Here is a 50,015-nt window from a genome sequence, read left to right as displayed (position 1 = left end):
CGTATCAACTTTGCCAAAAGAATAAGCCTAAAATTCATGTGATTAAATCTTTGGCTTATCCGTAACTGGGGTTATTCTAAATCCACCGCGATAACTAAAAAAGTGGATTGATGGCCACAAAAAAAGCCCACCGTGTGGACTTTTGATATTGTTCAGTTTTAGTGTTTGGTGACAATTAATTCTGTGCCACCCAAGCGCGGGCTAAAAGTATCGTTACTTTGAATTGAAAACTCACCCTTTTCCGCTTCTTTAGACAAGTACATGCTTAATGATTGGAAATCTGCACGACTGATCCATAAATCCTGAGCACGAATACTCCACTGTTCGCCCGCATTAAGATGGTCGATTTTGCCTGAAATTTTCGTCAAGATATCCATTTGAAACCCATGATTACAAAAGTCATTTAAAGGAGATAAAAGTTGAGAATTCAACTTTTTCTGGATGATTATCATGTGACAAAATTATTTCATTTTGATGACATTGGGTTTAAGACTTTGGGCTAATTGGGGATAAAAAGTAAAATTATTCTTTAGAAAAATTTGAATTTTTTAAGATATAGTCAATTTCTTCTTGGGCTGCAGCATGTAGTCGCGCACGAAAGATCGTTACCGCCTGCTCAATTTGAGTTTCGGCTTCTAGCTCTAAACGCAAACGTACACTTTCAAGTTCAGAAACAATTTGATCATCACTTACCGCAGTTGCGGCTTGATTAAAAGTCACTGCAGGTAATTCAGGATTTTGCTCATAACGTGCAGTATAGTTTGAAATTTCCTGATCCAGACTTTGACGCATCAACTCAAGTGCTTGAGTTTGTTCTGCAAAGCGTTGCGCTTCATCTTGCTGTAGCTGTGCAGCATAAGCGGCTTGTTCTGCACGTTGCTGTTCTAATTTGAGTTCGAGTGCCAATTGGCGACGTTGCCGTGCTTCTTCAATCAAACGTGCTTTCAGGTCAGCATAGGCTTGTTCAATTTTTTCCTGTGATTGTTGCTGAGCGCGCTGATCTTCTGCAATCCAGTTGTGTAATTGCGTTTCAGGTTGCAAGACCTCACAAATTCGATGCAGATCATCCATAAATGTCTGGCGCACAGCCTGAGGCGCGGTTAACCAGCGCTGTTTAAAATCTGAGCCGACGTTTAAAGTCACCGCATCTCTCCTTATTTTGAGCAGTATTTTTAAAAAAACGTTTTAAAATTAAAGCTTAAACGTCTGTGGTTCTATGCCCAAACGTCGATATTGTTTAAATTTTTCACGTCCAAGCACTTTAGCTGCTTCGTGATTTTCAATAATCTCAATAATGTGACTAAATTTTGCATAGGCTTCAAGTGCCTGACTGTTAAAATTAAACATAATCCAGTCCGATTGCTGCGGTAATTCGGCAGAAATACATACGCTGGCCTGTGTTTGGTTAATGCCATGCGGAATAAAACTGCTGGCATCAAAACTCCACAGACGCTCATCCAATATTTGCTGTAACTCTGGATCAGGGCAATGCAGCCAAATGCGTGCCTGCTGCCGCAAAATTTTGCGGCATAAACGGCAAGTGCTTTCCACTTGCCGTTCAGGACTTTTTTCAAACAAATAAAAGCTAACTTTAGCCATTATTGCTTGCACGTTGTGCGAGGAACTGCATCAATAACGGTACAGGACGACCTGTTGCGCCTTTATTGCTGCCTGAATTCCATGCAGTGCCTGCAATGTCTAGATGCGCCCAGCGATAGTCACGGGTAAAGCGTTGCAAGAAGCATGCTGCAGTAACTGAACCTGCTTTAGGCCCACCAATATTGCCAATATCGGCAAATGGTGAATCCAGTTGTTCTTGGTAATCGTCAATCACGGGCATACGCCATACACGGTCAAATGCAGTGTGTCCCGCAGCATCCAATTCCGCCGCAAGTTCATCATCTGGGGTAAACATGCCTGTCAGTACCGAACCGAGTGCAACCACGCAAGCACCTGTTAAAGTAGCAATATCAATCACCAAAGCAGGGTTGAAGCGTTTCACATAGGTAAGGGTGTCGCACAGTACCAAACGACCTTCGGCATCGGTATTTAAAATTTCGATGGTTTGACCGCTCATACTGGTCACAATATCGCCCGGACGTGTTGCTTTGCCAGAAGGCATATTTTCAGCCGCAGCAATGGTGCCGACCACATGGATAGGTAAACGTGCTTCACATAGCGCGCGCATGGTGCCTAAAACTGAAGCAGAACCACACATATCAAATTTCATTTCATCCATCCCTAAGCCGGGTTTGAGTGAAATGCCGCCTGTATCAAAGGTGATGCCTTTACCGACCAATACCACAGGTGCTTCATCACGCTGTGCTTGATATTCGAGGCTAATAATGTGCCCTGGACGATCTGAACCTTGACTGACTGCAAGGAAAGCGCCCATGCCTAATTCTGCCATTTCTGCTTCATCTAAAATGGTGACTTTGAGTAGGTCTGGATATTCTGCCGCAAGTGCTTGAGCTTGTTCTGCCAAATATTCAGGGAAACAAATGTTGCCCGGACGGTTGCCCAAGTCACGTGCCATGTTTTGACCCGATTGCATGGCTTCAATCAATTGAAGTTGATCTGCGCTGAGTGGGCTGTTATTGGCAATGAAATGGATTTGTTCAAGCTGAAATTCATTCTTTTTGCTTTTGTATTCATCAAAAGCATAGGCTGCTTGGGTCAGGCTGAGTGCAAATACATAATGCAGCTCGCTAGGCAGGGCAGACAAGTCAATGCTGATCTGTTTAAATTTTTTTTGTGAAGATTTGATAATGCTTTGTGCAATTTTTGCCAGCTTTGCGGCTGGTAATTCTTCGGTTTTACCCAAACCGATCAGGTTGCTATTGGCGCATTCAACAACGCTAGCCACCAAACTTAAACTTTCATTAAAGCCTGCTTTAAATTGTGTCGCTTGAATAATGCTGTCTAAATCCTTGATTTGATAAGCAGCAGTTGCCTGTGGCACCTGTTCTGCAGCCACTAAAATTGACAAAGATTCACTCGCGCTGTGTTCTTGGAATGAGGGACTTAAGCTAAATTTAATCACTGGATTTTATGCCTATCTAAATGTGCAAACTATGCAACCATTGAAACATTTTTATGCGTCGAGTTTCAATGTATAACAAGGCGATAGGTTTTATATTTTCAACATTCAGGTAAACTAACGCGAATTGGATTCCCTCACATTTTGGAAGAAATAATTTGATTATTCGGCGTTATTTGGTCAAGCAAGTTGTGTCGACATCCTTGGTTGTGATTGCCTTACTGACTTTGATCATGATGGGTGGTCGCTTGATCAAGTATTTTGGCGTGGCGGCACAAGGGCGTTTGGATGCGAGTATTTTATTCAGCATCATTGGCTATCGCTTGCCTGAATTTTTGACGCTGATCTTACCTTTGGGTTTCTTTATTGGCTTGATGTTGGTATTTGGTCGTTTATATGTCGACCATGAAATGGCAGTGCTCAACAGCAGTGGCGTGAGTCGGCATCAATTGGCACGTTTATTGGTGCCAATGACGCTGGTATTTCTAATTGTCCAAGGCTTTTTAATGCTGTGGGCATCACCGTGGGGACTGCGTCAGTTTGAAGCATTGACCACCAGTCAGGCAGTACGCACAGGTTTTGATTTGGTGCGACCCAAAGAATTTATTTCTTCAGGGCCATATACCATTTACGCAGGCGATCTGTCCGAAGATCGTAAAAACCTGAAAGATATTTTCTTTTATCAACGTGCAGAAAAAACAGGTCGTCCTGATGTCATGATTCTGGCAAAAGAAGCGACACGGGTAGAGCTGGAAAATGATCCTGCCAATGTGGTGGATTTGGTCGAAGGGCGTCGTTATGAAATATTTCCGGGCACAGCCAAATATTCACAGGCAGAATTCCAAAGTTATCGTTTACGTTTAGAGAATGACAAAGAAGCTAAATTTGAAAGTGCCGAAGTAGAAGCCTTAACCACCTCGCAACTTTGGAAAAACCGTGCAGACCCTGTGGTCGCAAGTGAACTGGGATGGCGTATTTTTGTGCCTTTTGCGATTGTGGTGGCGTTGTTTTTAGCCGTGGCATTGTCAGAAGTTAGTCCGCGTCAGGGGCGTTATTTAAAACTGTTTCCTGCCTTGTTAATTTTCGCCAGTTTGATTGTGGCGCTCATGGCGGTTAAAACCCGTATCAGCAAACAAGAAATGGGCATGATTGCTTATCCGTTGGTGTTGTTGGCTTATGCGATTGCGGCAGCCTTGTTCTCACGTAAACAAAAACTAGCACCTAAAATTAAGCAGCAAATTCAGCGAGTGAGGTCTTAAGATGTTGGCACGTCGTATAGTTGCAAAACACGTCACCAAGACCACTGCAGTGGCTATGTTTGGTGCAACGGCAATTTTGTCTGGTTTGCAGGTGTTGTTTACCTATTTAGGCGAATTGGGTTCACTCAATGAAAACTATAGTGCATGGCAGGCATTGCTGTATGTATTGTGGGGTGCGCCAAATTATCTCTATGAAATTTTGCCGATTTCTGCCTTGATTGGCGCAGTGTTAGGCTTGGGTACGTTGGCATCCAACAGCGAATTGATTGTGATGCGTTCTGCAGGGATTAGCCTGTGGCGTATTGTGGGATGGGTGATTCGTTCCGCCATGGTATTGGTACTGCTGTCTTTTGTGCTCAGTGAATGGGTGATTCCATACACCAATGAACAAGCCAAAAGTGTTAAAAGTCACCGTAGCGTCGCTGAGCTGGGTGAAGTTCGTGGCTATTGGTCGCGCGAAGGCAATCGTTTTATTTATATTGACTACGCCAATGCCCAAGGGCAGCTCAAAAATGTACAAGTGGTCGATTTTGATGATAATTATCGCTTGCGTGGTACATTGTCTGCAGATCAGGGACAGTTTGTTAAAGACGGTAGTTGGTTGCTCAATCAAACTGAACAGATGGATATTTTGCAGGCGGGCAACGCGACTTTAGCTAAAAACAGCGAACAGGCTTTGGCTTTAGCATTGCAACCGAAATATGTGCACATGGTCACCATCGACCCTGAAGATTTATCCCCAAGTCAATTGGTCAGTTTCATGAGTTATATGCATGAATACAGCCAAGTACCCAAAACCTACCAACTGGCGTTCTGGCAAAAACTTGGTGCACCCTTTGCGCTGATTGCTTTGGTGGTGATTGCTTGCTCCTTTATTTTTGGGCCGTTACGTCAGCAATCTATGGGTTTCCGTTTGGTGATTGCTTTATTTGTCGGCTTAACCTTCTTTTATTTACAGGATTTCTTGGGCTATGCCAGCTTGGTCTATGCACCATCGCCTGCGTGGTTCGTATTTATTCCTATTATTCTGATGTTTGTCATCGGCGGTTACTTACTGCATCGTGCGCGTTAAGTGCGGGCCGATGCTGCTGCTTTTTCCGTATGATTGGGTAAACCTATCTGAATCAGTGGCGGAAACCATCTTCTGAACATAGAGTCTTGACGCAAAATTCGTTAAGATAGCATGATTAATTTGTAGACGAAAAAGAGTATTGATTATGGCGGATGCAACTGCTGGCAAAATCCCTCACGTATTGGTGATTATGGATGGTGTGGGTCATCGCGAAGCGGTCGAAGACAACGCGTTTTTAGCAGCGAAACGACCAAATTTGACTGCTATGCAGGAAAAGCATCCGCATGGTTTGATCTCTGGTTCAGGTGAAGATGTGGGCTTGCCAGATGGTCAAATGGGTAACTCTGAAGTTGGTCACATGAACTTGGGTGCAGGACGTGTGTTGTACCAAGACTTTACCCGTATTACCAAAGACATTCGTACAGGCGCTTTCTTTGAACATGAAGTGTTGGTCGATGCGGTAGAAAAAGCCAAAGCAGCCAACGGTGCAGTGCATCTGCTTGGTTTATTGTCTGAAGGCGGTGTGCATTCGCATGAAGATCATATCGTGGCGATGGCAGAATTGGCATTAAAACGTGGTGCAAAAGTTTATCTACATGCCTTTTTAGATGGCCGTGATACGCCACCAAAAAGCGCGCAGCCTTCTTTGGAAAAACTGGACGCATTATTTGCACAATATCCAAATCAAGGTCGTATTGCCAGCTTGATTGGTCGCTACTATGCGATGGATCGTGACAACCGTTGGGATCGTGTAGAACAAGCCTATCGTCTACTTACCGAAGGTGAGGCATTACGCACTGCGGCAACTGCGGTTGAAGGCTTGGCAGCGGCTTATGCGGCAGATGAAAGCGACGAGTTTGTTAAAGCCACCCGTATTGGTGAAATTGCCAAAATTCAAGATGGCGACAGCGTGGTGTTTATGAACTTCCGTGCTGACCGTGCACGTGAATTGACCAAAGCCTTTGTGGAACAGGATTTTGCTGGTTTTGAACGTAAAGTTGTGCCGCAATTGTCTAAATTTGTGATGCTGACCCGTTATCAAGCCAGCATTGCTGCGCCAGTGGCGTACATGCCAGAAGATTTGAAAAACTCGATTGGTGAATATTTATCAGACTTGGGCAAAACACAATTGCGTATTGCTGAAACTGAAAAATACGCACACGTGACGTTCTTCTTTAGTGGTGGTCGTGAAGATGAATATCCGGGTGAAAAACGTATCCTGATTCCATCGCCAAACGTAGCAACCTACGACTTAAAACCTGAAATGAGCGCTTATGAAGTGACTGATGAACTGGTTGCAGCCATTAATTCAGGTGAATATGATTTGTTGGTGGTGAACTATGCCAATGGCGATATGGTCGGTCATACTGGTGTGTTTGATGCAGCTGTCAAAGCAGTGGAAGCAGTAGATACCTGTTTGGGTCGTGTCTATGAAGCGGTGATGGCGAAACAAGGTCACATGATTATTACAGCTGATCATGGTAACGTCGAGCAAATGCAAGACTATGACAGTGGTCAGGTACATACTCAGCACACCACTGAATTGGTGCCATTCATTTATGTAGGCCCAACTCAGGCCACCATTTTGGAAGGTGGTGTGTTGGCAGATGTTGCACCAACTTTATTGAATTTGATGCAATTGCCAGTGCCAGCAGATATGCAAGGTCGCAACTTAATTCGCTTACAGGCATAACCCTCGATACAGGTAGATGATGGAATGACGGCTCACAAAATTTATGCGGTTGTGTTGGCAAGCGTGTTGTGTGCCAGTCATTCGAGTGTTTGGGCTGCGCCAGATTGGGAGTTAGATGGCCCTACACTACAACAGGACTATGTCGATGTGCCTGTAGAGTCGATACAGGAATTTGTACAAATCTATGGCATTGTCAAAGACAACTATGTGACTGAAAAAAGTGATGATGCCTTGTTTCAGCAAGCCATTCGTGGCTTGGTGAGCGGTTTAGACCGTTATTCACGCTATTTAACTGCTGAAGAATATAAACAACTTTTACAATATACCGAAGGCGACTTGGCCTCGGTTGATTTTACTTTGCGCTATGACGCTGCCCAGCAACATTGGGTCATTCAAAATTTAAGTGCCAATGCCGACTCGGCTAAACAAGGGCTGAAGAATGGCGACAGCCTATTTAAAATTGATAACCAAGAACTGAAAAAGCTGAGTGCAGATCAGGTCAATAACCTGCTCACAGGCTCAGTGGGATCGACTGTAAGCGTACAACGTGCAGCCAATCAGCCTGAAATTATGTTGGTACGCAACAAAAAAGTAGAAACCGATATTCAGGCGCAGATGCTTTCTAATCAGGTCTTGTTGTTAAAAGTACGTGTGTTTCAGCAAGACACCGCCAATGAAATTAAACGCTTAATTGAAGAACATAGCACGCCACGCTTAAAAGCCGTATTGATTGATCTGCGTAATAACCCAGGAGGCTTACTGTCTGCTGCGGTGGAATCTGCCGATTTATTTTTAAATCAGGGTGTGATTGTATCGACCAAAAGTCGTTCTGAAGGCGATCAACAATTTCAGGCGTTACCTAGCTTTGAATTTCAAAATTTAAAAGTCGGAGTACTGATTAATCATCGCTCTGCATCTGCGGCAGAAGTCTTTACTGGTGCTTTAAAAGACCATTCACGCGCTTGGGTGATGGGCGAAAAAAGTTATGGCAAGGGGGTGGTGCAAAAGCTGTTCCCACTTAGCGATGGTGCTGCCTTACAAATGACGGTTTCGCATTATTACACCCCACGCGAGCAAATGATTGAAGGGGTTGGGATTCAGCCGAATCAGCAATATATTCAAAGTCCTGAAATGAAAGAAGAGGCTTATCTTGAGCATGTGGCAGATTTACTGCTGAGCCGCCGTTAAGTCTCATCTGAGTAACACGTATTTTTAGACAGTCTTCATTGTTTAGCGTTTACTCATCTTCAGTATCTAATCCAAACTTTTTCAGACGATAGCGCAAAGAACGGAAAGACATGCCCAATTTTTTTGCTGCCAACGTACGGTTCCAGTGGGTCAGGTGCAGCGCATTCAGTAAAATGTCTTTTTCTACTTTTTCCAAGTAGGCTTCTAAACCTTCTTCAGGCAGTTTGCGTCCTGTCAGCAATACATCTGTCACGATCTGCTGTGGTGTTTCTGCTGTAGGTTGTGGTTCAGTGGTTGCTGTATTGCTCATACTGAATTGGCGCAAGGGTGCGGTTTGTAAGTGTTTGAGATCAATAACATCATCATCACTCAGGGTAATGGCACGTTCAATAATATTGCGTAACTCACGCACATTACCTGGATAGTACTGTTCTAATAAAAATTGCTGGGCACGAGGTGTCAGTTGTTTGGCAGGAATGTCCCATTCTTGTGCAACTTTTTGAATGAAGTGGTCTGCCAATAACAGAATATCTTGTCCACGTTCACGCAAGGCAGGCAAGACCAAATCCATCACGTGAATACGGAAGAATAAATCCTGACGGAAACGTCCTTGCTGAACCAAACTTTCTAAGTCCTGATGACTGGCGCTGATCACTCGAAAATCGACATCAATTTCACTATCTGAACCCACAGGACGGATGCGCTTTTCCTGAACGGCACGCAGCAGTTTGACTTGCATGCTCAGTGGCAGTTCGGCAATTTCATCTAAAAATAAGCTGCCACCATGTGCAGATTGAATCAGACCTTGTTTGTCTTGAGTCGCTCCTGTAAAGCTACCTTTTTTGTGTCCAAATAGCTCGCTTTCCATGAGTTCGGTGGGGATTGCACCACAGTTAATTGCAATAAATGGTCCTTCGTTGCGGTTACTTAAACGGTGAACCAAATTGGCGACAACTTCTTTCCCCGTACCTGATTCGCCTGTAATAAATACAGGCGCTTGCGAGCGCGCAATTTTTTTGATGGTGCTGCGCAATTGCTGAATAGGCAAAGATTGCCCAATCAACATTTTATATTCAAGCTGATCTTGGCTGTGATGATCGGTGGTGTTGAAAGGTTTATTCAGTGCTTTTTCAAGGAGTTGCTGTAAATGTATTTGATTGACAGGCTTGCTGACAAAGTCAAATGCACCTGCTTTTAAAGCAGCAATCGCAATATCCATATTGCCGTAAGCGGTCAATACGGCAACAGGCACATTCGGATATTGTTCGGAAATCCATTCAACCAGTTGCAAGCCATTGCCATCGGGCAGGTTTAAGTCGGTTAAGCAAGCATCGTACTGATGTTCTGCCAATAACTGCTTGGCTTGCACTAAACGATACGCGACATGGGTTTGAATCCCCATACGTGCCAAAGTCATCTGCATGAGGGTACAAAGGTCTTCTTCGTCATCGACCAATAAAACCAAAGGTTGAACAGCGTGCATATTTTCCCCAAAACCACACAAAATTAAATCAAAACCACAGCAACAAGATTGATCCAATATCAATCGCGTTTATTCAATGGCACGTAGACATTTCATCCTGAAACATGCGCCTTGTTCTTGTTCTACATAGCTCAGCTTGGCTTGATTCGCCTCGCAAAAACTATGCGATAGATACAATCCTAAACCAGTTCCATTGATTTCGGTACTGAAAAATGGCTGGAACAGATAGAGGAGATCTTGACTGGCGACACCTGCACCAAAATCCCGCACATCAATATAAATATAAGTTGCTTTCGGATAGACCGTAATCTCAATAGGTTGTTGTGCAGCATTGTGCCGAATGGCGTTACGAATCAGATTAATTAGCACTTGGCGAAACTGCGATTCATCAAACTGGATGCTCAGTGGTTCGGTCAGTGTAAGCTGAATTTGACTCGCTGCATCAGGTAAATCTTCCTGAATGAATTGTGGCAAAAATTGATTGAGCTGAATCGCGACAGGCGTGGTTTGTTTATTTTTGACCATACTCAGCGTGTCGTGAATAATTTTATCAATCCGTGTCGCTTGTTTGCTGATCATGTCCGACAGCAATTGTTGCTGTGCAGCATCACTGCCTGTAAATAAATTGTTGGCTTGTACAATGGCTGCCAACGGGTTGCGAATTTCGTGTGCAATACTGGCAGAGAGTTGTCCTAAGGCGGCTAATTTGAGTTGCTGGACTTGCTGATTGATTTTACGTCCATCCTGCAGCGCCAATAAAGTCAGCGTTTGATGTGGCACTTTGAGTTTTTGTACCTGAATATGCACATGAAAATGACTCAGTTGCGACTCGAATTGAAATTTTTCTCCATCTTGCAATTGATCAAATTTGAACAGATCAAATAAATCGGGCTGAATTTTATACAATGGATAGGTCGCGTGCGCATATTTAGGATGAATCCCCAACAGATGACAGGCTGCAGGGTTGCTGAGGACGACATAGCAATTTTCATCTAAAACCAAATAGCCCATTTCGGTTTGTTCTAAAATATAACGGTTGATATTTTGTAGGCGGTTTAATTCCAAAGATTGCGAAAAATTTAGATTTTCTAAAATTTGGAAACGCCGTACTGCAATACGTCCACTGCCATAAACCACCCAAAATAAAAATGCCAATAGCGCACTTTGACTAATATTATTTAGCGATGAAAAGTCAAGCAAACTCCCAACAAAGTGTTGGTAAATCACCATAATCATCGCGATGAGGGTAATGGCTAAGGCTTTACGCTTTTGCAGCAAGAGTGATGCTGCAAAAATCGTGATCGCAAACAGCAGACTTAAATATAAATTAGGGCCATCGCTGGCAAAAGTCAGGCTACTGAGCGCGATAATATCGACTGCAAAAAACAGGGTCAGTTGTTGCGTGCTTTTAAAAGGAATATATTTATAGCTGATCAGTTGCAGGCAGCTAAAAATAAAATAGCAGACCAAGGTGTATAGATATAAACCCGGGTGCTGATATTGTGTGCCAAGCTGCTGAAAGGTGAGTAGGGTAATCAGCAGCAAACAAAAGGCAATCAGCAGTCGGTAAGTACCATACCACATGCCAAGATGATACTGATTTAACTCAGAATGTTGTTTTAAATCTGGCATATCGTAAAGGTCTTATTTGTGCATCAACAGCGTTGAAAATTTAGGGTTTAATCAGTCCATAACGAATGGCAAGGTGAGTCAGTTTGACATCACTATCAATATTTAATTTTTCAAAAATACGGTAACGATAGGTATTTACGGTTTTTACACTGACAAACAACTTATCGGCAATTTCCTGTGCGCTAATACAATTCACCACCATCATCGCCACTTGCATTTCACGTTCTGAAAGACTATCAAAAGGCGATTGTTGTGTGTCAGATAAGTATGAACTTGCCAGTTGTTCGGCAATGTCGGCACTGAAGTATTTACCGCCCTGCATGACTTTTTTAATGGCACGTACCATTTCACTGACAGGTGCGCCTTTGGTGATATAGCCTTTTGCACCTGCTTTCAGCAATAAAGAAGGGTAGGGTTCTTCTGCCAAACCACTCACCGCCAAGACCTTAGTGTCTGGTGCAGTTTGCAATAGACGACGTGTGGTTTCTACGCCTCCAATCCCAGGCATGTTCACATCTAACAACACCACATTGGGATGATGCTGACGCACTAAGGTAATCGCTTCTTCACCCGATTCAGCTTGTCCAATCACCTGCACATCGGCATGGTCTTCGAGCATACGGCAAATCCCAGTACGTACCAATTCATGATCGTCGACTACTAAAACTGTGATCACCTACACTCTCCCTTTGAAAAAATCATCTTTTTTGTTACATAAAGCAAAATTAGCTTGCAATGAAACGACAAAATTAGCAATGCTATTCTTAATCCAGAATGAAAAGTTCTGCACAATATCCTGGCAAAAACTATTCATTGTTGTATTTTTTATTAAATGTAAGGCATATTTGAGGTAATACGCAAATGTATCTTACCTCCCTGAGTTGAGTAAGCAGTCGTGAAAAATTCTAAGAAGTCGTTCATGCATGTGCTGATCGCATCTATGATGCTCAGCCTAAGTTCTGTCAGTTTTGCTGAACTTGTCATCAATCCTTCCTCTGGGAGCGACGGTCAGGCGACCTTAAGTTGGTCTTCAGAGCAAGCCGATCAATTCTTAAATGGTGACCTAGCAAGTAGCAGTGCGAGCGCTCAGGCTACACCAGACACTTATGTTGCAGAGCCCACACCGCCAGGTTCAACCAAAATTACCACAACTGTACGTAGCAGCAATGGTGTTGCACCCGCGTCTACTACGCCAAAAACTGTCCGTATTTTAGATACTTCTGCTTATAGCAGCCAGCCTTCTGTTAATGCTCGCGCAGCTTTAGTGATGGATGCGCAAACTGGTGAAGTACTGTACAGCAAAAACACAAACGTAGCATTGCCAATTGCTTCAGTGACTAAAGTAATGACTGCAGTGGTCACCTCAGATGCCCGTTTGAATATGTCTGAACAAATTACCTTACAATCAATAGACTTTGCAGGTGCTGCAGGCAAAAACTCAAGTTCCACTTTACGTGTGGGTGACAAGCTCAACCGTGCCGAAGCATTATTATTTGCTTTAATGAAATCGGAAAATCCAGCAGCAGCAGCCTTAGCGCGTACCTACCCAGGGGGCAAAAGTGCCTTTGTTGCAGCCATGAATGCAAAAGCACGTGAATTGGGCATGAATGCTACCCGCTTTACCGAAGCCACAGGTCTAGACCCGCGTAACGTTTCTTCTGCACGTGATTTGGGAATTTTGGTGAGTACTGCCTCGCAATATGGTTTGATTCGTCAATTCTCAACGACGCCAACGTATGACTTTAACTTGGGTTATCGAGTCTTGAAATCTAATAATACCAATGCGTTAGTGCGTAATGGTGGTTGGAATATTAATCTGTCTAAAACAGGCTATATCAATGAAGCAGGGCGTTGTGTGGTGATGCATACCACTTTGAATAACCGTCCTGCAGTGGTGGTGCTTTTGGGTGCAGATACTTCACAAGCACGTACCAATGATGCAACTCGCTTAATGAGTTGGGCAAGTCAGTTACCTAAACGTATTTAAGAGCACATTCAGCTTGGAGCGTTGAGTTATCAATCGTATGACTCAACTTCCGTTAAAGTTGCATGATTCCAAATACAAAAAAACCTGCTAATGCAGGTTTTTTTGATCACGATTCAAAACTTACATGTTTGAAAGGATAGAGTCTTTTACTTGTTGCATTGTAGCATCAATAGAGAGCATCACCGCATCTGCACATTGTTTCATTGCAGTGTCAGGATCTTTCAGACCGTTACCTGTTACGGTACATACAATCACAGAACCTTCTTTGATTTTACCTGCTTTGATGTCGCGCATTGCACCACCAATAGACGCAGCAGATGCAGGCTCAACAAATACGCCTTCATACATTGAAAGCATGCGTTGTGCTTCTAAGATTTCAGCATCAGTTAGCTCATCAAACCAACCTTCTGAATCGCGTACAACGGCTTTGGCATGGTTCCAGCTTTGTGGGTTACCAATACGAATTGCAGTTGCAACAGTTTCAGGGTTTTCTACAGGCGCACCACGTAAGAATGGCGCAGCGCCAGACGCTTGATAACCCACCATGATTGGGCGGCCTTCAGGGTTTGGACCTGTGAACTTGTCCGTTGCTGCGTCATAGACCACTTGCTCGAATTGATCGGCAGATTGGTTGGCAACCGCTTCGGTATAACCCATCCAGTGTGCAGTAATGTTGCCTGCGTTACCTACAGGTAAGCAGTGGTAATCTGGTGCACGACCTAACTCATCTACAATTTCATACGCAATGGTCTTTTGACCTTGTAGGCGGTAAGGGTTGATCGAGTTCACAATGGTCACAGGTGCTTGGTCAGCAACTTCTTTAACTAGACGCATACCATCGTCAAAGTTACCGCGGATTTGCATGGTGATGGCACCGTACATCATCGCTTGTGCCATTTTACCCATGGCAATTTTGCCTTCAGGAATTAAAACGAATGCTTTGATGCCTGCACGTGCAGCATAGGCAGCAGCAGCAGCAGAAGTATTACCTGTAGATGCACAGATAATGGCTTTTGAACCTTCTTCAACTGCTTTAGTAACTGCCATGGTCATACCACGGTCTTTAAATGAACCTGTCGGGTTTAAGCCTTCATACTTCACATAAATTTCAACATCTTTACCAATAATGCGTGGAATATTCTCAAGCTTAATCAGTGGCGTGTTTCCTTCGCCTAGAGAGATTGCACGTGTGGTTGCAGACACTGGTAAACGGTCACGATAACGGTCAACTAAACCAGTATAACGATTGGCATTCGACATGATGATGTTCCAATTGTGTGTAGAGCTTGGCAAGGGGAAATACTCCCCTTCACCCGATTAATTATCAAGCGATTCTAAACGAATTCGTACAATTTCGCCATGAATGGTTGGCAATGCTTGAATTTGTTGTAACGCTTCATCCATTTTCGATTCTAGGACTGGGTCAGTCAGAATCACGATAGGAATAAGGTCTTTTAAGCGTGATTGCTGCATGATGGCATCAATACTGATTCCCGCACGGCTTAAAATAGTGGTTACATCAGCAAGTACGCCAGTTTGGTCTTCGGCATTAATGCGAATGTAGTAACCCGTGGTCATTTCTTCACGGCTTAAAATTGGCAAGTCGGTTAAGGCTTCAAATGCCAATTGTGGAATTGTACCTGCGCCATCTTCGGTATAAGAAATGTCACGGACAATATCAACGACATCGGCAACTACCGCAGAGGCTGTTGGGCCTGCACCTGCACCTGCGCCATAATAGAGCGTTGGACCAACCGCATTGGCTTGTACCAAGACCGCGTTTTTCACGCCATTAACATTGGCAATCAATTCTTCTTCAGGAATTAAAGTTGGGTGAACACGCAGTTCAATGCCTTTGTCGGTACGACGGGCAATACCCAAGTGTTTGATGCGGAAACCGAGTTCTTCGGCATATTTCACATCTTGCGCGGTCACTTTGCCAATACCTTCGGTAAAGACTTTGTCAAACTGTAGTGGAATACCAAATGCACATGAAGCCAAAATAGTCAGTTTGTGTGCAGCATCAATACCTTCGACGTCAAAAGTCGGATCGGCTTCGGCATAGCCTAACTCTTGCGCTTCTTTCAGTACGTCTTCAAATGCACGACCTTTTTCACGCATTTCACTTAAAATGAAGTTGCCTGTACCGTTGATGATGCCTGCCAACCATTCAATTTTGTTGGCAGCCAAACCTTCACGGATGACTTTAATAATTGGAATACCACCTGCAACCGCAGCTTCATAGGCAATTTGTACGGCATTGTCTTCAGCTGCTTTAAATAGCTCATTGCCGTGTTCTGCAAGTAGGGCTTTGTTGGCTGTCACTACTTGTTTGCCGTGCTTCATGGCTTCCATGATCACGTCATAAGCAGGGTGAATACCGCCCATCACTTCAACCACCACGTCTACATCGGGTTGACGGACAATGTCCATCAAGTCGGAGCTTTGCTTGACCGATTCAGACAAGTTTAGGTCAGGACGCGGACGACGTGTTCCCACATAAGTGATTTCAATTTCACGACCGGTGCGACGTCTAATCTCAGCAGCATTTTCTTTTAATAGTTTAAGGGCACCACCACCCACAGTACCAAGACCGAGGATTGCCAGACGAACTGGTTTCACGTCACACTCCATATTTTAATAACTTTAAGCAAGCCTAGATCATAGCTAAAAAAACGCGCTGACTCTAGGGCAGATCTCACTTATCTTCACAGTATAAAAAAAAGTAAAATAACGCATAAAAAATCGTTATTTATATTGGCTTCATAGATGCTACGTCTTGGTATATTGGGATGATTCAGCATCTACAAAACCTCTATTTTTATTTGTCTAAACGCTTGATCAATTCAGCGGTAGACAGATAGCCGCCTAAATATACGCCTTCGGCATTATAAATTGCAGGTGTGCCATTGACGCCCATATTTAAGCCCAATTGATACTGAGCACGAACAGGGTTTTTACAGTTGGCAGGTGCAATTTGTGCGCCATTCATGACCTGATTAAAGGCAGCGTGACGATCTTCGCTACACCAAATTGCTTCCATAGCAGGCATGTGCTGTTCACCACGCGGCCAAGCAATGTAACGGACTTCAATGCCTTTACCATTCATTTCATCCATTTGTTCATGTAGACGATGGCAATATGGACAGCTGACATCGGTAAATACATAAATGACGTGTTTGGTTTTGCCTTTGGCAGGGAATACCAATAAATCTTCCTGTTTTAATTCAGCAAAAATTTTCTTGTTCACGCCTGCTTGCAGGTTTTCACTGACGTTATGTAGTTCTTTGTCACCTAAACGGATCACATCGCCCTGAATAATGTATTTGCCATCACTGGTGGCATAGACCGATGACATGCCTTCAAGACTCACCCAAAATAAATTTGGAACTTCAGTGGCTTTAATGTCGGTAATTTTGGCGTTGATACCTGCAGTTTTAAAATGTTGCTGCAAGGTTGTACTTAAACGCTGTTGTGCATTGCGTTCAATTAGGGTTGATGCTTCACCCGTTGCAGGCGCACTGGCGGTGAGCGTGGTTTGCTTTTTATCTTCATTGTTTGCATTTGAACATGCGGTGATTGCAAAAGCACTTGCCAGTGAACAGGCAATCAAAAGTGTCGAGCGGGTAAATGTCATAAACAACCCTTTCTTGTTGGCATAAAAAATAGAGCGTTAGCATAACAAAAAATATTCGTGATCGTTAGGGTCTGTTGCCATTTCATAAATGGCTTGCGTTCATAGATGAAGTGTCAACAGACCCTATGCTTCTACGTCGTTTTTGTTTTAAGCCCGTGGATGATGTTGGGCATGCAATTGCTGCATACGGATTTGTGCAACGTGGGTATAAATTTGTGTAGTGGATAAATCGCTGTGCCCGAGCAGCATTTGTACCACACGTAAATCTGCCCCATGATTGAGTAAGTGCGTGGCAAAGGCATGTCTTAACGTGTGTGGCGATAACTCGGCTTGAATGCCTGCTTGCAGGGCATAGCGTTTAATGGCATACCAAAAATTTTGTCGGCTCATAATGCCGCCATGAACTGTTAAAAATAGATAATCGGTGGCACTTTTGTACAGTTGTGGGCGTGACTCGGTTAAATATTTTTCTATCCACTCACAAGCGACTTGCCCCATAGGCACCAAACGCTCTTTATTGCCTTTACCTACAATTCGTAAATAGCCTTGTTTCAGGTTGATCAACTCTAAGCGTAAATTCAGCAACTCCGTCACTCGCAAACCGCAAGCATATAAGACTTCAAGCATGGCACGATCCCGTAATCCGAGTGCAGTGTTGATATCTGGGGCGTGAATTAAAGCTTCCACATCAGCTTCAGATAAATCTTTGGGTAAGGCACGACCTAATTTTGGAGTTTTATGCGCAGCAACAGGGTTGTCAGAACGTAGTTTGTGTTCTCTTAAAAATTTATAAAAAGAACGTAGCGCAGATAGGCAGCGTGCAATAGAGCGGGGGCTTTTTTGTTGTTTGGTGAGTTCGATGAGTACATCCGAAATATCGTCATGATCCCATTCAGGCATAGCTTTGCTGACATAATCGCTGCACTGAATTAAATCGGACAGATAGGCATTGCGAGTATGCGGGCTAACACTTTGTGCAATCAAATCGTTGCGATAGCCTTCCAAAAAACTCAAAGCTTCTGGAATTAATATTGCAGCAGGAATACGAGGTTTTTTGTTCAGCATAGGCATCACAGAGAAAATCACAAAATTAATTGAGAAATTTGATAATAAGCAGCGTTATTTTCTACTCTAATCCAATTCAGCAGGGCTGTCGATGTGATATAAAACATTCAAATGTAAGTTGACCTTATTTGTTAATTGTTCTCATTTGCGTATATAATGGGCAAAATAGTATAGGAATTTCACGGTGCGTTTGTCAGAACTCAAAGCAAAACAAACAGCCATCATCCGTCAGGTACTTCGGACTGCCGATGGTGCAACATCCCTAAATGATTTGGTTGCGAATCGCTTAGAAACGTTAGGCTTTGTGCCTGGGACGCCTGTGCAGGTGATCACTAAAGGTATTTTTGGGGGAGATCCGATCTTAATTCAAGTGGGATTTACCCGGTTTGCCTTGCGCAAAGTAGAAGCTCAACGTATAGAAATTGAACAAGGAGCATCTGCATGAGCGATGCTTTACGTATCGCACTTGTAGGGAATCCAAACTGCGGTAAAACTTCTTTATTTAACCATTTGACAGGGACGCGTCAGAAAGTTGCAAACTATGCGGGTGTTACCGTAGAGCGCAAAGTGGGTCAGTTCAACTTGCCTTCGGGGCAGGCGGTACGTGTACTGGATTTACCAGGTACATACAGCCTAGAAGCCACCAGCCCAGATGAAGCCATTACCCGTGATGTAGTGCAGGGCAAAATTGCTGAAGAAGGTCAGCAAGATGCATTTTTGTGTGTGGTCGATGCGACCAACCTGAAACTGCATCTAGGTTTAGTACTTGAAATGATTGAGTTGGGACGTCCAATTTTATTGGTGCTCAACATGATGGATGAAGCACGCCGCCGCGGAATGCAAATTAATACGCAAAAGCTATCTGAGCGTTTGGGTGTGCCTGTGGTGGAAACCGTTGCGGTGCGTGATTCAGGTATTCAAAATTTAATGAATGCGTTGGATTTGGGTAAGTTTTCGGTACCACAGACTGAATTGACAGGCTTAAAAGGCAGCCAGCACCAACGTATTCAAACCATTTTGCATGATGTGGTGCAGTTTGTAGATGAAGAAGACAAACGCTCTGACTTTCTAGATAAAATTTTTCTGCATCCTGTGTTTGGCTTGGTAAGCCTTGCGGTGATGATGTTTATTGTCTTCCAGGCGGTATTTGCTTGGGCTGCACCGTTTATGGATGGCATCGAAAGTTTATTTGGCTGGTTAGGTGAAGTGATTGGCGAAAACATTAGTCATCCTTTGCTGAACAGCTTGATTGTGGATGGCATTATCGCAGGTGCAGGCGGTGTGGTAGTGTTCTTGCCACAAATTCTAATTTTGTTCCTGTTTATTCTGATTTTAGAAGAATCGGGCTATTTGCCCCGCGCTGCATTCCTACTAGATAAGCTGATGTTTAGTGCAGGCTTGAGTGGTCGTGCCTTTATTCCTTTGTTGTCCAGTTTTGCCTGTGCAGTTCCAGGGATTATGGCAACCCGCAGCATTGCTGATCCACGTGATCGTTTAACCACGATCATGGTTGCGCCATTGATGACTTGTTCCGCACGTTTGCCAGTATATGCCTTATTGATTGCGGCGTTCATTCCAAATCAAACCGTTTGGGGCATGTTTAATTTACAAGGTTTGGTGTTATTCGGTCTTTATATGGCGGGTATTTTAAGTGCCTTGGGCGTATCGTTTGTGCTCAAATTTTTGCAAAAAGACAAATCGGAACATGTGTTGTTAATGGAATTGCCAAGCTACCGTTTTCCAGACCTAAAAAGTGTATGGATTGGTTTGCTAGATCGCGCCAAAATTTTCTTAAAGCGTGTCGGTGGCATTATTTTTGCGCTGTCTATTTTGCTATGGTTTTTGTGTACCTTCCCACAACCGCCAGAAGGCGCGACCATGCCTGCGATTGATTACAGCTTTGCAGGGATGTTGGGGCATGTGTTACAGCCAATTTTTGCACCCATTGGTTTTAACTGGCAGATTGTAATTGCTTTGATTCCTGCCATGGCAGCACGTGAAGTAGTCGTGGCAGCATTGGGTACAGTCTACGCCTTGTCTGCAGTGGATGAAGACGCTATGTCCGAAGGTTTGGCCGCTTTAATTAGTGGCGGTGGTGAGCTTGGTTGGTCATTGGCGACAGGTTTGTCATTGTTGGTGTGGTTTATTTATGCACCGCATTGTTTGGCGACTTTGGCTACTGTAAAGCGTGAAACAGGTTCATGGCGTACAGTCAGTTTTATGACGGTGTATTTATTTGGTTTGGCCTACTTTATGTCATTCCTGACTTATCAAACAGCCTCATATTTATTGGGTTAAGGCTATTTTAGGTTTCACAGGAGAAGACGAACATGATTGAAATTCTGATTGTTGCTGCACTGGTACTGTGGAGTGCGGTAGTGGTTTTTAAAAAAGTCTTTCCCAAGACTTCTAGCGCAGTTTTTCTAAAACTGTCCAATTCCTGCGCAGAAAAAGGTTGGCATGGTTTGGCAAAGTGGTTGAAGCCTGCGGCAGTGGCAGGTTGTGGTGGCAGTTGTGGATGTGACAGCAAAGATCAACCCACCGAAAAGAAAGTTGAAGTCCAAGCAGTGAAATGGAAATAGCCACATCTGTCCAACTTTACTGAGATGTTTTAAAAAACCGTCAGCGATCTGACGGTTTTTTTACGCACTGACACAAAAAATTTGCAGAAACTGCAAACAGAAAAAGCATTCAAAACAGCAAAGTGCTACCATTTTGTCAGTTTCAAAATTACCGCACAAAATGGGGCAAAAATGTTAATACAACGTGGTGGATTAAAAGTCGTTGCAGGGCTTGGTATTTCGGGTGTTGCAGCCGTTAATTTCTTACATCATCAGGGTTACCGCGTTGCTGTGACAGACTCTCGCCCCACACCTCCAGGACATGATCAAATTCCAGCCGAGGTTGAAACTCGTTTTGGGGAGTTTGATCAGGATTTATTGCTGTCTGCAGAAGAAATTGTGATTAGCCCTGGGCTAGACCCAAAATTACCTGAAATTCAGGCTGCCATGGCGCAGGGTATTCCTGTGGTGAGTGAAATTCAAATATTACGTCGTGCAACCGACAAACCTATTGTGGCTATTACTGGTTCAAATGCGAAAAGTACCGTGACCACGTTAATTGGTTTAATGGCAGAGCAGGCGGGTAAAAAGGTAGCTGTGGGTGGTAATTTAGGCCGTCCTGCGTTGGATTTGATTAAAGATGATCCTGAGCTGTATATATTGGAACTCTCCAGTTTTCAGCTAGAAACCACATCGAATTTAAATGCAGAAGTGGCGGTGGTGCTGAATATGAGTGAAGATCACTTAGACCGCCATGGCGATATGCTGGGTTATCACACTGCCAAACATCGTATTTTCCAAGGTGTCAAAAAAGTAGTGTTTAACCGTGATGATGCCTTGAGCCGTCCGTTAGTACCCGATCAAACCCCAATGCAAAGTTTTGGCTTAAATGCGCCTGACCTAAACCAATTCGGTTTATTAAAAGATGATGATGGCAGCATGTGGTTGGCACGTGGGCGTGAGCGTTTATTAAAAAGCACCGAGATGTATATTCAAGGCACACACAATATTGCTAATGCATTAGCGTGTTTGGCATTGGGTGAAGCCATTGGTTTATCTATGCACAGCATGCTGGAAACGCTGAAAACCTTTAAAGGTTTGGAGCATCGTTGTGAATTCGTCAAAGAATTACATGGGGTGCGTTATTATAATGACTCCAAAGGAACCAACATCGGTGCAACTTTGGCAGCTTTAGATGGCTTGGGTGCAGCAATTCAGGCACAAGGCGGTAAGGTTGCGATTATTTTAGGTGGGCAAGGCAAAGGGCAGGACTTCACTGCGCTACGCCAATCATTGCAACAATATGCCAAACTGGCAGTGTTGATTGGTGAGGATGCTACGAAAATTGAAACAGCAGTTGCGGGAACAACCCAACTCTTAACTGCAGATACCTTGCAACAAGCAGTTGAAATCTGCCAACAACATACACAAGCGCATGATGTGGTGTTATTGTCACCTGCATGTGCAAGTTTTGATATGTTCTCGGGCTATCCAGAACGTGGTCACAAGTTCGTTGCTTATGTCAACGCACTGGTATAACAACAATAAGGTGTGAGATATGGCTGGCTTTGCTCAGACAACAATCAATAAACTCAATCAGGTCTATGAGCGCTGGTTACCCAAACTGCCAGCGGAAGTGAATGTACGCAATGTACTGATTTTTAGCGTACTGGCGCTGTTATGTATTGGTTCAATCATGGTGGCATCGGCTTCTATGCCTTATGCCGAGCGCATGCATGAAAATGCCTTTCACTATGTATTGCGTCATGGCATTTCTATTGTGGTGGCATTAATCGCTGCCGTGATTGCCTATAGAGTGCCGCTGAATACCTGGTTTAACAACACCTTCTTTCTGTGGATTGTGACCATTGCCTTGTTGGCTGCAGTGTTGCTGGTGGGTACTGAAGTCAATGGTTCTAAACGCTGGATTCGGGTCGCAGGTTTTACCCTGCAAGCTTCCGAAGTCGCTAAAGTGATGATGGCCATTTTTACCGCTGACTATGTGGTGCGCCGTGCCGAAGAAGTGCGTAATAACATTAAAGGTCTGATTCGTCTTGCAGTGATTATGGCAGTCACGGTAGGTTTGGTGATTGCAGAGCCTGACTTGGGGGCGACCGTGGTGATTGCCTTGACCATGTTAGGGGTCTTCTTTTTAGCTGGTGCGCCATTAATTCAGTTTGGTATTGCCTTTGGCGCGATTATTGCCGCCTTTGTGTTTTTGGTGGTATTTGAGCCTTATCGTTTTGAGCGTTTAATGTCGTTCTCAAACCCGTGGAATGACCCTTTGGGTGTCGGTTATCAGTTGTCTAACGCCTTAATGGCATTTGGACGCGGTGAATGGGCAGGCGTAGGCTTGGGGCATAGTATCCAGAAAATGTCCTATTTACCTGAAGCACATACGGACTTTATGTTGGCTGTCTTAGGTGAAGAGTTTGGCTTTTTAGGCATTTTTGTGGTGTTGAGCTTGTCTTTTGCTATGCTGATTGCCTGCATTAAAATTGGTCATCGCGCCCTGAAAAACCAGTACTTACGTGCAGGATATTTGGCTTATGGCATCAGCATTATCTTCTTATTACAGATTATGGTGAATGCAGGCATGAATATGGGTATGTTGCCTACCAAAGGTTTGACTCTACCTTTTATTAGTTATGGTGGTTCATCGTTAATTATGTGTGCAGTGATGGTGAGTTTGATTCTGAAAATTGAAGCCAGCACGCATGAGATTAACCCTAGCCGTGAAGAATCCAGCTTCTAGAATTTATCCTTCTATTTCGCTTCTGGCTGAGCATGGTGCAAGACCATGCTTGGCATGACTGTTCCGCAGTGTAAGCACTTGACTGTAGTATTTTTTTGTTTAGACATAGGAAACAAGGTAATAAAAAATAAGGAAAAATATTGTCGTTGCTGTCTGAGTTCATAGCTACTGCGAGTGCGGCAAACGGGGCAGCTAAATTGACTTTTCTCGACCACTTTGGTTTTCGGTCCAACACCAAAAATAAAAAACATGACACAACCTCAAATGATCCATTTCAATTTGAGCATAACTAAATTTTAAATTTTATAAATAATAGCCGTGTAAAGCTGTGCCTGCAGGAATACGTGAAAGATCCCATTGCTGAATGGCTTGCGTAAGCATGCGTGCAGGGGTGTCTAATTCGACAGTGGCTTGATTTAAGGCAGTTAAAGCGGCTTGTAGCAGCTTCGATGCTTGGGTTAAATCTAAAGCTTGTGCCAAGTTCTGTTTAGACAGTTTTTGCCCTTGTGCATTCATGGCTAAAGGCAGGTGCGTGTAGCTGAGTTTAGGGTAGCCTAACAGTTGCCCCAAATAGATTTGCCGTGCGGTGTTGTCGAGTAAATCTGCGCCGCGAACCACATGGGTAATGCCTTGCAAATAATCATCCACCACCACTGCCAGTTGATAATTGATAATGCCATCACGCCGTTTTAGGACAAAATCGCCCAAGTCCTGCGCAAGGTTGGAACATTGTTTGTCTTGCAGGCGGTCTTGAAAGCAAATCTCTTGGTCTGTGACTTTGACTCGAATCGCTTGATTGGCAAAATCTAAACCTAAATTGCGGCAAGTCCCTGCATAAATATGATTGGAGCCAAGCATTTTGCGGGTGCATTGACAGGCATAGACCAAGTCGCGTTGCTGCAATTGTTGCAACACGGCTGCATAGAGATCGAGGCGATCTTTCTGGAAAATAATTTCGGCATCTGGCTCAAATTGAAAGGCATCAATACAACGCAAGATATGATTTTCACTGCCAGGGTAAATGCGTGGGATGTCAGTATCTTCAATACGTACCAGCCAAGTGCCGTGCTGGGCTTTGGCATCGCAATAACTGGCAACGGCAGTAATGAGAGAGCCAAAATGCAAAGGGCCGGTTGGCGATGGCGCAAACCGACCTGAGTAGCGCGTCAGCGAAATATGATCTCGCTGCTGCGCATGGGGAGCATGCTCCGCTAAAGAATTTTCAACAGTCACAATTAACCGTTATTTTGCTTCTCTTTGATCTCTGCCAAAGTTTTGCAGTCAATACATAACGTTGCCGTTGGGCGTGCTTCTAAACGACGCAGACCAATTTCGATACCACAAGTTTCACAGAAACCATAGTCATCGTTTTTAATCGCTTCAATGGATTGTTCAATTTTACGAATCAATTTACGTTCACGGTCACGGGTACGTAATTCAATCGCAAATTCTTCTTCTTGTGTCGCGCGGTCATTCACATCAGGCAAAGCGGTATTTTCGTCTTGCATGGTGTTGAGTGTACGATCTACTTCTGACATTAACTCTTCTTTCCACGCCATTAAAATTTGACGGAAATGTTCGAGTTGTCCTTCAGACATGTATTCTTCATTCTTTTTCGGCTGATAAGGTGCAATACCAAATAAGCTAGCTGTAGAACCACCCTCTAAAGCCTTTGGCTTTGCCTTACGCACGCGTTTTGTAGCTTTTTCTTCTACAAGATCTGTTTGTTCGTCCAAGACTTGATTTTGGTTGTCATTCGCCATGTAGGGCATTCCTCATCATATGCGTAAGATTCATACGCGAAAAATATGGTGATATGCAAGTGTTTTTATCCACTCCCTCAGAAAGAATTCTCTCTTCGGGGGACGTCATCATATAGACTTTTTTTGATTATGGATAGTCTTTGATGTTTGGATGTGTTATCGCATTTTTTCGTTGAAGGCATAAAGTAAAGCAAAAAAAATAAAATGGAAAGTTAATAACCTGAAATTTCAAAATTTATTTGTTGTGTGACATGCTCAACCCGATGCACTTGGGTGCTAAAACTGCCATCTGCATTCAAATGTAACACACGGTAACCCGGTGCCTCAGGCCCAAGCGCAAAGTGCTGGCTATGTGGTTTAAATTGCACGCAGGTCGAAGGCGTAGAGTAAAATTGAATCCCTTGCCATTCATTTAATGAGTCTTGATGCACATGCCCACACAGCACCAATTTGACATTGTTGTGGCGTGCCAATACATCAATTAAGGCTTCGGTATTTTTAAGTTTGTGCTGATCTATCCAGTGCGATTGCATATCAAAAGGATGGTGATGACAGGCAATAATCACCTGCTGCTGCGCATGTTGCTGTAAAAGCTGATCTAACTGCTGTAATTGTGCTGCGTCCATCCAGCCATCAATCCGACCTTTAACCGCAGTATTCAGTAAAATGACACTCCAATTGCCCAACTCAATTGCATGAACTTGATTGGACTGTAAATGGAATGGAAAAACCGCGGCATCATCATGATTGCCCGGAATCTGGAAATGCGGCGTATTCAAAGTCTGCATAAACTGCAAATAACGCTGATAGGTTTCAGCAACAGGGATTTGTGCTAAATCGCCTGTATGGAAAATAGCATCGAGCTGCGGATATTGCTGTTGAATATCGTGCATTACCGCGTGAAAGCTGCGTTCAGGATTCATGTGCACAAACTCTAAATCTTCCTGATTCATGAGGTGCGTATCTGAAATTTGTACAATTGTCCAGCGTTGCTGGTGATTGTTTGAGAATAAAGTCATGCCTGACCCCTTAGACATCCTTCACGGTTTTAATTTGTTGTTGTAACCATTGCAATGCCATGATGACAGGTGCGTTTTTTAGCCGACCATTGGTCAGCAAGTTTGGAATTTCCTGATAATCAAGAATGTGTAATTGAATATTCTCTCCTTCATCTGGCATACCAAACACGCCACCTTCCTGTGGTAACGTGGTGCTCGCACTATATAAGTGGAACAATTCTGCGCATGCACCCGCAGATGGATAAAAACTGAATAAATGTTGTAATTCTTTTAATTCACAGCCCGATTCTTCCAAAGCTTCACGACGAATGCAACTTTCAGGTGATTCATTGCCATCTAGCACGCCTGCAATCACTTCGAGTTGCCAAGGCGAGTCGCAATCATCAATTGCACCAATACGGAATTGTTCAATCAGGGCAAATTTTTGTTGTGGTGCATCATAAATGAGTACCCCAGCCGCTTCAGGGCGTTGAATGAGTTCACGCTGAAGGACTGGGGTATATGTAGTTTGATTAAACAAGCGATGGCTCAGGCTGACTTTTTCAACCTGAATAAAACCACGATACAGGTATTCACGTTGGTGAATCTGTGCATCGTGTTGTCCATAAGTTGCTTGTTGAATAATCTTCATAAATTCTCATCAGGATGAGCAAAGCATAATTTCATCCTAACTGAGATTTGATTGAATACAAACGCTTTTTAAACAAATTAGAGCTTATGGTATAATTTTTGACCATGTTCCTGATAAGCGGTTTTCATGGCTTTGAGACCTGATTCTACCTCTGCATCTACTTGCTCTGTTTTGTTCGCAGCATTTTGATTTTGTGCATAATCTCTCACATTTTGGGTGATTTTCATGGAGCAGAACTTTGGTCCGCACATTGAACAGAAGTGTGCAGACTTATGCGCTTCTTTTGGCATGGTTTCATCATGCATGCTGCGTGCGGTGTCTGGGTCAAGGCTCAGGTTGAACTGATCTTCCCAGCGGAATTCAAAACGTGCTTTAGACAGCGCATTGTCACGGGCTTGTGCACCTGGGTGACCTTTGGCAAGGTCAGCCGCGTGGGCTGCAATCTTATAGGTGATGATGCCGTCTTTGACGTCTTTTTTGTTTGGTAAGCCCAAATGCTCTTTTGGTGTCACATAGCACAGCATTGCTGTACCGTACCAGCCAATCATCGCTGCACCAATGGCAGAGGTAATGTGGTCGTAGCCTGGAGCAATATCAGTGGTTAATGGGCCAAGTGTATAGAATGGTGCTTCTTTACAGACCTCAAGTTGCAAGTCCATATTTTCTTTGACCATGTGCATTGGCACGTGTCCTGGGCCTTCAATCATCACTTGCACATCATGTTCCCAAGCACGGTGGGTCAATTCGCCCAAAGTACGCAGCTCGCTGAACTGTGCTTCATCGTTGGCATCTTGAATACACCCTGGACGTAAACCATCACCCAAGCTGAACGATACGTCATAAGCCTTCATGATTTCGCAGATTTCATCAAAATGTGTGTACAGGAAGTTTTCTTCGTGGTGTGCCAAACACCACTGTGCCATGATTGAACCACCACGTGACACAATGCCTGTTAAGCGGTTAGCTGTGAGGGGTACATAACGCAATAACACCCCTGCGTGAATGGTGAAGTAATCCACCCCTTGCTCTGCTTGTTCAATCAGGGTGTCTTTAAAAATTTCCCAAGTCAGGTCTTCGGCAATGCCATTTACTTTTTCTAAGGCTTGATAAATAGGAACAGTACCAATTGGCACAGGTGAGTTACGGATAATCCATTCACGGGTTTCATGGATGTTCTTACCTGTCGATAAGTCCATGATGGTGTCTGCACCCCAACGGGTTGCCCAAGTCATTTTTGCGACTTCTTCATCAATACTGGAACCTAGTGCCGAGTTACCAATATTGGCATTGATTTTCACCAAGAAGTTACGGCCAATAATCATCGGTTCACATTCTGGGTGGTTAATGTTTGCAGGGATAATTGCACGGCCTTCAGCCACTTCCTGACGTACAAATTCTGGCGTGATTTCAGTCAGATTTTTAGCCCCGAAGTTTTGACCTGGGTGCTGACGCATATCGACACCTTCGCGTTGGCGTTGGTTTTCACGAATGGCGATATATTCCATTTCAGGGGTAATGATGCCTTGTTTGGCATAGTGCATTTGGGTGACGTTTTTACCCGCTTTGGCACGACGCGGCTTTTGAATATGGGCAAAACGGATCTCTGCAGTACGAATATCGCGTAAACGCTCTTGACCAAATGCCGAGCTAAGGGTTTCTAGTTTTTCGGTGTCTTGGCGCTCTTCAATCCAGCTGTCGCGGATGTTCGGCAAGCCTTTATTCAGATCAATTTCAACATTTGGATCGGTATATACACCTGAAGTGTCATACACCATGAGCGGCGGATTGTGCTCACCGCCTAAACCTGTTGGAGTGTCGGTCAGTTCAATTTCACGCATTGGCACCTGAATGTCTGGGCGTGAGCCTTGAATATAGACTTTTTTCGATGCAGGTAAAATGCGGGTTAAATCTTTGGCATCTTGCTCGTGTTGAGCAGAAATATCAGCAGGGGATAGATTCGTTAATTGGTTCATTGCAATGATCCTGAAGAATGAAATCAACGAATCAAGCACGACCAAAAACAAGGGCAAACTGATCTGTTTTGAACAAGGGAACAATTTGGGTGCTATGTTTTTAGATGGGCTTGATTCCTACGCAGGTTTTAACCTGATCAGGTTCAACGGTACTTGGGTTTAAATCTGTGTTGCAGACCTTTGGGCAAACAACAAAGAATGGACACAATCTCAGCGAGGAATTACTCGCGCTCCGTCAAGCTGTATAAATAGTAGCACGTTGTTGGTATAAAAGCAGGCTTCGCGCGGCTTTTATTCTTTGATGCCTAATGACAAGTATTTGAGCTTTAAGCGACTTTGGATAATTAGCGAGTAATACAAACGGCATCACTAAAACAATCGCGTTTTGCATGGATGGAGATGTTCTTTAAATTTAAATATTGATGCAACTGTGCATGTACTAAAGCATCATCGCCATATTCACGCTGTTCACGTGCAGTGGGCTGTGCTGCAATTTCAGTGAGTCGTTGTTCACTGCTCATGTGTAAAAAGGCAAGGAATTTACGCGCTTGCTGTGCTAAGGGAGATTTTTGCAACTTTGCCAGTTTTTTAATTTCAAATAATACGGCAGGTTGGATACTGTATTCATCGACATAATCCTGAGAAACAGGACTGTTGACTGTGCCTTTAAACAGCAGCAAGGCATACATTTCGGCTAGATAACGTGCATCCCGTATAAAGTGACTTTTAGGATAACGCTGCACGTAATCTTCCCAAAATAAGGCGCGTTCAGTCAAATCGGCAGCATCAAGGGTGAGTCCACCATCACGCAGGCTGTGCTGCATATTGTCATTGGCCATTCTTTCAATAAAAATCTGCTCGGCATCGGGCATGTAAGGCGCAAAAATAATGGCTAAGTATTGCGGGCTTCGACGATAAACCAACTGTGCTTCACCTGCATCGTATAGCTCTAAATAGGCTTGTCCCTTATGTTTCAATAAATATTGATCACGCAAGGCAAAGTTTTCAAAATGACTTTGCTGAATGGTCGGATGCTGCGCCATATCAAAAGCATGTTGATCAAAAGCAGCTTGTTCTGCAGCGCTGCGTTCTACATGCAAAAAGCGTTGATACATTTGGGTCGAAAGATTGAGCAAATTTAATTGCTCATTCAAAGGCAGCAAGGGTAGGCAGACTTTTAAATCCTGATTAATTTGTTCTAGCGCAAACGTGGTGCGGGTATTGTCAATTTGCTGCATATTGTGCTGAATATTTTCACACATTTGGGTCAAATCCACAGGCTCGCTGGCACTGGCCTGTACCTTTGGTGGTTCAGCTACGGGAGGTGTATCTGAATTTTGGCAGGCGAGCAAATACAGACAACTGCCAAGCAGTAGGGCAAGTTTACTGGCGCGAAGAAATTTAACCATTACAGCAATTCAACATGAGTATTCATTCATCATCTAGTGCCTTCATTTAGGCACTATGGATTCCAAAAATTCAAAATGAGTCATTCATACCAAAATTCTAAATTTAAAATATCCGCTGTGAGGCACACGGTTTTAGAAGCTTGGGTCGAAGGACGAGGGGAGAGCTTGCATTGTAAAGTCAAAGCCACGGAGTAAATTGTAGTATTCTGCTAGAGTTTGGTTACATGCCTGTGAGTAAGTACCACTTTATGCAGCGATTGTTAGCACGTGTATGGCTTTGCTTAATTATTGCAATGAATTGAAATAATATGAAAAATTATCAAAATTAATGAAAATCATACGAAAAAAATGCAAATTCGCTTTAGTATGGGCGGTGTAAAAATACATTGCAGTAGGATTGACGAAATTACAGAGTGGGTTGATCGAAAAATAATGAAAAAAATGATGTTAGTGACATGCTTATGTTGGATGAGTTCAAGCGCTTTTGCTTTGGATTTAATGCAAGCCTATCAGCGTGCTCAAAATAGCGATCCGACTTGGCGCGCACAGCAATTACAATATCAGGCCGATCAATTAAATTTAGGGCTTGCGCAAGGCAATTTACTGCCAACTGTGACTCTGTCGGGCAATATCACCCGTAAAAGTCAGGAAATGAGTCGAGTCAATATTGCCAGTTCCTCGCCAGAGCTTTTAAGCAGTTCATCTTCAACTTCACGTCAAGTCGCGTTAACAGCACGTCAGCCTTTATTTCGTTGGGATGCTTGGCAAGCCCTGAAACAAGTCAAAACCTCGTTAAGCCTGAGTGAAGTCACCTTACGTTTACAACAACAGCAACATATTTTGAATGTATCAGAAGCGTATTTTAATGTGCTGAGACAGCAGTCTTTAACAACAGCATATTTACAAGAAGAAAAAGCTTTGTTGGAACAGCTCAATATGATGAATGCCAAACTGCGTGAAGGTTTGGTGGCTAAAAGTGAAGTCAGTGAAGCCAATGCGCAATATCAAAATGCACGAGCGAACAGGATTGGAACACATGTGCAGTTGGTTTTGGCACAAGAGCAGTTGGCACAATTGATTGGGCCATATCAAGAAAGTTTGGCAGTTTTGCGAGATGACTTTCAATTTCAAAAACCTGTGCCTGAAAGTTTAGAGGCATGGTCGCAATTGGCACAAACTCAAAATTTGGCTATTCAACAGGCACGTTTGCAGCGACAATATGCCGAAGATGCACGTCGGGTTGAACAAGCAGCACGTTATCCGCAGGTAGAAGTTGTGGGCAGTTATGGTTATGCCAAACAAAGCCCTGAAAGTATCATGTCGCCCGATGGTCAGTTCGACCAGGTCGGGATTGAAATGAACTGGAATGTGTTTAGCGGTGGGCGGGTCAATAAAAATGTGCAAAAAGCAGTGGTTTTGGTACAAAAATCTGAAGCCGAGCTAGATGCAGCAATCCGTAAAGCCAATACCGATGTGAAACAGGCATATTTACAAGTCGAAACTGATCAAGCCAAATTGCAGGCGCGACAGGCTGCAATGAATTCAGCAGATTTAGTGGCACGAGCATCCAAAGCGCAATATCAGGAAGGTTTAAAAACCATGGTGGATGTACTGTTGGCACAGCGTAACGCCTTTTCTGCCAAGCAGGATTATCTCAATGCACAGTATGACTATTTGAAGCATGTGTTACAGTTGAAAGCAGCCGTTGGGCAATTGACTGAACAAGATGTGCAGGAAATGAATGCTTGGTTGATTCGGAAAGCCATATAGGGTCTGTTGACATTTCATAAATGGCTTGCGCTGTAGGCTAAAACTGAGCAGATCAGGCATGAAACGCAGGGAATAGCGAGACTATTGCCAAGTTTCATAACGCAATCTGAGAAAGTTTTAGCCACATGAGCAAGAACAAAGCGTTGCTTTGTTTGCTGCGCAAGGGGGCGAGCATATTTTTGCTACTATTGCTTTATGAGTCAGTCATTTAGAATGACTAAATTTCCTGTCCCATGCCTTATATCAGCTAAAAAATATGCGTTGCCGCAAACATAGACGAAATGTCAACAGACCCAAGTCATTTTGTCATCTGAATGGCTTATGCTGTTTAAAGACAGAAACGATCAGACTTGAGAGTTTGGTGAGAAAATGTCATAAAAACGTCATCATTGCTGTGCTTTAATATTCAATCATTGCGTCAGTCTATCCTTTTGTTGTGGAGTGTATTCCTTGAGTACGAATAATCCTGTGTTAAGTCACCATATTTCTTCTCAGTTCAATGAAGATTTGCAGGATGTAAATACCAAATTTATGGCCATGGGTGGTTTGGTAGAGCAGCAGGTTGCCAACTCGATTCACGCACTCTTGGATACCGATGCAGCCTTGGCGGTAGAAGTTCAGTTCCAAGACAATGTTGTCAATCGCATGGAAACCGAAATTGATGAAGCCTTAACGTTGATTTTGGCGCGTCGTCATCCAGCCGCAATTGATTTGCGTATGGTGATTGCCATGTCTAAAGCCAATACTGACTTAGAGCGTATTGGTGATGAAGCTGCAAAAATTGCCCGTATTGCCCAAAACTTATGTGAAGAAGGTGGTTCGCCACGCGGCTATATGGAAACACGTCATATTGGTAACCAAGTGCGTGTCATGATTCACGATGCACTGGATGCTTTTGCACGTTTAGATGTCGATCAAGCACTGCGTGTTTTACTTGCCGATGCCGATATTGACCGTGAATATCAATCTGCAACACGTACTCTAATGACGTATATGATTGAAGATCCGCGTCATATTTCACGTGTGATTAATGTGATGTGGGTGTTACGTTCGTTAGAGCGTATTGGTGACCACGCACGAAATATTTCAGAACAAGTGATTTATATGGTCAAAGGTTTTGACGTACGTCATACCAGTGTCAAAGAAATTGAAGAAAAAGTACAGGAACGCTAAGTTCAGCTTTTTTGAATATTCAGCCTCATCTAATGATGGGGCTTTTTTTATGGCTTGAAACAGCCAAAATTTTGGATAAAAAAAATCTCAGACTTTGGGGGAAATCTGAGATTGAAATCGGGGATATTTATTATAGTGAGAGATAATAGCTTATCTCCTTGAAAATAAGTATAGGAAAATCACACTCAAGAATCATGTGGTTTATTGTAGTGGAATGTAGCGTTTTATATACAAATGTATTTTTAAATTACATTATTTTTAGTGTGATTATTTTTAAAACTATTGTCTTTAAAATCAATAATTAATATATTTTTGAGTGCTTTACTGTGACTATGAGTTATATGACTTCAGTCGAAAAATAAAAATAGGAAATTAGCTTAATTTTTTGAATCTATTTTCATTTATTTAAAACATTGTTGCGGCAACTCATAATCACAAATGGCATAAAAAAAGAGCCTTCATAAAGACTCTTTTAATTGTAAAATAAACAAGGTTTGAATTTTCCAAAATGAAAAAACAGTACTTGGATTAGTTTTGAGGTTTTAAGCCTTCTGCGACTTCCAAACTGGCATCATTGTTGAGAAACTTCTCACGTTGTTCTTCCAAAAACTTTTTCGCTTCAGGTTCAAACACATTTAAACGCTTTTCATTAATGAGCGTAGTTTGGTGTTTGAGCCATTCCTGCCAAGCCTGTTTAGATACCGTTTCAAGTAATTCTTGACCTTTGGCACCCGGAAAAGGAGCGAAATCCATCGCTTCCATGTCGGTTTGATATTTACGACAAAATACTTGTTTAGACATCTCTCACTTCCTGATTATGCATAAAGTTGAGCAAGACGTGTTTGAGCACGTTCAATTGCCGCTGCAACTTGTGCAGGCGCTGTACCGCCAATATGATCACGTGCATTTACAGAGGCTTCAAGGGTCAGTGCTTTTTCAAATACATCAGCTTGAATTAAATCTGAGAATTGCTGTAATTGTTCTAGGCTAAGTTCAGACAAGTCTTTGCCTTCTTGTACGCCCAATGCTACGGCTTTACCTACAATTTCATGTGCATCGCGGAATGCCACGCCATTTTTTACTAAGTAATCTGCAAGGTCAGTTGCCGTAGAGAAACCACGTAATGCAGCTTCACGCATTTCTGCAATGTTTGGTACTAAAGCAGGAATCATATCGGCAAATGCCATGAGCGAGCCGCGCACGGTATCAATGGCATCAAACAAAGGTTCTTTGTCTTCTTGGTTGTCTTTGTTGTAGGCAAGCGGTTGACCTTTCATCAGGGTCAACAGACTCATTAAATCGCCATAAACACGACCTGTTTTACCGCGCACCAATTCTGGTACGTCTGGGTTTTTCTTCTGCGGCATAATGGATGAGCCAGTGCAGAAACGGTCTGGAATATTCACAAATTTGAACTGTGCCGATGTCCATAAAATCAGTTCTTCAGACATACGCGACAAGTGCATCATAATTAAAGATGCAGCAGCGTTAAACTCAATCCCGAAATCACGGTCTGATACAGCATCTAACGAGTTTTCAGATACAGCTTCAAAGCCCAACAATTCTGCGGTAAAAGCACGGTCAATTGGGTAAGTAGTCCCTGCTAAAGCAGCAGAGCCTAAAGGCATGCGATTAACACGCTTACGGCAGTCAATTAAACGCTCAGAGTCACGTACCAACATTTCGAACCATGCCATAAGGTGATGACCAAAAGTCACAGGCTGTGCGGTTTGCAAATGGGTAAAACCAGGCATAATGGTATGCGTGTTTTTGGCTGCCAAGCTCAAAATGCCGTGTTGTAATTTTTTTAATAATTCTAAAATGGCATCAATTTCGTCACGGACATACAAACGAATATCGGTTGCCACTTGGTCGTTACGGCTACGACCAGTGTGTAATTTTTTACCTGTAATGCCAATACGCTGAGTAAGGCGCGATTCGATGTTCATGTGGACATCTTCAAGGTCAATACGCCATTCAAATTGACCTGCTTCAATTTCAGCCTGAATGGTATTTAAACCTTGGATAATATTGTCACGCTCTTCAGTCGTAAGTACGCCTACTTTGGCAAGCATCGTTGCATGCGCAATTGAGCCAGCAATATCTTGTTTATAAAAGCGTTGGTCAAATTGAACAGATGCTGTAAATTCAGCAACAAAAGCATCAGTCGCTTCAGAGAAACGACCGCCCCACATACCCGAAGTTTGGGCTTGTGACGGATTTGAGGAATTAGAAGATGTGGTCATATCGGCTCAATAAAGTAAAAAGCGGTGATTTGGATAAGAGTATAACAAATTCAGATTCACTTGCCGAAGAACAAGCCAATCAAACTTATGCTGATACGCAGGCAGAGCAACATGAGCTGTATTTTTTTACGAAAATAGGGCGTTGGCAATATCTAATTGAATTATTTATTGGCAGTAATGCTTTGGCAATGGTCTTGGCATTGGCTGAAGCACAAGGCTGGCATGGCTTAAGTTTTGCTCGGGTGCTGCAATACGTGCTCTATATTAATTGGGTGGTGTTGTGTTTTGCGGCCTTGGTGGAGTTTTTTCAGGCGCGTTTTTTACGCATGGGCTTGAGTTTATCTTTTTTGGTCAGTTTTTTGCTGCTGCAAGGCATCGTGTTGCTGACCACACTCAGTTTAAATACCTTGTTGCATTTTGGGCAAAACTTTCATCTACAGCAATTTGGTATAGATGATCTGTTACATGGCGTTGGACTGCATTTGAGTTATGGCGTGTTATTGGGCGCATTTTGCATTCGTTATATTTATGTACGTGAACAGGCGATTCAGCAACGGCATATTGAATTACAAGCGCGGGTACATGCCATGCAGGCGCGTATTCACCCACATTTTTTATTCAACAGCCTCAATAATGTGATTAGTCTCATTGCCATAGATCCCGATAAAGCCGAGCAAATGTTGCTCAATTTGTCGCGTTTATTTCGTGCCAGTTTGCAAGAATTAAAACTGGTTAGCCTGAAAGATGAGATCGAACTTTGCCAGCGATATTTAGACATAGAACAAATTCGTTTAGGCGAGCGTCTGACCGTGGAATGGAAAATTGAACAACCGCAACTGCTCAGTCAGGTACAAATACCCTTATTAACTTTACAACCCTTGTTAGAAAATAGTATTTTTCATGGAGTTGAAAAAGTTTTAGCAAAGAGTACGATAAGTATATTGATCGAAATATTGCAAAACCAAGTCAATATTGTCATTACAAATCCGTATGTCAGCGATAAAATAAATTTAAGACAAGGACACGGTATCGCGCTACAAAACGTGAAACAGCGTTTACAGGCTTATTATGGGCGCAGTGTCGCTTTTCAAAGTTATGCGGGGAATGGTATGTACACGACGGTGTTGCAATATCGCTATAAATAAAAAAACTTGTGATTGTTCTGATTTTTCTTAACTTGATAAAAATAAAGTATTCAACTGAAAAGGAGGGGAAATGGACATCCTAATTTGTGATGATGAGCCTCTGGCAAGAGAGCGATTATCACGTTTGGTCACTCAATTGGGGCATCATGTGGTGGCAACGGCAGCTCATGGGCAACAGGCGATTGAACTGGCAGAAGAACATCAGCCGGATGTCATATTATTAGATATTCAAATGCCGGGAATGGATGGTTTAAGTTGCGCTCAACATTTGCGTGAGCTTGACCCAATGCCAGCCATTGTGTTTTGTACCGCCTACGATGAACATGCACTCGAGGCATTTAAGTCCAATGCGGAAGGCTATTTGTTAAAACCTATTATGCAACAGGAATTGCAACAGGTTTTAGATCATTTAACAAAACTCACGCAAGCGCAGATGAGTCATTTAAAACAAAAAGAAAATATGGACGAATTAAAAATAAAACGTCACCAAATTGCTGCGAAAACTTATCGTGGTGTAGAGTTGGTGCCTATAGAAAATATCTATTATTTTTTAGCCGATCAGAAATATGTCACGGTGCGTCATAAAAATGGCAGTGTCTTGATTGATGAAACGCTGAAAGATTTAGAAACCGAATTTGGTGATCAGTTTATTCGGATTCACCGAAATGCCTTGGTCTCGATTCAGTTTTTGGAGGGGCTAGAAGTGGTCAATTCAGGACAGTATCAGGTACGTTGCCGCGAGCTAGATGAGCGTTTGGCTGTTAGTCGACGACATTTGCCTTTATTGCGAGAACGCATCCAAAAACTCTAATTGATCAGCCTCATCGCAGATGAATACGCAACAGATTGATAAATCGGCAAAGAAATAGACTTGCATTTTTAGGGGATCAGGTTAAGTTTAGATGAACTTATTTATCTTGCTTAGCCACTATGATGAAAACCCTGAAAATTGCAACTCGACAAAGCCCGCTTGCGTTATGGCAGGCTGAACACATTCGTGCCCGTTTAGAGGCGATGCATGCCGATTTAACTGTTGAGTTGGTGACCTTTGTCACACAGGGCGATAAAATTTTAGATACCCCATTGGCAAAAATTGGGGGGAAGGGCTTATTTGTCAAAGAATTAGAAGCCGCTTTAATGGATGGGCGTGCCGATTTAGCCGTACATTCTATGAAAGATGTACCCATGGCATTGCCTGAAGGTCTGAGCTTGGCGGTCATTTGTGAGCGTGAAGACCCACTCGATGCCTTTGTGTCGAATCACTATGCCAGTTTTGCAGATTTACCACAGGGCGCTAAAGTTGGAACCTCAAGCTTGCGCCGTAAATGCCAAATTTTAAAAGCACGTCCAGATTTAGAGATTATTGATTTACGTGGCAATGTGGGTACGCGCTTGTCTAAGCTAGATGATGGTCAGTATGACGCGATTATTTTAGCCAGTGCAGGATTAAAGCGTTTGGGCTTGGCAGAGCGTATTCGTCATACCATTCAGCCTGATGTGAGCTTACCTGCCGTTGGGCAAGGGGCTTTGGGTCTGGAATGTCGTAGCCAAGATCAGGCGGTGTTGGATTTAATTTTGCCGTTAATGCATGCCGAAACCAATGTCTGTGTACGTGCCGAACGTGCTTTTAATGCCTACTTGGAAGGCGGTTGTCAGGTGCCAATTGCAGGCTACGCAACTTTGCAGAATGGTCAGTTGCAGATTGAAGGTCGTGTTGGTAGTGTCGATGGGCAAACCATTCTTAAAGCTGTGCAATTTGGCGCACCTGAACAGGCTGAAATGCTAGGTGAAGAATTGGCAAAAGCTTTATTGGCACAGGGTGCGGGCGAATTACTCAAAGCCCTGTATCAATAATTCATATTGCACCAGAAGCCCATGCTCTTCATTAATACCCGACCTCAAGATCGTGCAGAGGCCTTAACTCAGGCTTTGCAACAACAGCATATTGAGGTCATTGATTTGCCCTTGTTGCAGCTTTCTGCACAGCCGTGGTCGGAGCAACTGGCTAATTTATATGCCCAGTTGCCTCACACGCATATTATTGTGGTGGTTAGTCCGACTGCTGTCGATATTGGGATGCAATATTTAGCCCGAAGCCAAATATCATTGCAGGATTTGCAGCATATACGTTGGGTGGCTGTGGGTGAGAAAACAGCAGAAGTTTTACGTGGATATGGTCTTTACAGCGAAGTCCCGCAGGTTGAAACTTCCGAAGGGATGCTGAGTTTGCCGTGTTTGCAAAATTTGAAAGTCGGCACACACATTGCCTTTTGGCGTGGCGAGGGCGGACGGCAATTTATGATGCAAACACTGCTTGATCAGGGGATGCAGATCCATAATTTTGTATTGTATCGGCGGGAGTGTCCTGCCAGTTCTATTGAAAAAATGCAGGCAGTACGCGCACGTTTAATACAATCTTCAGAATTTATCATGATGATCAGCAGTGAAGCCAGTTGGTTAAACTGGCTAAGCTTAATTCAGCGGGATTTCGATCTACTGAACAAAGGTCATTATTGGGTATTGGGTGATCGTTTAGAGAAAATTTTGCTCGATTATCAAACGCAGCATCATACAAAATATAACGTATTCAAGTTGACCCATTTAAAAACAGAATTAATATTGCAGCAAATGATGCGCATGCAAGGAAAACTATGAAAAAACTGGTTGTGATAGTGGTGTTGATCGCTTTGGTCTGGATCGTCAAATTAAGTTTTGATGTGATGCAAATTTCAGCGCAACAACAGCAACTCAGTCAAAGTTTGCATCTTGTAGAAAAAACCAATGCCAATTTAAATGATCAGTTGGTGGCTTTGCAGCGCCGTAATTATACCCAAGATGCGCCAGAACAGTCCGCAGTATCCAGCGCTGTGCAGCAAGAAGATGCGATTCAACCAGTAGATATGGTGGCGCAGCAATTGGACTTGGTGGAATTTTCCTTACAACAACAACAGTTTCACTATGCGACTGAAAAGCTAGCTCATTTAGACCGTGAGTTAAACGAATATGCTTTAGCTCCTGCTCTGAAACAAAGTTTGCACCAAGTTGTTCAGCAAGATCAGAAACAAATTCAACAATTTATAACAACACGTGATGCGCAATATCAACAAGTAAGTCAGTTATTGCAGCAATTAGATCAACAATTAAAACAGCAAGCTCAACAACCTGAGCTGAACCCTGCCGATGTCGATGATCGTTATTTTTGGCAAAAATGGCTGAGTATTGAATCTGCCAAGCAACCTGCGACACAGTTGATGCAGCGCCAGATTATTTTAAAAGAAGCACAATTGCGTCTATTGCTGGCTCGACAAATCTTTATACAAGGTCAATATGTGCAATATCAACAAGAAGTGAATGACATTATTCAGTTATTACAACAATTGCCTGATCAGAAAGCACAGCAATTGGTTCAGCAATTAGAAAAAATTAAAAATTTAAATATCGTTCCAACGCCAAGTTTAAAAACACGTGCTTTATTGGGGGCGGTATAAATGAAACAGATTTTACTCGCCTATGTGGTGGTCAGTATTGTACTGGTCGCTTTGCTGAGCGTACTGAGTTATGGGCATGGTTCAGGCTATATTTATGTGTATTGGCGCGAATGGCAATTGCAAACCAATATTTGGTTGTTGTTGTTCTTTTTCTTGTCGATTAGTGTTTCGCTACAAATTTTATGGTTGTTGTTAAAGCGCTATTTTAGCCGTGAACAGCGTAAGGTTGAAACAGTATTTAACTTTAAAAATCTGCATCCATATGAGCAATTGGCGGTCATTTGGTTGCTAGATGCTGCAGAAGATCAACACCAGTTTATTCGACAGGTGTTTGCCCAGTCAGGTTTGCTCAAAGGAGTGATGGAAGCACGTATGCACTCCATCCAACAGCAATATCCGCAAGCGTTGGCTGCCTTAAATCAAAGCAGTGCCATGGCGTTTGAGTTGGCAGAAATACAGCGTATTGAAATTTATTTAGCGCAGCAACAACCTGAACAAGCTTTGACGCATTTAGAGTTTTTGAATCAGCACGAATTATCGCCGTGGTTATTTAAAGTCAAAACGGCTTATCAAAAACGTTTAATTGCCTTGTGGGGCGAATTTGCCACGCAATATCCTTGGCATTATTTACGTTCGACCAAATACGGGCATTTAGATGCAGACACCAAGCAAAAGTGGCTGACTGAGTTATTAACCCAATTTGAGCAGGCTGATGCAGAAAATTTACAGGCTTTGCAGCAGCGTTATAGTGATTTAAGTGAGCAGATTTTCAGTCAGTCTTATGCCATTCAGGTGTTGTGGTTGAAGTTATTGTCGCGTCTGCCTGATTTGGCCGCACAACATGAACGTCTTGCGGTACAGATGTTGAGTGAACAGTTTAATCAGGAAGTGTTTTATTTATGGTTCCAACAGCAGTTGTTAAAACAACAACCTGATTATGCCAAAATTGAAAAGCAAATAAATCTGTGGGAACAGAAATACCCTGCATTACCTGTATTTAGTTTTGCCAAATGGCATATTTTTACAGCAACAGCGCGTTATTCAGAAGCCGAGCAATTACTGGATTTATATCCTGAACACGTATTAATGAGTTATTTAAGAGTTAAATCTAATTTAAAAGATCAGCCTGAATTATTAAAACAGTTAAATTTAATCTTTGAAAATAATTCTAATTTTGTCGAAATTAAAATTTAAGGGTGAGTTGTGTTAACACTAGCAGATTATCCAATTGTTTTTGAGCAGCGTGTTGCATGGGGAGATATGGATGCTTTTGGGCATGTCAATAATGTGATCTATTACCGTTATATTGAAAGTGCGCGTTTATATTATTTAGACCATTTAAAAATTTTACAGCAAGATGTTTTGACTGTGATTGCCTCAAATCAGTGCAAATATATACGTCCTGTGGTTTATCCTGATATTTTAAAAATTGGCGTTCGGGTAGAAGAATTGCGTAATAGTGCCATGCGTATGCATTATTTAATCCACAGTGAAGCACAGCAAATGGTGGTGGCAGAGGCAGATGCGGTGATTGTATGTGTAGATCGCGTCAATATGCAAAAAACCTTAATCCCTGAAAATGTACGCGCGGGTATTCATAAAATAGAAAAAACCGTACAGCATATTCTTGATTAAATCTTAATAATCAGTTCATAATATGTCCGACTGTTATTTATATGTAGAGTAGTAGATTTTTTATTGACGCTTCGGTTTGATAAAAATAGAATGAATCTGCTTAATTTAATAACTGAATATAAAAAGCATAGTTTTTGGAGTAAGTATGATGCCTGATATTAGCAATTTGTCTGTAGAACAGTTAAAGCGTTTACAAGCTGAAGCGGAAGCATTAATTGCCACGAAAAAAGATCAAGCAATTGAAGATGCCTATAATCAAATTTTAGCGATTGCAGACAATTTGGGTTTAAGCATTGAGCAGATTTTGGAAGTTGGCGAAAGCAAGCGTAAGAAAAGCCCACGTAAAACTGTAGCGCCACGTTATCGTAGCAAAATCAATTCTACAGATACTTGGACTGGTCGTGGTAAAAAACCACGCTGGTTAGTCGCTGAATTAGAAAAAGGCGCAAAACTTGAAGATTTTCTAATCTAAGCTTCATCAATTTGTCATTGATTTGACTTAGAGTTCAAAAACCAAGCAATACGGCTTGGTTTTTTTATCTGTATCAATTGGCGACGCCGAAAAAGTGTGCATAATGTGTGAGTGTTATAAAAAGTCATTCATAGAAAAATTAGTAAGGTTGGTCGTGGTGGCATGATAAAGAAACCCAAATACATCACGTGGTGGATTTTCGCCCTCATTGCATTTTTGTTTTTTGTGTTATTACAAATTCCAGCAGCGTGGTTAATTTCAAAATTTTATAAAAATAATCAGACCTTACATAATGTGAGTGGCAATATCTGGAAGGGGCAAGCCGATTGGCATAAAGGACAGTTACGTGGCTCTTTAAGTTGGAATACACGTCCTTTAGATTTAGTTTTATTACGTGTCGCTGCCGATGTTGAAGTACACAGTGGTAATACTAAACTCGAAGGCATTGTTGGCTATCGTTTTGGTAGCGTCTTGGTGCAATCTTTAGATGGGCAAGTTGCGCCAGAAACCTTAAAAAGTATTGTGGATTGGCAGTGGCCAAGTAATGCGATTCAACTCAAAGACATTCATTTGAATTTTAAAAAACAGCAAGGCTTCACCAAAGCCAAAGGACAACTGCAGTGGGCGGGTGGCGAATTGCTGTATCGTTTTGCTCAGCGCCAAGACCGTATGAATATCCCTGCGTTAAAAGGCAGTTTGTCCGATGAAAATGGCAAACTGTTATTTGATATTCGCGATCAACGTGAACAAAAAATGCTGAATATTGCGCTTGATCAAAGCTTGATGCTAGATGTGCAACTCACGCAACGCTTATTGATGAATATCGCCTCTTATGAAGGCAAAGCGGGCTTAGATACCTATGTGATCAGCACTCGCCAACCTCTATTAAAAGGAGGTTTCTAATGCGTACACTCTCTGAACGATTAGGGAATTTGCACTGGAAGCAGTTTGATCGTGCTGCGCCAGTATTTTTAGCTTTTTTGATTTTGTATCTGTGTTGGAAACTGGCGAGTTTATTTTGGTGGGTTGTTGCGCCGCCCCAAGTCATGCAAATTGATCGGGTGGAGTTGGGTTCACAGCAACCACAAATCCCGAATATTACCTCCTTTGCATTGTTTCAAGAACTTGGACGCAGCAACACTGCCGATGATCAATTAAATATGACTTTGCAAGGTGTAGTGGTTGGGCAGCCGAGTCAGTTTTCTTCTGCGGTCATTAAAGTGAATGAGGTGGCAGAGCGTTACCGTGTGGGTGATGTGATTGATTTGAGTCAGTACCAATTGGCAGAAGTCTACTGGGATCGGGTGATTTTACGTCATAGCAGTGGCGCGACGCGTGAAGTATTGTTTAAAGGTATTGAAAATGGTTTAAATCAACCTATCGCACCTTTAATTCCAAGTGGTAATCAAGCTCCTGTAACTGCACCTACGCAGTCCGCACAACCGAATAATGCCATTGGACAGGCAGTGCAGCGCATACAGGAAGATCGCGAACAATACTTAAAAGAGATGGGTGTTGAAGCAAATACGGGCAATGGTTATGAAGTGACTACACGTACGCCAGCCGCTTTAAGAAATAAACTGGGTTTACAGCCAGGTGACCGTATTTTGTCTTTAAATGGGCAAAACGTCGGGCAAGGACAAAGCGATGCACAATTGCTTGAACAGGCACGTCGTGAAGGTCAAGTGAAATTAGAAATAAAACGTGGTGATCAAGTGATGACCATACAACAAAATTTTTAAATGGATCGGCATCGTAACTACATGCAGAGACATATTTAGGGTTAGGAAACACAGTAGATTATGGCTTTATTGAATTATGAGCGTCCATTTTGGGCATTACTGGCTGCTGCACCGCTTGTTGCAATGGTGAGTACTGCAAGTCATGCGCAAACCTGGAAAATTAATTTACGTGATGCGGACTTAACTGCATTTATTAATGAAGTGGCCGATATTACGGGCAAGAACTTTGCAGTCGATCCGCGTGTGCGTGGCAATGTCACGGTGATTTCCAACAAAGCCCTGAATAAAAATGAAGTCTATGACCTGTTTTTAGGCGTATTGAATGTGAATGGTGTGGTGGCAATACCATCAGGCAATACCATTCGCCTTGTACCTGACAGCAATGTAAAAAGCTCAGGCATTCCCTATGATGGTCGTCAAAATGCGCGTGGTGACCAAATTGTAACGCGAGTGATTTGGCTAGAAAATACCAATGCCAATGACCTGATTCCTGCTTTACGTCCGCTCATGCCTCAGTTTGCGCATTTGTCTGCGGTCGGGGGCACCAATGCTCTAATCGTGTCTGATCGTGCCAGTAACATTTATCAGTTAGAAAGCATTATTCGTAACCTAGATGGTACGGGGCAAAATGACATTGAAGCGATTAGCCTGCAATCCAGTCAAGCCGAAGAAGTCATTGGCTTGCTTGAGTCGATGAGTTCGACAGGGGCAGCGAAAGATGTTAAAGGTTCGCGTGTGCGTATTGTGGCGGACAACCGTACCAATCGTATTATCATCAAAGGCGATACCGCAACACGTAAACGCATTCGTCAAATGATTGAAATGATGGATGTGCCTGCGGCAGATCGTTTGGGTGGTTTGAAGGTTTTTCGCTTGAAATATGCCAGTGCACAGAATTTAGCAGAAATATTGCAAGGTCTGGTTTCAGGACAGGCGGTGAGCAGCAGGTCTAATGCAAATAGCAACAGTAACAACAACAGTGCTAGTAATTTAAGCAGCACCAATAACAACACAGGTAATTCATCGACTATTTCCACCCCAAGTATTAATTTGGGTGGCAGCTCGAATAGCAACAATCAAAACAACATCACCAGTTTTAATGGTAATGGTGTCAGTATTATTGCCGATGGCTCGCAAAATGCTTTGGTGGTCAAAGCCGATCCGCAGTTGATGCGTGAAATTGAATCGGCCATTCAGCAACTAGATACCCGTCGTCAACAAGTGTTGATTGAAGCTGCGATTATAGAAGTGGAAGGTACCGATGCCGACCAATTGGGTGTGCAGTGGGCATTGGGCGATTTAAGCAGCGGTATCGGTCTAATTAATTTTGACAATATTGGTGCAAGTTTAAAAAATGTTGCTGCAGGCTATTTAACTGGTGGTGCAGCAGGCGCAGGCAGTGCGATTGGTGCAGGTACGTCATTGGTGTTGGGTGATTATCGTGAAGGTCGTGATGGTTCACGCCAGCTATATGGTGCGATGATTCAGGCCTTGAAGGAAAAAACCAAATCCAATTTATTGTCTACGCCATCTATTGTGACCATGGACAATGAAGAAGCCTATATTGTGGTTGGTGAAAACGTTCCTTTTGTAACAGGTTCATTATCTACCAATGGTGGTGTGGCAAATCCGTATACCACTATTGAACGTAAAGATGTCGGGGTTACTTTAAAAGTCGTGCCACATATTGGTGAAGGCGGAACACTACGCTTGGAAGTTGAACAAGAAGTGTCAGATGTCAAAGCCAATAAAGGTCAGGCGCAGGATTTAGTCACCAGCAAACGCGCAATTAAAACTTCTATTTTGGCCGAGCACGGACAAACCATTGTCTTAGGTGGCTTAATTTCTGATAACTCGGTTTATAGTCGTCAGGCTGTGCCAGGTTTGGGTGCTATTCCAGGGTTGGGGCGTTTATTCCGTTCCGATGGTCAATCTAATCAAAAACGTAATTTATTGATTTTTATTCACCCAACCATTGTGGGAGATAGTCAGGATATTCGCCGTATTTCGCAGCAGCGTTATAGCCAATTGTATAGCCTTCAGTTGGCAATGGATGCCGATGGTAGCTTTGCTAAACTGCCTGAGAATGTTAGCGATGTTTATCAGCAGCGTTTGCCTGTATCTCGAGTTGCGCCGCAAACAGGAACTTATCAAACCTTACCATCAGCAGTGTCTGCAAACCGCACAGCAACGGTGGTGAGCACCCCTGTTGCGATTGAGCCTGCGGTACAGCGCCAAAACGTAGTTTTGCCGCAGCAGGAAGTCAGCAAAACTAAAAATACAGTCACTACGACCACAATTCGCGCTACACCTTAATCGTATCCTGCGCAGATTGTGGTTGAGGGCATGTTATGATGTCGCCAAATCACACGAGAGAAGTTATTTATGACTTGGAAAATACAAGCAATTAGCGGTGAATTTACTGGCCAAGAAATTAGTATCGACCGTGATATGTTGGTGGGGCGTCATCAAAGTGCAGATTTGGTGCTGCAATCGGCAGAAATTTCACGTAAACATGCGGCTTTTTTACTTAAAGAACAAGCGCTGTATGTGCAAGATTTAAATTCTTCCAACGGCACTTTTGTAAATGATTTACGCATTGCCGATGAAACCTTACTTAAAGAAGGTGATATCGTCCAATTTGCCAGCTTAAAGTTTTCAGTATTTGCGCCTGCGGTTGAATTGGAACATGCGGCAGATGTCGTCGAAACTGCTGAAAAAGTCACAGCACAAACAGAAAAAACACCTGCACAGCAAATGAACGAGCAGGGAATGCCTGAATTGAATCAACGTGACAGTTCTGTGCAATTAAACCGTGATGGTATGCCGCAAGGCGTGGCAGTACCAAAACCAGCACCTATTCCAGAAGGCGTGGATATTCATGCAGTTCCAGCAGAGCCAACACCTGTGTCTGTCGAGCAGCCTGTTTCTCGTGTGGAACAAGAGAAAGAACAGCAAAAAAATGCTTCTGTTGGCTTGATTTCACTGATTGTCTTGGTGATTTTGGCAGTTTTGGCTTGGCTATTGTTTAAATAAGCAGCCTTTGCTTTACAATCAAGGCATGCGATCGCATGCCTTTGTTCATTTAGGGGGAAGAATGTCTATTGCTCAGCTTGATACACGTCAAGTCATTTTATTTGATTTAGATGGCACTTTGGTCGATTCTGCGACAGATTTATACCGCGCCATGAACATGAGTTTAAATGCACTGCAACTGCCTTTGGTAACACTGGAACAAGTGCGAACTTGGGTGGGGAAGGGAACTGCGGTATTTTGCAATAGTGTCTTATCGCACTTAATGGGCGAAGTTCATCCTGAACAGCAACAACAGCTACTGAACACCTTCTTAGAAATTTATAATGCCGATCCGTGTATCGACACACAACCATTCCCGGGCATTATTGAATTTTTGGACTGGGCAAAAGCACAACAAAAAACCTTAGTTTGTGTGACCAATAAACCTGAACTACCTGCTCGTGCCATTGTTGAAGCATTAGAGATGCAACACTATTTTGCTGATGTGATTGGTGGAGATCGCTTTGAGGAGCGTAAACCACACCCGCGTCAATTGCTGCATTGTGTTGAACATTATCAAGTGGAGAAGTCTCAAGTCTTGATGATTGGTGATTCTTCTAATGATGTTGAAGCCGCGCGTCGAGCGGGGATTGATTGTATTGTGGTCAGCTACGGCTATAATCATGGTGAGCCGATTGCCAATTGTCAGCCGCAACAAATTGTGGATAATTTAACTGAATTGTTAAATATTTAAGATTCAAAAATCAAATAATTTTACGCTAATTGCTATAAAGGATATCAATATGAGTCAGGCTGTAATGCCCATATTTCGATGGCGACGCTAGTCAATCTACAACCGTCCTTCACTTCGTCTTATCGAAAACATTGCTACATCGAAATATAGAGAGCTTCACATGACCACTCTTGCTCAATTTGAACAACTTAAAGCAGCAGGCTACAACCTCATTCCTGTATATCGCCAGCGTTTGGCCGATACCGAAACTCCATTGTCGGTATTTGCACGTTTGAAGCAGCATCAACAAGCCTATTTGTTTGAGTCTGTAGAAGGTGGTGAAAACTGGGCACGTTATTCAATTATTGGTTTGGGTGAATCTACAGTTTTCTCCTGTAATGCGGGTGAACTCACCATCCAACATGCTGACGGTTCAATCGAAAAACAAACTTGTGCACAGCCGTTTCAGTATATCCGCGATTTTCAAGCGCAATTTAAAGTGCCTACGCAAGCTGACTTGCCTGAATTGCCAAGCTTTACAGGTGGTTTGGTGGGTTATTTTGGTTACGATGCAGTGCGTTATATCGAACCGCGTTTAAAAAACGTGCCTGCAGCAGATCCAGTCGGTTTGCCTGATATTTGGATGATGTTGTCTAAAACAGTCATCGTGTTTGATAACTTAAAAGATACCTTGTTCTTAATTGTGCATGCCGATGCAGCGCAGGCAGATGCTTATGACAAGGCACAACAACAACTCGATGCACTAGAAGAAATTTTAGCAACCCCGATTAGTCTAAAAGCAGAAAAACATACGCCACCACATTTTGAATCGCTTACAGGCAAAGAAAAATTCTTGGCGACCATTGATACCGTCAAAGAATACATTCGTGCAGGCGATGTTATGCAAGTGGTGCCTGGACATCGCATGGTGTCAGATTTTGATGGTGAGCCGTTACAGGTTTATCGTGCTTTGCGCCATCTCAACCCATCGCCGTACTTATTCTTGGTACAAGGCAAAACTTTGGGCGATGATCAGCCGTTTCATATTGTCGGCTCATCACCTGAAATTTTATCGCGTTTGGAAAATGGTATTGCCACTGTGCGTCCTTTAGCAGGTACACGCCCGCGCGGTAAAACCAAAGAAGAAGATTTGGCACTTGAGCAAGATTTGTTGTCGGATGAAAAAGAAATTGCCGAACACTTAATGCTGATTGACTTGGGGCGTAATGATGTCGGGCGTATCGCCAAAATTGGTAAAGTACAAGTGACTGATCAAATGGTGATCGAGCGTTATTCGCATGTCATGCATATTGTGTCCAATGTGCAAGGTGAAGTGCGTGACGATGTCGATGCTTTGGATGTTTTTCAGGCAACTTTCCCTGCAGGGACACTTTCGGGTGCACCAAAAATTCGTGCCATGGAAATTATTGATGAAGTTGAGCCTGTAAAACGTGGTGTTTTTGGTGGTGCTGTTGGTTATTTAGGCTGGCATGGCGAAATGGACATGTCGATTGCGATTCGTACCTGTGTTATTCGTCAAAATAAGGTCTATGTGCAGGCAGGCGCAGGTCTAGTTGCGGACTCAAATCCTGAATCTGAATGGAATGAAACCCAAATAAAAGCTCGCGCAGTGATCAAAGCGGTTGAATTATCATCAAATGGATTGATTTTATGAGTTTTTAGCGTTTTTTTTGAAAAAAACACTTGCACGGATTTCAAGTTTTGCTAAACTGCACACCGTTCCGATACGAAACGTACGAAACACTAAGAAACGCCGGCATAGCTCAGTTGGTAGAGCAACTGACTTGTAATCAGTAGGTCCACAGTTCGAATCCGTGTGCCGGCACCATCTTAGGGAGTTTGAGTTGTTAAGTAAAGAACGAACACTGAGTAAGTGTGAAAATGGTGGGATTCCCGAGCGGTCAAAGGGAGCAGACTGTAACTCTGCCGCGTAAGCTTCGAAGGTTCGAATCCTTCTCCCACCACCATTAACTTCGATAGAAGTGGTAATTACCAACATAGATGCGGGAGTAGCTCAGTTGGTAGAGCGGCAGCCTTCCAAGCTGCATGTCGCGAGTTCGATCCTCGTCTCCCGCTCCATCGAAGGATTTTTTGCTCTTATAGCTCAGTGGTAGAGCACTCCCTTGGTAAGGGAGAGGTCTCGAGTTCAAATCTCGATAAGAGCTCCAGATACAGTTTAGCGATTATTCGCACAAGATTTTCAAAAAGCAGGCTTATTAGTCTGCTTTTCAAGTATTAGGTGTCTAGTTTTTTAGGCGATATGTCGGGGCAGAGTTTTACTCAGCATTGTGTTCGACGTAAACGAGGAAGATGAACATGGCTAAGGCTAAGTTTGAACGTAATAAGCCACACGTTAACGTGGGCACAATCGGTCACGTTGACCATGGTAAAACAACTTTAACAGCTGC

Annotated in this window: 47 protein-coding genes, 4 tRNA genes and 1 riboswitch; of the genes, 31 read left to right on the top strand and 20 right to left on the bottom strand. The window is 43.0% G+C overall.

What is annotated here, in order from left to right; translation table 11 throughout:
- Window positions 1–158: 158 nt before the first annotated feature.
- From CF596_RS08015 to CF596_RS08000, 4 genes are all read right to left on the bottom strand, one after another.
- On the bottom strand, window positions 159–377 hold the full coding sequence (locus CF596_RS08015; protein ID WP_096901968.1) for a hypothetical protein: 219 nt from the start codon (window positions 375–377) through the stop codon (window positions 159–161).
- Between the two features lie 145 nt (window positions 378–522).
- The gene (locus CF596_RS08010) at window positions 523–1,143 is read right to left on the bottom strand and encodes a hypothetical protein (RefSeq protein WP_004975677.1); all 621 of its coding nucleotides are present in this window, start codon (window positions 1,141–1,143) and stop codon (window positions 523–525) included.
- A gap of 48 nt (window positions 1,144–1,191) precedes the next feature.
- Complete coding sequence (locus CF596_RS08005) at window positions 1,192–1,599, bottom strand: DNA polymerase III subunit chi (RefSeq protein WP_096901966.1); 408 nt, start codon at window positions 1,597–1,599, stop codon at window positions 1,192–1,194.
- The gene (locus tag CF596_RS08000) at window positions 1,592–3,040 is read right to left on the bottom strand and encodes a leucyl aminopeptidase (RefSeq protein ID WP_096901978.1); all 1,449 of its coding nucleotides are present in this window, start codon (window positions 3,038–3,040) and stop codon (window positions 1,592–1,594) included. Before CF596_RS08000 ends, CF596_RS08005 begins: the two co-directional genes overlap by 8 nt.
- Window positions 3,041–3,198: 158 nt before the next feature.
- Between CF596_RS08000 and lptF the strand changes: the two genes are divergently transcribed.
- The 4 genes from lptF to CF596_RS07980 all read left to right on the top strand — a co-directional run bounded on the left by lptF (window position 3,199) and on the right by CF596_RS07980 (window position 8,252).
- Complete coding sequence (lptF, locus tag CF596_RS07995; protein WP_096901961.1) at window positions 3,199–4,299, top strand: LPS export ABC transporter permease LptF; 1,101 nt, start codon at window positions 3,199–3,201, stop codon at window positions 4,297–4,299.
- A gap of 1 nt (window position 4,300) precedes the next feature.
- Window positions 4,301–5,371 carry an LPS export ABC transporter permease LptG gene (gene lptG / locus CF596_RS07990; RefSeq protein WP_096901957.1) on the top strand — a complete coding sequence of 357 codons (1,071 nt, stop codon included), beginning with the start codon at window positions 4,301–4,303 and terminating at the stop codon, window positions 5,369–5,371.
- A gap of 145 nt (window positions 5,372–5,516) precedes the next feature.
- Window positions 5,517–7,064, top strand: coding sequence for a 2,3-bisphosphoglycerate-independent phosphoglycerate mutase (gene gpmI / locus CF596_RS07985; protein ID WP_096901955.1), 1,548 nt, complete (start codon window positions 5,517–5,519; stop codon window positions 7,062–7,064).
- A gap of 24 nt (window positions 7,065–7,088) precedes the next feature.
- Window positions 7,089–8,252 (top strand): S41 family peptidase, encoded by a 1,164-nt coding sequence (locus CF596_RS07980; RefSeq protein WP_004975690.1) that lies wholly within the window; start codon window positions 7,089–7,091, stop codon window positions 8,250–8,252.
- Between the two features lie 49 nt (window positions 8,253–8,301).
- On the opposite strand, the gene CF596_RS07975 is transcribed toward CF596_RS07980, so the two are convergent.
- From CF596_RS07975 to CF596_RS07965, 3 genes are all read right to left on the bottom strand, one after another.
- Window positions 8,302–9,735 (bottom strand): sigma-54 dependent transcriptional regulator, encoded by a 1,434-nt coding sequence (locus CF596_RS07975; protein WP_096901953.1) that lies wholly within the window; start codon window positions 9,733–9,735, stop codon window positions 8,302–8,304.
- 69 nt (window positions 9,736–9,804) lie between these two features.
- Window positions 9,805–11,367: an ATP-binding protein gene (locus CF596_RS07970; protein ID WP_096901950.1), complete on the bottom strand. Its 1,563-nt coding sequence runs from the start codon at window positions 11,365–11,367 to the stop codon at window positions 9,805–9,807.
- 40 nt (window positions 11,368–11,407) lie between these two features.
- Window positions 11,408–12,043, bottom strand: a complete 636-nt coding sequence (locus CF596_RS07965) for a response regulator (protein WP_004975702.1) — start codon at window positions 12,041–12,043, stop codon at window positions 11,408–11,410.
- A gap of 219 nt (window positions 12,044–12,262) precedes the next feature.
- On the opposite strand from CF596_RS07965, the gene CF596_RS07960 reads away from it, so the two are divergent.
- Window positions 12,263–13,354 (top strand): serine hydrolase, encoded by a 1,092-nt coding sequence (locus CF596_RS07960; protein WP_143228678.1) that lies wholly within the window; start codon window positions 12,263–12,265, stop codon window positions 13,352–13,354.
- Window positions 13,355–13,474: 120 nt separating this feature from the next.
- On the opposite strand, the gene thrC is transcribed toward CF596_RS07960, so the two are convergent.
- The 4 genes from thrC to xerD form a co-directional block, all read right to left on the bottom strand.
- Window positions 13,475–14,614, bottom strand: a complete 1,140-nt coding sequence (gene thrC, locus CF596_RS07955; protein WP_004975706.1) for a threonine synthase — start codon at window positions 14,612–14,614, stop codon at window positions 13,475–13,477.
- Window positions 14,615–14,671: 57 nt separating this feature from the next.
- Entirely contained in the window at window positions 14,672–15,976 is a 1,305-nt protein-coding gene (locus CF596_RS07950) for a homoserine dehydrogenase (RefSeq protein WP_096901944.1), read from the bottom strand.
- A gap of 199 nt (window positions 15,977–16,175) precedes the next feature.
- Complete coding sequence (locus CF596_RS07945) at window positions 16,176–16,991, bottom strand: DsbC family protein (protein WP_004975709.1); 816 nt, start codon at window positions 16,989–16,991, stop codon at window positions 16,176–16,178.
- Window positions 16,992–17,138: 147 nt separating this feature from the next.
- Window positions 17,139–18,056 carry a site-specific tyrosine recombinase XerD gene (gene xerD, locus CF596_RS07940; protein ID WP_096901976.1) on the bottom strand — a complete coding sequence of 306 codons (918 nt, stop codon included), beginning with the start codon at window positions 18,054–18,056 and terminating at the stop codon, window positions 17,139–17,141.
- A 184-nt stretch (window positions 18,057–18,240) separates the two neighbouring features.
- Here xerD and CF596_RS07935 point away from each other — a divergent pair, with 184 nt between their 5' ends.
- The 5 genes from CF596_RS07935 to ftsW all read left to right on the top strand — a co-directional run bounded on the left by CF596_RS07935 (window position 18,241) and on the right by ftsW (window position 23,372).
- Window positions 18,241–18,501: a FeoA family protein gene (locus CF596_RS07935; protein ID WP_019838134.1), complete on the top strand. Its 261-nt coding sequence runs from the start codon at window positions 18,241–18,243 to the stop codon at window positions 18,499–18,501.
- Window positions 18,498–20,354 (top strand): ferrous iron transporter B, encoded by a 1,857-nt coding sequence (locus tag CF596_RS07930; protein WP_096901941.1) that lies wholly within the window; start codon window positions 18,498–18,500, stop codon window positions 20,352–20,354. The genes CF596_RS07935 and CF596_RS07930 overlap by 4 nt, the downstream gene beginning before the upstream one ends.
- A gap of 32 nt (window positions 20,355–20,386) precedes the next feature.
- A complete protein-coding gene (locus tag CF596_RS07925) occupies window positions 20,387–20,638 on the top strand; it encodes a DUF6587 family protein (RefSeq protein WP_096901939.1) in 252 nt (83 codons plus the stop codon).
- A 171-nt stretch (window positions 20,639–20,809) separates the two neighbouring features.
- Window positions 20,810–22,156: a UDP-N-acetylmuramoyl-L-alanine--D-glutamate ligase gene (gene murD, locus CF596_RS07920; protein WP_096901973.1), complete on the top strand. Its 1,347-nt coding sequence runs from the start codon at window positions 20,810–20,812 to the stop codon at window positions 22,154–22,156.
- A gap of 19 nt (window positions 22,157–22,175) precedes the next feature.
- Window positions 22,176–23,372 (top strand): putative lipid II flippase FtsW, encoded by a 1,197-nt coding sequence (ftsW, locus tag CF596_RS07915; RefSeq protein WP_004975720.1) that lies wholly within the window; start codon window positions 22,176–22,178, stop codon window positions 23,370–23,372.
- 11 nt (window positions 23,373–23,383) lie between these two features.
- On the opposite strand, the gene CF596_RS07910 is transcribed toward ftsW, so the two are convergent.
- The 7 genes from CF596_RS07910 to CF596_RS07880 form a co-directional block, all read right to left on the bottom strand.
- Entirely contained in the window at window positions 23,384–23,623 is a 240-nt protein-coding gene (locus CF596_RS07910) for a zinc-ribbon domain-containing protein (protein ID WP_096901937.1), read from the bottom strand.
- Between the two features lie 52 nt (window positions 23,624–23,675).
- Window positions 23,676–24,605 carry a tRNA glutamyl-Q(34) synthetase GluQRS gene (gluQRS, locus tag CF596_RS07905; RefSeq protein ID WP_171324912.1) on the bottom strand — a complete coding sequence of 310 codons (930 nt, stop codon included), beginning with the start codon at window positions 24,603–24,605 and terminating at the stop codon, window positions 23,676–23,678.
- 2 nt (window positions 24,606–24,607) lie between these two features.
- A complete protein-coding gene (gene dksA / locus CF596_RS07900; protein WP_004975725.1) occupies window positions 24,608–25,135 on the bottom strand; it encodes an RNA polymerase-binding protein DksA in 528 nt (175 codons plus the stop codon).
- A gap of 212 nt (window positions 25,136–25,347) precedes the next feature.
- Window positions 25,348–26,154, bottom strand: a complete 807-nt coding sequence (gene cpdA / locus CF596_RS07895) for a 3',5'-cyclic-AMP phosphodiesterase (protein WP_004975727.1) — start codon at window positions 26,152–26,154, stop codon at window positions 25,348–25,350.
- A gap of 10 nt (window positions 26,155–26,164) precedes the next feature.
- Window positions 26,165–26,785 (bottom strand): NUDIX domain-containing protein, encoded by a 621-nt coding sequence (locus CF596_RS07890; protein ID WP_004975729.1) that lies wholly within the window; start codon window positions 26,783–26,785, stop codon window positions 26,165–26,167.
- Window positions 26,786–26,862: 77 nt separating this feature from the next.
- Window positions 26,863–28,758, bottom strand: a complete 1,896-nt coding sequence (thiC, locus tag CF596_RS07885; protein WP_096901934.1) for a phosphomethylpyrimidine synthase ThiC — start codon at window positions 28,756–28,758, stop codon at window positions 26,863–26,865.
- Window positions 28,759–28,855: 97 nt separating this feature from the next.
- Window positions 28,856–29,003, bottom strand: a riboswitch (TPP riboswitch).
- A gap of 99 nt (window positions 29,004–29,102) precedes the next feature.
- Window positions 29,103–30,167 (bottom strand): hypothetical protein, encoded by a 1,065-nt coding sequence (locus CF596_RS07880; RefSeq protein ID WP_096901931.1) that lies wholly within the window; start codon window positions 30,165–30,167, stop codon window positions 29,103–29,105.
- A 432-nt stretch (window positions 30,168–30,599) separates the two neighbouring features.
- Here CF596_RS07880 and CF596_RS07875 point away from each other — a divergent pair, with 432 nt between their 5' ends.
- Both CF596_RS07875 and phoU read left to right on the top strand, forming a co-directional pair.
- Entirely contained in the window at window positions 30,600–31,937 is a 1,338-nt protein-coding gene (locus CF596_RS07875; protein WP_096901928.1) for a TolC family outer membrane protein, read from the top strand.
- 450 nt (window positions 31,938–32,387) lie between these two features.
- Window positions 32,388–33,110, top strand: a complete 723-nt coding sequence (gene phoU / locus CF596_RS07870; protein ID WP_004975736.1) for a phosphate signaling complex protein PhoU — start codon at window positions 32,388–32,390, stop codon at window positions 33,108–33,110.
- Window positions 33,111–33,638: 528 nt separating this feature from the next.
- On the opposite strand, the gene CF596_RS07865 is transcribed toward phoU, so the two are convergent.
- Window positions 33,639–33,911, bottom strand: a complete 273-nt coding sequence (locus CF596_RS07865; RefSeq protein ID WP_004975738.1) for an oxidative damage protection protein — start codon at window positions 33,909–33,911, stop codon at window positions 33,639–33,641.
- A gap of 14 nt (window positions 33,912–33,925) precedes the next feature.
- The gene (argH, locus tag CF596_RS07860; protein ID WP_171324909.1) at window positions 33,926–35,356 is read right to left on the bottom strand and encodes an argininosuccinate lyase; all 1,431 of its coding nucleotides are present in this window, start codon (window positions 35,354–35,356) and stop codon (window positions 33,926–33,928) included.
- Here argH and CF596_RS07855 point away from each other — a divergent pair.
- From CF596_RS07855 to CF596_RS07765, 19 genes are all read left to right on the top strand, one after another.
- Complete coding sequence (locus CF596_RS07855; RefSeq protein WP_096901922.1) at window positions 35,347–36,501, top strand: histidine kinase; 1,155 nt, start codon at window positions 35,347–35,349, stop codon at window positions 36,499–36,501. The genes argH and CF596_RS07855 overlap by 10 nt on opposite strands.
- Before the next feature lie 70 nt (window positions 36,502–36,571).
- Window positions 36,572–37,312: a LytTR family DNA-binding domain-containing protein gene (locus tag CF596_RS07850; protein ID WP_096901918.1), complete on the top strand. Its 741-nt coding sequence runs from the start codon at window positions 36,572–36,574 to the stop codon at window positions 37,310–37,312.
- 122 nt (window positions 37,313–37,434) lie between these two features.
- Window positions 37,435–38,355: a hydroxymethylbilane synthase gene (hemC, locus tag CF596_RS07845; protein WP_096901970.1), complete on the top strand. Its 921-nt coding sequence runs from the start codon at window positions 37,435–37,437 to the stop codon at window positions 38,353–38,355.
- Window positions 38,356–38,376: 21 nt separating this feature from the next.
- Window positions 38,377–39,156: a uroporphyrinogen-III synthase gene (locus CF596_RS07840; RefSeq protein WP_004975746.1), complete on the top strand. Its 780-nt coding sequence runs from the start codon at window positions 38,377–38,379 to the stop codon at window positions 39,154–39,156.
- A complete protein-coding gene (locus CF596_RS07835; protein ID WP_096901915.1) occupies window positions 39,153–39,989 on the top strand; it encodes a hypothetical protein in 837 nt (278 codons plus the stop codon). Before CF596_RS07840 ends, CF596_RS07835 begins: the two co-directional genes overlap by 4 nt.
- A complete protein-coding gene (locus CF596_RS07830; protein WP_096901913.1) occupies window positions 39,990–41,183 on the top strand; it encodes a hypothetical protein in 1,194 nt (397 codons plus the stop codon).
- A gap of 9 nt (window positions 41,184–41,192) precedes the next feature.
- Window positions 41,193–41,624 carry a thioesterase family protein gene (locus CF596_RS07825; RefSeq protein ID WP_096901909.1) on the top strand — a complete coding sequence of 144 codons (432 nt, stop codon included), beginning with the start codon at window positions 41,193–41,195 and terminating at the stop codon, window positions 41,622–41,624.
- Between the two features lie 145 nt (window positions 41,625–41,769).
- The gene (locus tag CF596_RS07820) at window positions 41,770–42,096 is read left to right on the top strand and encodes an H-NS histone family protein (protein WP_004975751.1); all 327 of its coding nucleotides are present in this window, start codon (window positions 41,770–41,772) and stop codon (window positions 42,094–42,096) included.
- A gap of 162 nt (window positions 42,097–42,258) precedes the next feature.
- On the top strand, window positions 42,259–42,999 hold the full coding sequence (gspN, locus tag CF596_RS07815; protein WP_096901906.1) for a type II secretion system protein N: 741 nt from the start codon (window positions 42,259–42,261) through the stop codon (window positions 42,997–42,999).
- Window positions 42,999–43,838: a type II secretion system protein N gene (locus CF596_RS07810; RefSeq protein WP_004975757.1), complete on the top strand. Its 840-nt coding sequence runs from the start codon at window positions 42,999–43,001 to the stop codon at window positions 43,836–43,838. The genes gspN and CF596_RS07810 overlap by 1 nt, the downstream gene beginning before the upstream one ends.
- 60 nt (window positions 43,839–43,898) lie before the next feature.
- Entirely contained in the window at window positions 43,899–46,154 is a 2,256-nt protein-coding gene (gene gspD / locus CF596_RS07805; RefSeq protein WP_096901902.1) for a type II secretion system secretin GspD, read from the top strand.
- A 69-nt stretch (window positions 46,155–46,223) separates the two neighbouring features.
- A complete protein-coding gene (locus tag CF596_RS07800; protein ID WP_096901899.1) occupies window positions 46,224–46,874 on the top strand; it encodes an FHA domain-containing protein in 651 nt (216 codons plus the stop codon).
- 61 nt (window positions 46,875–46,935) lie between these two features.
- Window positions 46,936–47,607, top strand: coding sequence for a phosphoglycolate phosphatase (locus CF596_RS07795; protein ID WP_004975764.1), 672 nt, complete (start codon window positions 46,936–46,938; stop codon window positions 47,605–47,607).
- 160 nt (window positions 47,608–47,767) lie between these two features.
- Entirely contained in the window at window positions 47,768–49,261 is a 1,494-nt protein-coding gene (gene trpE / locus CF596_RS07790; RefSeq protein WP_096901896.1) for an anthranilate synthase component I, read from the top strand.
- 98 nt (window positions 49,262–49,359) lie between these two features.
- A tRNA-Thr gene (locus CF596_RS07785) sits at window positions 49,360–49,435 on the top strand.
- Between the two features lie 55 nt (window positions 49,436–49,490).
- Window positions 49,491–49,574: transfer RNA gene (locus tag CF596_RS07780), tRNA-Tyr, on the top strand.
- Between the two features lie 36 nt (window positions 49,575–49,610).
- A tRNA-Gly gene (locus CF596_RS07775) sits at window positions 49,611–49,686 on the top strand.
- A gap of 14 nt (window positions 49,687–49,700) precedes the next feature.
- A tRNA-Thr gene (locus tag CF596_RS07770) sits at window positions 49,701–49,775 on the top strand.
- A gap of 148 nt (window positions 49,776–49,923) precedes the next feature.
- The coding region (locus CF596_RS07765; protein ID WP_017397055.1) for a GTP-binding protein at window positions 49,924–50,015 on the top strand (92 nt) is incomplete at its 3' end.

The sequence above is a fragment of the Acinetobacter sp. YT-02 genome (assembly GCF_002412355.1).
Classification (GTDB): Bacteria; Pseudomonadota; Gammaproteobacteria; order Pseudomonadales; family Moraxellaceae; genus Acinetobacter; species Acinetobacter towneri.
This window is presented reverse-complemented; position numbering and strand designations above follow the sequence as displayed.

Bases quoted from the DNA above. Each gene is read 5' to 3' on its own strand.
- CF596_RS08015 (WP_096901968.1), bottom strand. From the start codon at position 377: ATGGATATCTTGACGAAAATTTCAGGCAAAATCGACCATCTTAATGCG.
- CF596_RS08005 (WP_096901966.1), bottom strand. From the start codon at position 1,599: ATGGCTAAAGTTAGCTTTTATTTGTTTGAAAAAAGTCCTGAACGGCAA.
- lptG (WP_096901957.1), top strand. From the start codon at position 4,301: ATGTTGGCACGTCGTATAGTTGCAAAACACGTCACCAAGACCACTGCA.
- gpmI (WP_096901955.1), top strand. From the start codon at position 5,517: ATGGCGGATGCAACTGCTGGCAAAATCCCTCACGTATTGGTGATTATG.
- CF596_RS07980 (WP_004975690.1), top strand. From the start codon at position 7,089: ATGACGGCTCACAAAATTTATGCGGTTGTGTTGGCAAGCGTGTTGTGT.
- CF596_RS07975 (WP_096901953.1), bottom strand. From the start codon at position 9,735: ATGCACGCTGTTCAACCTTTGGTTTTATTGGTCGATGACGAAGAAGAC.
- CF596_RS07970 (WP_096901950.1), bottom strand. From the start codon at position 11,367: ATGCCAGATTTAAAACAACATTCTGAGTTAAATCAGTATCATCTTGGC.
- thrC (WP_004975706.1), bottom strand. From the start codon at position 14,614: ATGTCGAATGCCAATCGTTATACTGGTTTAGTTGACCGTTATCGTGAC.
- CF596_RS07945 (WP_004975709.1), bottom strand. From the start codon at position 16,991: ATGACATTTACCCGCTCGACACTTTTGATTGCCTGTTCACTGGCAAGT.
- xerD (WP_096901976.1), bottom strand. From the start codon at position 18,056: ATGCTGAACAAAAAACCTCGTATTCCTGCTGCAATATTAATTCCAGAA.
- CF596_RS07930 (WP_096901941.1), top strand. From the start codon at position 18,498: ATGAGCGATGCTTTACGTATCGCACTTGTAGGGAATCCAAACTGCGGT.
- CF596_RS07925 (WP_096901939.1), top strand. From the start codon at position 20,387: ATGATTGAAATTCTGATTGTTGCTGCACTGGTACTGTGGAGTGCGGTA.
- murD (WP_096901973.1), top strand. From the start codon at position 20,810: ATGTTAATACAACGTGGTGGATTAAAAGTCGTTGCAGGGCTTGGTATT.
- ftsW (WP_004975720.1), top strand. From the start codon at position 22,176: ATGGCTGGCTTTGCTCAGACAACAATCAATAAACTCAATCAGGTCTAT.
- CF596_RS07910 (WP_096901937.1), bottom strand. From the start codon at position 23,623: ATGTTTTTTATTTTTGGTGTTGGACCGAAAACCAAAGTGGTCGAGAAA.
- dksA (WP_004975725.1), bottom strand. From the start codon at position 25,135: ATGGCGAATGACAACCAAAATCAAGTCTTGGACGAACAAACAGATCTT.
- cpdA (WP_004975727.1), bottom strand. From the start codon at position 26,154: ATGACTTTATTCTCAAACAATCACCAGCAACGCTGGACAATTGTACAA.
- CF596_RS07890 (WP_004975729.1), bottom strand. From the start codon at position 26,785: ATGAAGATTATTCAACAAGCAACTTATGGACAACACGATGCACAGATT.
- thiC (WP_096901934.1), bottom strand. From the start codon at position 28,758: ATGAACCAATTAACGAATCTATCCCCTGCTGATATTTCTGCTCAACAC.
- CF596_RS07880 (WP_096901931.1), bottom strand. From the start codon at position 30,167: ATGGTTAAATTTCTTCGCGCCAGTAAACTTGCCCTACTGCTTGGCAGT.
- CF596_RS07875 (WP_096901928.1), top strand. From the start codon at position 30,600: ATGAAAAAAATGATGTTAGTGACATGCTTATGTTGGATGAGTTCAAGC.
- CF596_RS07865 (WP_004975738.1), bottom strand. From the start codon at position 33,911: ATGTCTAAACAAGTATTTTGTCGTAAATATCAAACCGACATGGAAGCG.
- CF596_RS07855 (WP_096901922.1), top strand. From the start codon at position 35,347: ATGTGGTCATATCGGCTCAATAAAGTAAAAAGCGGTGATTTGGATAAG.
- argH (WP_171324909.1), bottom strand. From the start codon at position 35,356: ATGACCACATCTTCTAATTCCTCAAATCCGTCACAAGCCCAAACTTCG.
- CF596_RS07850 (WP_096901918.1), top strand. From the start codon at position 36,572: ATGGACATCCTAATTTGTGATGATGAGCCTCTGGCAAGAGAGCGATTA.
- hemC (WP_096901970.1), top strand. From the start codon at position 37,435: ATGAAAACCCTGAAAATTGCAACTCGACAAAGCCCGCTTGCGTTATGG.
- CF596_RS07840 (WP_004975746.1), top strand. From the start codon at position 38,377: ATGCTCTTCATTAATACCCGACCTCAAGATCGTGCAGAGGCCTTAACT.
- CF596_RS07835 (WP_096901915.1), top strand. From the start codon at position 39,153: ATGAAAAAACTGGTTGTGATAGTGGTGTTGATCGCTTTGGTCTGGATC.
- CF596_RS07830 (WP_096901913.1), top strand. From the start codon at position 39,990: ATGAAACAGATTTTACTCGCCTATGTGGTGGTCAGTATTGTACTGGTC.
- CF596_RS07820 (WP_004975751.1), top strand. From the start codon at position 41,770: ATGATGCCTGATATTAGCAATTTGTCTGTAGAACAGTTAAAGCGTTTA.
- gspN (WP_096901906.1), top strand. From the start codon at position 42,259: ATGATAAAGAAACCCAAATACATCACGTGGTGGATTTTCGCCCTCATT.
- CF596_RS07810 (WP_004975757.1), top strand. From the start codon at position 42,999: ATGCGTACACTCTCTGAACGATTAGGGAATTTGCACTGGAAGCAGTTT.
- gspD (WP_096901902.1), top strand. From the start codon at position 43,899: ATGGCTTTATTGAATTATGAGCGTCCATTTTGGGCATTACTGGCTGCT.
- CF596_RS07800 (WP_096901899.1), top strand. From the start codon at position 46,224: ATGACTTGGAAAATACAAGCAATTAGCGGTGAATTTACTGGCCAAGAA.
- CF596_RS07795 (WP_004975764.1), top strand. From the start codon at position 46,936: ATGTCTATTGCTCAGCTTGATACACGTCAAGTCATTTTATTTGATTTA.
- trpE (WP_096901896.1), top strand. From the start codon at position 47,768: ATGACCACTCTTGCTCAATTTGAACAACTTAAAGCAGCAGGCTACAAC.